We start from the raw sequence: 55,957 nt of genomic DNA on the forward strand, positions 1-55,957 counted from the left end.
ATGCAGCAGCCGCCAACGGAGGGCGTGGATAATGACAATGCCATTGAGCAAGCTCTTCGCCCATGCCAGCCGCGACCCGCTGATTCGTGAACTGACCCTCGATAGCCGCAACGTGCGCCCAGGCGACCTGTTCCTGGCAGTGCCTGGGGCCAAGGTTGATGGCCGCGAGCATATCGCCGACGCGCTGGCCCGTGGCGCTGCCGCCGTGGCTTACGAGGAACAGGGCGCCACGGTGCTGCCGCTGACCGATGTACCGCTGATTCCAGTCAAGGGCCTGATCGCCCAGCTGTCGGACATCGCCGGGCGCTTCTATGGCGAGCCCAGCCGCCAGTTGAACCTGGTAGGCGTGACCGGCACCAACGGCAAGACCAGCGTCACCCAACTGGTGGCACAGGCGCTCGACCTGTTGGGCCAGCGTTGCGGCCTGGTGGGTACCCTGGGGACGGGTTTCTACGGCGAGCTGAAAAGCGGTCGACTGACCACGCCTGACCCGATCGCCGTGCAGTCGACCCTGTACGACTTGAAAAAACAAGGCGCCAAGGCCGTTGCCATGGAAGTGTCCTCCCATGCCCTGGAGCAGGGGCGTGTAGCGGCCTTGGCGTTCGACATCGCGGTGATGACCAACCTGTCCCGTGACCACCTCGACTACCACGGCAGCATGCAGGCCTACGAAGCGGCCAAGGCCAAGCTGTTTGCCTGGCCAAGCCTGCGTTGCCAAGTGGTCAATCTGGACGACGACTTCGGTCGCCGCCTGGCTGACGCCTACGCTCACAAGCCGATGGCTGAGCGCATCGATACCCGGTTGATCACCTACAGCCTGGAGCACTCGGACGCCTCGCTGTACTGCCCCAAGGCCAAGTTCGACGACGATGGCGTCTGCGCCACCCTCGTCACCGCCCAGGGCGAGCGCACGTTGCGCACGCAGCTGCTGGGTCGTTTCAACCTGAGCAACGTATTGGCGGCCGTGGCGACCCTGCTGGCGTTGGACTACGCCCTGGACGAGATCCTCAAGGTCATGCCGCAGTTACACGGCCCTGTTGGCCGCATGCAACGCCTGGGCGGCGGCGACAAGCCCCTGGTGGTGGTCGACTACGCGCACACGCCCGATGCCCTGGAAAAAGTGCTCCAGGCCCTACGCCCCCATGCCCACGGCCAACTGCTGTGCCTGTTCGGCTGTGGCGGTGACCGTGACCGGGGCAAGCGCCCGCTGATGGCAGAAGTGGCCGAACGTCTGGCCGACCGGGTGCTGGTGACCGACGACAACCCGCGTACCGAAGACCCAATGCGCATCTTCGACGATATTCGGCCCGGCTTTACGGCGCCGGCCGAGGTGGCGTTCGTGGCCGGTCGCGGTGAGGCCATCGCCCAGCTGATCGCCGGTGCCGCTGCCGACGACGTCATCGTGCTGGCCGGCAAGGGACACGAGGACTATCAGGAGATCAACGCGCAGCGCCATGCGTTTTCCGATTTGACCGAGGCCGAAAAGGCACTCGCAGCCTGGGAGGCCCCCAATGCTTGAGGCGATGACGCTTAGCCAGGTGAGCGCCACCTTGAAGGGTCGCCTGACCGGCGCCGATGCCCGCTTCGATGGCGTCAGCATCGACAGCCGCAGCGTCGCGCCGGGGCAACTCTTCGTTGCCCTGGCCGGCCCGCGCTTTGACAGTCATGACTACCTGACGGACGTCAAGGCCAAGGGCGCCGTGGCGGCGCTGGTCGAACGCCAAGTGCAGGGCGTCGACCTGCCGCAATTGGTGGTCGCTGATTGTCGCCTGGCCCTTGGCCAGCTCGGTGCACTCAACCGGGCGGCCTTTGACAAGCCCGTGGTGGCCATTACCGGGTCCAGCGGCAAGACCACGGTCAAGGAAATGCTCGCCAGTGTCCTGCGCACGCGCGGCCTGGTGCATGCCACACGCGGCAACCTGAACAATGACCTGGGCGCGCCGCTGACCTTGTTGGAAATCGCCCCCGAGCACAGCGCCGCCGTCATCGAGCTGGGCGCCTCGCGCATCGGCGAAATTCGCTACACCGTGGGTTTGACTCAGCCCCAAGTGGTCATCATCAACAATGCCGGCACCGCGCACGTGGGTGAATTCGGCGGCCCGGAGAAAATCGTCGAGGCCAAGGGCGAAATCCTCGAAGGACTGGGTGAGGGCGGTACCGCTATTCTCAACCTGGCCGACAAGGCCTTCGACACTTGGCGAACGCGTGCCGGCGATCACCGGGTCGTGAGCTTTGCGCTCGACGATACCTGTGCCGACTTCCATGCCAGTGACATTGGCCGTGACCCCCGCGGCTGCCCGTCCTTCACCCTGCACGGGGCCGGCGGGCAGGCGCAGGTGCAACTCAACGTGCTGGGCGTGCACAACGTCAGCAACGCCTTGGCCGCCGCCGCCGCCGCCCATGCCGTGGGCATCAGCCTGCAGGGCATTGCTGCCGGCCTGGCTGCGGTCCAGCCGGTCAAGGGCCGCACCGTGGCGCAGGTCACCCCGAGCGGCGCTCGCGTGATCGACGACAGTTACAACGCAAATCCCACCTCCATGTGTGCCGCCATTGATATACTCGCCGGCTTTTCCGGACGCACCGTCCTGGTGCTTGGAGAAATTGGCGAGCTGGGTCAGTGGGCGCAGGAAGGTCACCGTCAGGTGGGTGACTACGCCCGCGGCAAGGTCGACGCCTTGTATGCGGTGGGTGCCAACATGGCGCACGCCGTCGAGGCGTTCGGTACCCATGGCCACCATTACGCTACGCAGGCCGCGCTGATCGAAGCAGTCAGTGCCGAAAATGCCGGCGATACCACTATCTTGATCAAGGGCTCGCGCAGCGCTGCGATGGAAAATGTCGTGGCCGCACTGTGCGGTGCCAGCGGGGAGAAACATTAATGCTGCTGCTGTTGGCCGAGTATCTGCAACAGTTCCACAAAGGCTTCGCGGTCTTCCAGTACCTCTCCCTGCGCGGGATTCTCGGGGTGCTTACCGCGTTGTCGCTGGCGCTGTGGCTGGGGCCGTGGATGATCCGTACCCTGCAAATTCGCCAGATCGGCCAGGCCGTTCGCAATGACGGGCCGCAGTCGCACCTGTCCAAGTCCGGTACGCCGACCATGGGCGGGGCATTGATCCTGTCTGCCATTGCCGTCAGTACCTTGCTGTGGGCTGACCTGACCAACCGTTATGTCTGGGTGGTGCTGATCGTTACCCTGGCCTTCGGTGCCATCGGCTGGGTCGACGACTACCGCAAGGTCATCGAGAAGAACTCCCGCGGCCTGCCAAGTCGCTGGAAGTATTTCTGGCAGTCGGTGTTCGGCCTGGCTGCGGCCGTGTTCCTCTACAAGACGGCCCCGACCAGTGTGGAGACCACCCTGATACTGCCGTTCATCAAGGACGTTACCATCCCCCTGGGCATCGGTTTCGTGGTGCTGACCTATTTCGTCATCGTCGGCTCCAGCAACGCCGTGAACCTGACCGATGGCCTGGATGGTCTTGCCATCATGCCGACCGTGATGGTTGGCGGGGCGCTGGGCATCTTCTGCTATTTGTCGGGCAACGTGAAATTCGCCGAGTACCTGTTGATCCCGTACGTACCCGGCTCTGGTGAGCTGATCGTGTTCTGCGGCGCACTGATCGGTGCCGGCCTGGGCTTTCTGTGGTTCAACACCTACCCGGCACAAGTGTTCATGGGCGACGTGGGCGCACTGGCGCTGGGCGCGGCGCTGGGCACCATCGCCGTGATCGTGCGCCAGGAAATCGTGCTGTTCATCATGGGCGGTGTATTCGTGATGGAAACCCTGTCCGTGGTCATCCAGGTCGCTTCCTTCAAGCTGACCGGCAAGCGCGTGTTCCGCATGGCGCCGATTCACCACCACTTTGAACTCAAGGGCTGGCCAGAGCCACGCGTGATCGTCCGCTTCTGGATCATCACCGTGATCCTGGTGCTGATTGGCCTTGCCACCCTGAAACTGAGGTAGATGCGCGTGTCACTGATCGCTTCCGACCAATTCCGCATCGTTGTCGGCCTCGGCAAGAGCGGCATGTCCCTGGTTCGCTTCCTGGCGAGCCGGGGCATTGCCTTTGCGGTCGCCGATACCCGCGAGCAACCGCCGGAACTGGAAACCCTGCGCCGAGATTACCCGCAGGTGGAAGTACGCTGTGGCGAGCTTGACGTGGACTTCCTGTGCCGCGCCAGCGAGCTGTACGTCAGCCCAGGCTTGGCCTTGGCTACGCCGGCGCTGCAACAAGCCGCTGCCCGCGGGGTCAAGCTGTCCGGCGACATCGAGCTGTTTGCGCGCAACGCCAAGGCACCGATCATCGCCATCAGTGGATCGAATGCCAAAAGCACCGTCACCACCCTGGTCGGCGAAATGGCCGCCAGGGCGGGCAAGCGCGTAGCGGTTGGCGGTAACCTCGGCACCCCGGCCCTCGACCTGTTGGCCGATGACGTCGAGCTGTACGTGATGGAGCTGTCCAGCTTCCAGCTGGAAACCACCGACCAGCTCAATGCCGAAGTCGCCACGGTGCTGAACATCAGCGAAGACCACATGGACCGCTACAGTGGCCTGCCGGCCTACCACTTGGCCAAGCACCGCATTTTCCGGGGTGCGCGGCAGGTGGTGGTCAATCGCCAGGACGCGCTCAGTCGTCCCCTGCCGGTCGAAGGCCGCCCCTGCTGGACCTTTGGCCTGGGCGAGCCCGACTTCAAAGCCTTCGGCCTGCGCGAGGTGGACGGCGAGAAATACCTTGCCTTCGCGTTCCAGGCCCTGATGCCGGTCCGCGAACTCAAGGTGCGCGGTGCCCATAACCAAAGCAATGCGCTGGCCGCACTGGCCCTGGGCCATGCTGCAGGGCTGCCCTTCGAGCCGATGCTGCAGGCGCTGCGTGAATTCACGGGGCTCGCTCACCGTTGCCAGTGGGTACGTGAGCGCAACGGGGTGAACTGGTACGACGACTCCAAGGCCACCAACGTGGGCGCCGCACTGGCAGCCATCGAAGGCCTGGGTGCCGATACAACAGGCAAGTTGGTGCTGATTGCCGGAGGCGACGGCAAGGGCGCCGATTTTGCGGCGCTGCGCGAACCGATCCGGCGCTATTGCCGCGCCGTGGTGTTGCTCGGCCGTGATGCTGAACGCCTGGGCCAGGCCCTCGGCGATGCCGCGCCGCTGGTGCGGGTAGCCTCCCTGGACGACGCTGTGCAGCGCTGCGCCGAATTGGCACAGCCCGGTGATGCCGTGCTGCTGTCGCCAGCCTGCGCCAGCCTCGACATGTTCAAGAACTTCGAAGAACGCGGGCGCCTGTTTGCCCAGGCAGCGGGAGCACTGGCATGATCTTCGGCATCCTCAAGCCTTACCCGTCGCCGCTGATCAGCGGCCGTGGCATCGACTTGGACTTCCCTCTGCTGGCCGGTTGCCTGGCGCTGCTGGGCCTGGGCCTGGTAATGATCACCTCTGCCTCCTCGGAGGTGGCCGCCGTCCAGTCCGGCAACCCGCTTTACCACATGTACCGGCACCTGGTTTACGTCTTCCTCGGGCTGGTTGCCTGTGGCGCGACCATGATGGTGCCGATCGCCACCTGGCAGCGCATGGGTTTCATGATGCTGCTCGGTGCCTTTGGCCTGCTGGTCATGGTGCTGGTGCCCGGCATCGGGCGCGAGGTCAACGGTTCGATGCGCTGGATCGGCTTCAGCTTCTTCAACGTCCAGCCTTCGGAAATCGCCAAGGTATTCGTGGTCATCTACCTTGCCGGCTACCTGGTACGCCGGCAGACCGAGGTACGTGAGAGCTGGATGGGCTTTTTCAAGCCGTTCATCGTGTTGCTGCCCATGGCCGGTTTGCTGCTGATGGAGCCTGACTTTGGCGCCACCGTGGTGATGATGGGGGCCGCGGCTGCCATGCTGTTCCTGGGTGGGGTGGGGCTGTTCCGCTTCAGCCTGATGGTGGTGCTGGCGGTCGTGGCGGTGTTTGTGCTGGTGCAGGCACAGCCCTATCGAATGGCGCGACTGATCACCTTCACCGACCCCTGGTCCGATCAGTTTGGCTCCGGCTACCAGTTGACCCAGGCCCTGATCGCATTCGGGCGGGGCGAGTGGCTGGGCGTGGGCCTGGGCAACAGCGTGCAGAAGCAGTTCTACCTGCCTGAAGCGCACACCGACTTCGTGTTCTCGGTGCTGGCCGAAGAGCTGGGTGTGGTTGGCTCGCTGGTCACCATCGCACTATTCGTCTTCGTCACCATTCGCGCGCTTTACATCGGGCTGTGGGCCGAGAAAGCCAAACAGTTCTTCGCCGCGTACATGGCCTTTGGCCTGGCCTTCCTGTGGATTGGTCAGTTCCTGATCAACATTGGCGTGAACGTCGGCCTGCTGCCGACCAAGGGCCTGACCCTGCCGTTCCTCAGCTATGGCGGCAGCTCGCTGGTCATCTGCTGCGCGTGCGTGGGGCTGCTGCTGCGTATCGAATGGGAAAGCCGTACCCATCTGGGCAGCGAAGAACATGAATTCAGCGAGAGCGACTTTGCCGAGGAGCCTGCCCATGGCCGCTGAAAACAAGAACGTGTTGATCATGGCCGGCGGAACCGGCGGTCACGTGTTCCCAGCGCTGGCTTGCGCGCGCGAGTTCCAGGCGCGTGGCTACACCGTGCACTGGCTGGGCACCCCGCGAGGGATCGAGAATGAACTGGTGCCCCAGGCCGGCCTTACCCTGCATCGGATTCAAGTCAGCGGCCTGCGTGGCAAGGGCAAGCTATCGCTGCTCAAGGCCCCTTTGACCCTGGTCAAGGCCGTGCTGCAGGCCCGGCGCATCATCCGCACGCTCAAGCCTGCCTGTGTGCTGGGCTTCGGCGGGTATGTCACAGGTCCCGGCGGCGTGGCGGCGCGCCTTTGCGGGGTACCGCTGATCATTCATGAGCAAAATGCCCGCGCCGGCACCGCCAACCGCTTGCTGGTACCCCTGGCCGCACGGGTATGTGAAGCCTTCCCCGACACCTTCCCGGCCAGTGAAAAGCGCCGCACCACAGGCAATCCGGTGCGTGCAGAACTGTTCATGGATGCCGGGCGTCCTGCGCTTGGCCAGCGTCAACCGCACCTGCTGGTGCTCGGCGGTAGCCTGGGCGCGGAACCCTTGAACACATTGTTGCCTAAAGCGCTGGCCGAAGTGCCCGAAGCCGTACGGCCCCAGGTGTTCCACCAGGCTGGCAAGCAACATGCGTCGATCACCGCCGAGCGATACCGCCAAGCCGGTGTCCAGGCGCAGGTCGAGCCCTTCATCAAGGACATGGCCCAAGCCTATGGCTGGGCCGACCTGGTGGTGTGCCGTGCCGGGGCCCTGACCGTCAGCGAGCTGGCGGCAGCGGGCCTGCCCTCGATGCTGGTGCCCTTGCCCCATGCGATCGATGACCACCAGACCCATAACGCCCATTATCTGGCCCGCGAAGGCGCTGCCTTCCTGATGCCACAAGCGACAACTGGCGCAGCGCAACTCGCTGAACGCCTGAACGAGGTGCTGATGCAACCCGAGAAACTGACTGTCATGGCCGGTACCGCAAGGCGTCTGGCCAAACCTGCTGCAACCAGCACCGTCGTCGATATCTGCCTGGAGGTGGCCCGTGGTTGAGAGCCAGAAAGCCATGCCCCAGCCCAAGATGGGCCGTATTCGTCGTATCCATTTCGTGGGTATCGGCGGTGTCGGCATGTGCGGTATCGCCGAGGTATTGCTGAACCTGGGCTACGAGGTATCCGGTTCGGACCTCAAGGTCTCGCCTGTGACCGAGCGCCTGGAGTCGTTCGGCGCGCAGATCTTCGTTGGCCATCGTGCAGAGAACGCTGCGACCGCTGACGTGCTGGTGGTGTCCAGCGCCATCAACCCGGCCAACCCTGAAGTGGCCACTGCCCTGGAACGTCGCATTCCGGTGGTGCCACGGGCAGAGATGCTGGCCGAACTCATGCGCTACCGCCATGGCGTGGCCGTGGCCGGTACCCACGGCAAGACCACCACCACCAGCCTGCTGGCCTCGGTATTCGCCGCCGGTGGGCTGGACCCCACGTTCGTCATCGGTGGTCGCTTGACTGCAGCGGGCACCAACGCCCAGCTAGGCACCAGCCGTTACCTGATTGCCGAAGCCGATGAAAGCGACGCCAGCTTCCTGCACCTGCAACCGATGGTCGCCGTGGTCACCAACATCGACGCCGACCACATGGCCACCTACGAAGGGGACTTCAACAAACTGAAGAAGACCTTCGTCGAGTTCCTGCACAACCTGCCGTTCTATGGCCTGGCCGTGATGTGCCTGGATGACCCGGTGGTGCGCGAGATTCTGCCTCAGGTCAAGCGCCCGACGGTCACCTACGGCTTCAGCGAAGAAGCCGATATCCGCGCCATCAATGTTCGTCAGCAAGGCATGCAGACGCATTTCACCGTCTTGCGCCGCGACTGTGAGCCGCTGGAGGTTTCGGTGAACATGCCGGGCAACCACAATGTGCTCAATGCACTGGCGACCATCGCCATCGCCACCGACGAAGGCATTCCCGACCAGGCCATTCTCCAGGGGCTCTCCGGGTTTCAGGGCGTGGGCCGTCGGTTCCAGGTGTACGGTGAGCTGCCCGTGGAGGGCGGCAGCGTGATGCTGGTGGACGATTACGGTCATCACCCCACTGAAGTGGCCGCGGTGATCAAGGCCGTGCGTGGCGGCTGGCCAAGCCGCCGGCTGGTGATCGTCTACCAGCCGCACCGCTACAGCCGCACCCGCGACCTGTACGACGACTTCGTCCAGGTGCTCGGTGATGCCAACGTGCTGCTGCTGATGGAAGTCTACCCGGCCGGCGAAGAGCCGATCCCGGGGGCCGATAGCCGCCAGCTGTGCCACAGCATCCGCCAGCGCGGCAAGCTGGACCCGATCTACATCGAGCGCGGCGCCGAGCTGGCGCCGCTGGTTCAGCCGTTGCTGCGTGCCGGCGACATCCTGATCTGCCAAGGTGCCGGCGATGTCGGCGGCCTGGCTCCGCAATTGATGAAAAGCCCGCTGTTTGCCGGCGCCGTGCAGGAGACGTCGAAATGACCAGCGCCTACGACACATTGCCCAGCACCCTGGACGTCAAGGCGTTCGGTCGCGTCGCTGTGCTCTATGGGGGCAAGAGCGCCGAGCGGGAAGTCTCGCTCAAGTCCGGCGCCGCCGTGATTGGCGCGCTCACAGAAGCCGGTGTGGACGTCGTCGCCATCGACGTGGGCGATGACCTGCTTGCGCGTCTGCAAAGCGAAAAAATCGACCGTGCCTTCATCATCCTGCACGGCCGCGGCGGTGAAGACGGCAGCATGCAAGGGCTGCTCGAGTGCCTGGGCATTCCTTACACCGGCAGCGGCATCCTGGCTTCTGCCTTGGCGATGGACAAGCTGCGCACCAAGCAGGTGTGGCAGAGCCTGGGTATTCCTACCCCGCGGCATGCCGTGTTGGCCAGCGAAAGCGATTGTTTGCGTGCCAGCACGGAACTGGGCTTCCCGCTTATCGTCAAACCTGCCCATGAAGGCTCTAGCATCGGCATGGCCAAGGTGAACAGCGAGCAGGAACTGGTCGCCGCCTGGCGAGATGCCGCCAAATACGATTCTCAGGTACTCGTGGAACAGTGGATTCACGGCCCGGAGTTCACCATTGCGGTGTTGCGCGGGCAGGTGCTGCCGCCGATTGCCCTGGGAACGCCCCACGTGTTCTACGACTACGACGCCAAATACATCGCCAACGATACCCAGTACCGCATTCCCTGTGGGCTCGATAGCGCCAAGGAGCAGGAACTGATCGATCTGACTGCCCGCGCTTGCGATGCCATTGGCATCGAAGGCTGGGGGCGGCTGGACGTGATGCAGGACGAGCAGGGCCGGTTCTGGCTGCTCGAAGTAAACACCGCCCCAGGCATGACTGATCATAGCCTGGTGCCCATGGCGGCCCGCGCGGCCGGCTTGGACTTCCAGCAATTGGTGCTGGCGATCCTGGCCGACAGCGTGGCGACGCGAGGTTAATCATCATGCAGGGCGCAATGGTACGTCAGCAGCAACCCGTTACCGGCCGCAGCAAGCCGGTGCCGCGTGGTGCCAGCCGGCTGGTGGCCGACGAGCCCGTATCGGCGCGCCTGCCGCGTCCAAGCCTGGGCGGCCTCAAGCGCCTGCTGTGGCCGGTGCTGCTGGTAGCCGCAGGCTTCGGCGCCTACGAGGGTGCCATACGGCTCATGCCGTATGCCGACCGGCCGATCACCAAGATCGACGTGCAGGGCGACCTGACCTACATCAGCCAGCAGTCGGTGCAGCAGCGCATCGCACCCTATGTGGCCGCAAGCTTCTTCACCGTCGACCTGCCGGCGATGCGCAAGGAGCTCGAGCAGATGCCCTGGATCGCCCATGCAGAAGTGCGCCGGGTATGGCCGGATGAAGTAGTGATTCGCCTCGAGGAACAACTGCCGGTGGCGCGCTGGGGTGATGCGGCCTTGCTCAACAATCAGGGCCAGGCCTTTACACCGCGCGAACTGGCCAACTACGAGCACCTGCCACAACTGGCCGGCCCCCAGCGGGCCCAGCAGCAGGTCATGCAGCAGTATCAGATATTGAGCCAGATGCTGCGCCCCTTAGGCTTCTCCATCGCGCGCCTGGAGCTGCGCGAGCGAGGCAGCTGGTTCCTGACCACCGGCGCGAGCAGCGCAGCGCCAGGTATCGAGCTGCTGCTGGGGCGCGACCATCTGGTCGAGAAGATGCGCCGTTTCATTGCCATTTACGACAAGACGCTTAAAGAGCAGATCGCCAATATCGCCCGCATTGATCTGCGATATGCCAACGGGCTTGCCGTTGGCTGGCGGGAACCGATTGCACCGACGACGGCCCAACCCGCCGTTGCGAAGAATTAGAGAGAGGCAGGACCATGGCAAACGCGCATAGCGGCAAAATGATCGTCGGGCTGGACATCGGTACCTCCAAGGTAGTGGCCTTGGTAGGTGAGGTGGGCGAAGACGGCACGCTGGAAATCGTCGGGATCGGCACTCACCCGTCCCGCGGCCTGAAAAAAGGCGTGGTGGTGAACATCGAGTCCACCGTGCAATCGATCCAGCGCGCCGTCGAAGAAGCACAGCTGATGGCGGGTTGCCGCATCCACTCGGCCTTCGTGGGTGTCGCTGGTAATCACATCCGCAGCCTGAACTCCCATGGCATCGTCGCCATTCGCGATCGCGAAGTCAGCCTGGCCGACCTTGAGCGTGTGCTCGATGCGGCCCAGGCGGTGGCCATTCCGGCGGACCAGCGGGTGCTGCACACGCTGCCGCAGGACTATGTGATCGATAACCAGGAAGGGGTGCGCGAACCGCTCGGCATGTCGGGCGTGCGCCTGGAAGCCAAGGTTCACGTGGTGACCTGCGCCGTCAATGCCGCGCAGAACATCGAGAAGTGCGTACGCCGCTGCGGCCTTGAAATCGACGACATCATTCTCGAGCAACTGGCATCGGCCTATTCGGTACTGACCGACGACGAAAAAGAGCTGGGCGTGTGCCTGGTTGACATCGGCGGCGGCACCACCGACATCGCGATCTTCACCGAAGGCGCGATTCGCCACACCGCGGTCATCCCGATTGCCGGGGACCAGGTGACCAATGACATTGCCATGGCCCTGCGTACGCCCACACAGTATGCCGAGGAAATCAAGATTCGGTACGCCTGCGCCCTGGCCAAGCTGGCAGGTGCGGGTGAAACCATCAAGGTGCCAAGCGTTGGCGACCGTCCTCCGCGCGAACTGTCGCGTCAGGCATTGGCCGAAGTGGTCGAGCCGCGTTACGACGAACTCTTCACCCTGATCCAGGCTGAACTTCGTCGCAGCGGTTACGAGGACCTGGTACCTGCCGGCATCGTCCTGACCGGCGGCACCGCCAAGATGGAAGGCGCAGTCGAGCTGGCCGAGGAAATTTTCCACATGCCGGTACGCCTGGGCGTGCCGCACAGCGTGCGCGGCCTGAGCGACGTGGTACGCAACCCGATTTATTCCACCGGTGTGGGCTTGCTTACCTACGGGCTGCACAAGCAGACCGAAGACCTGCCCTTGACCGGCAACAGCAGCAGCAACAACAGCTATGGCGATGAACCGAAGGCCCCAGTGCTTGAGCGCTTCAAGCGGTGGGTACAAGGCAACTTCTAAGTTTCAAAGCAGTAGTGGTAGGCGCGACAACTAGAGAACTGTAAGGAGAGGGAAAATGTTCGAGCTCGTAGACAACGTCCCGCAAAGCCCGGTCATCAAGGTGATCGGCGTCGGTGGTGGTGGTGGTAACGCCGTCAATCACATGGTCAAGAGCAGCATCGAGGGCGTGGAGTTCATCTGCGCCAACACCGATGCCCAGGCGCTCAAGAACATTGGTGCGCGCACCATCCTGCAACTGGGCACTGGCGTGACCAAGGGCCTGGGTGCTGGCGCCAATCCGGAAGTCGGTCGTCAGGCCGCGCTGGAAGACCGTGAGCGCATCGCCGAAGTGCTGCAAGGCACCAACATGGTGTTCATCACCACAGGCATGGGCGGCGGTACCGGTACCGGTGCAGCGCCGATCATCGCCGAAGTGGCCAAGGAAATGGGCATCCTCACCGTTGCAGTGGTGACCCGTCCGTTCCCGTTCGAAGGTCGCAAGCGCATGCAGATCGCCGATGAAGGCATCCGCATGCTGGCCGAAAGCGTCGACTCGCTGATCACCATCCCCAACGAGAAGCTGCTGACCATCCTGGGCAAGGACGCAAGCCTGCTGTCCGCGTTCGCCAAGGCCGATGACGTATTGGCCGGAGCCGTTCGCGGTATCTCCGACATCATCAAGCGCCCGGGCATGATCAACGTCGACTTTGCCGACGTGCGTACCGTGATGGGTGAAATGGGCATGGCCATGATGGGTACTGGCTGCGCCAGCGGCCCGAACCGCGCTCGCGAGGCGACCGAGGCGGCGATCCGCAACCCGCTGCTCGAAGACGTCAACCTGCAGGGCGCCCGTGGCATCCTGGTCAACATCACCGCAGGTCCGGACCTGTCCCTGGGTGAGTACTCCGACGTGGGTAGCATCATCGAGGCGTTCGCCTCCGACCATGCCATGGTCAAGGTCGGTACCGTGATCGACCCGGACATGCGCGACGAGCTGCATGTCACCGTCGTGGCCACCGGTCTGGGTGCGCGCATCGAGAAGCCGGTCAAGGTGGTGGATAACACCCTGCAGACTGCCCAGCAGGTCTACGAGGCATCCAACCCTGCCCCTGCGCGTCAGGAGCAGCCAGCGGTCAACTACCGTGATCTGGAGCGCCCAACCGTCATGCGCAATCAAGCGCACGCGGGTGCGGCAGCTGCGGCCAAGCTGAACCCTCAGGATGACCTGGATTATCTCGATATTCCGGCCTTCCTGCGTCGTCAGGCTGATTAATGAAATTTATCAGGGCTATGAAGGTGATTGGTATTCATCAAAGGTTGGGTCTGGTATTATCGCCAGCCTTTGTTGATAACTGTTCGCAATTTGCGCTGAAGCGGCCAATGCCATGATTAAACAACGCACCCTGAAGAATACCATCCGTGCCACAGGTGTCGGCCTGCACTCTGGGGAGAAGGTCTACCTGACCCTCAAGCCTGCGCCTGTTGACACCGGCATCGTCTTCCGCCGCGCCGACCTTGACCCTGTGGTCGAGATCCCGGCGCGTGCGGCCAATGTCGGCGAGACAACCATGTCCACGACGCTGGTCAACGGTGACGTCAAGGTCGATACGGTCGAGCATCTGCTCTCCGCCATGGCGGGCCTGGGCATCGATAACGCCTACGTCGAGCTCTCCGCCTCGGAAGTACCGATCATGGATGGCAGCGCCGGACCTTTCGTATTCCTGATTCAGTCTGCCGGCCTGGAAGAACAGGACGCAGCCAAGAAGTTCATCCGCATCCTGCGTGAGGTGACAGTGCAAGAGGGTGACAAGCGCGCCACCTTCCTGCCTTTCGAAGGGTTCAAGGTGAGCTTCGAGATCGACTTCGATCACCCGGTGCTTCGCAACCGGACCCAGAGCGCAAGCGTCGACTTCTCCAGCACCTCGTTCGTGAAGGAAGTCAGCCGCGCCCGCACCTTTGGCTTCATGCGTGACATCGAATACCTGCGCAAGCACAACCTTGCGCTGGGCGGCAGTGTGGAAAACGCCATCGTGGTCGACGAGGAAGGCGTGTTGAACGAAGACGGTCTTCGCTACGAAGACGAGTTCGTCAAACACAAGATTCTCGATGCCATTGGCGACCTGTACCTGCTGGGCAACAGCCTGATTGGCGAGTTCAAGGGCTTCAAGTCCGGCCACGCGCTGAACAACCAGCTGTTGCGCAAGCTGATTGCCGAAACCGATGCCTGGGAAGTGGTCACTTTCGAAGATGCCAGCACGGCGCCGATCTCGTATATGCGTCCTGTCGCGGCTGTGTAAGCTCGAACACTCTCTAGTTCATTGAGGCCACCTTCGGGTGGCCTTTTTTATGGGCGGCTTCGTGCAGCAATTGCCAGGACGTTAGTGGGCAGTGCGCCTGACCAAGCTTCGCAGTCCTTCTGCCTGCTGTCTTGGGCATCGTCTGGCCTGCTCCGCACGCCAGAACTGGCGCTCAGTCCTTGGCCTGCGCATGCGCCGCCAGGCGCTCCAGTGCAGCCCGCAGTTTCGCGTCAGTGATGCCTTCGGCCGTCTGCAGCAGGCTCTGGGCTGCGCTGTTGGACAACTCGGCCGCATGCCCGCCGCGCTTGGCGGGCACCAGGGGTGGCTGCACCTTGAAAAGAATACGCCTGAGGTTGCCGAACGCATCGGTTGCCTGCAATGCCGCCATCAGGCGCTTTTGCTGGTAACGCAGGCGCGTGGCCCAGTGTCCGTCGGTGACCACAAGCAGCAGGGTACCGTCGCGCCATGACGCCACGTGGCAGTGCTCGCGTGCAGCCGGTTGCAGCTGGCCTTCGACCAGGCGTTGCAGGTGCTCCAGGCGCTCGGCCTGGTTGAGCAGCAGGCGCAGCGGGCGAACCTGGCGCAGTAGCGCCGATGGCGGCTGGGCGGGGGAGGGTTTGTAGGCCATGGGTGTACGCATGAGGTTACAAGTTGGGCAGTCTAACACTTCAGCGTCAGTCCCGATCACCTGGCGGTTGAGCCCACTGGCCAAGCGCAGGGCTCGACGTACAGGCGCCAGGCCCTGCAAGGTACCCGGCACAGGCGAGTGTTGAACGCTTTCATCTTTCCAGGTCTTGAACTCAGGGGAAATGCCCCTATCTAAGACACGCCCCTGTAAAAGCGCCGTGCCAGCATCGTGGAATCCACCACTTTCATCACCATCGTTTCCGGGTAGAATGCTCGTTCGCATGCGGCCTTAGGGCTGCACGGGCGACTCATGGGGCCGCCCTCCATCCCTACGTGTGGAAGATCCTGCCAATATGTTTGCGCCTTTGTTAAAGAAACTTTTTGGAAGCAAGAACGAGCGTGAAGTCAAACGCATGCTCAAGACGGTGAGTATCGTCAATGCCTTCGAAGAGAAGATGGTGGCCCTCTCCGACGAGCAGCTGCGTGGCAAGACTGCCGAGTTCAAGGAGCGTTTGGCCAAAGGCGAAACACTGGACCAACTCCTGCCCGAAGCCTTCGCCGTCGCCCGTGAGGCCGGCAAGCGCGTGATGGGCATGCGTCATTTCGACGTTCAGCTCATTGGCGGCATGACCCTGCACGAGGGCATGATCGCGGAGATGCGCACCGGTGAGGGCAAGACCCTGGTCGGTACCTTGGCCGTCTACCTCAATGCATTGTCCGGCAAGGGCGTGCACGTGGTCACCGTCAACGACTACCTTGCTCGTCGTGACGCCAACTGGATGCGCCCGCTGTACGAGTTCCTCGGCCTGTCGGTCGGTATCGTCTCAGCGTTCCAGCCGCCCGAAGAAAAGCGCGCAGCCTACGCTGCCGACATCACGTACGGTACCAACAACGAATTCGGCTTCGACTACCTGCGCGACAACATGGCGTTCAGCCAGGACGAGAAGTTCCAGCGTGAACTGAACTTCGCCGTGATCGACGAAGTGGACTCGATCCTCATCGACGAAGCCCGTACGCCGCTGATCATTTCCGGCCAGGCCGAGGACAGCTCCAAGCTGTACATCGAGATCAACCGCCTGATCCCACGCCTGACCCAGCACATCGAGGAAGTCGAAGGCCAGGTCACCCAGGAAGGCCACTTCACCATCGACGAGAAGACCCGCCAGGTCGAGCTCAACGAAGCCGGTCACCAGTTCATCGAGGAAATGCTCACCCAGGTCGGTCTGCTGGCTGAGGGCGAGAGCCTGTACTCGGCGCACAACCTGGGCCTGCTGACGCACGTCTATGCCGGTCTGCGCGCGCACAAGCTGTTCCATCGCAACGTCGAATACATCGTGCAGGACGGCCAGGTGCTGCTGATCGACGAGCACACCGGGCGTACCATGCCGGGTCGCCGTCTGTCCGAAGGCCTGCACCAGGCTATCGAGGCAAAGGAAAACCTCAACATCCAGGCCGAGAGCCAGACCCTGGCTTCCACCACGTTCCAGAACTACTTCCGTCTGTACTCGAAACTGTCGGGCATGACCGGCACCGCCGATACCGAGGCTTTCGAGTTCGCCCAGATCTACGCCCTGAACGTGATGGTCATTCCGCCGAACAAGCCCCTGGCGCGCAAGGACCACAACGACCTGGTGTACCTGACAGCCGAAGAGAAGTACGCCGCGATCATCGCCGACATCAAGGAAACCCTGAAGCAGGGTCGGCCGGTGCTGGTGGGTACGGCGACCATCGAAACCTCCGAGCACATGTCCAACCTGCTGCACAAGGAAGGCATCGAACACAAGGTACTGAACGCCAAGTACCACGAGAAGGAAGCCGAGATCATCGCCCAGGCCGGCGCGCCAGGCGCGCTGACCATTGCCACCAACATGGCCGGTCGTGGTACCGACATCCTGTTGGGCGGTAACTGGGAAGCTGAAGTGGCCGCACTGGAAAACCCTACGGACGAGCAGATCGCGCACATCAAGGCCGACTGGCAGAAGCGTCACCAGCAGGTTATCGAGTCCGGTGGCCTGCACGTCATCGCCTCCGAGCGTCACGAATCGCGTCGTATCGACAACCAGCTGCGCGGTCGTTCCGGTCGCCAGGGTGACCCGGGTTCCAGCCGCTTCTACCTCTCGCTCGAAGACAGCCTGATGCGCATCTTCGCCTCTGATCGGGTGAAGAACTTCATGAAGGCGCTGGGCATGCAGTCGGGCGAAGCCATCGAACACCGCATGGTCACCAACGCCATCGAGAAGGCCCAGCGCAAGGTCGAAGGCCGCAACTTCGATATCCGCAAGCAGTTGCTCGAATACGACGACGTGGCCAACGAGCAGCGCAAGGTCATCTACCACATGCGCAACAGCCTGCTGGCCGCAGAGAACGTCGGCGACACCATTGCCGAATTCCGCAAGGAAGTGCTCGATGCCACCATCAGCCAGCACATCCCGCCGCAGTCGCTGCCTGAGCAGTGGGACGTGGCCGGCCTGGAAGCCTCGCTGTCCAGTGACTTTGCCATGAAGTTGCCGATCCAGCAGTGGCTCGACGAAGACGACCACCTCTACGAAGAAACCCTGCGCGAGAAACTGCTGCACGAAATCACCACGGCCTACACCGAGAAAGAGGACCAGGCCGGGATAGAAGCACTGCGCACCTTCGAGAAGCAGATCCTGCTGCGCGTGCTGGACGACCTGTGGAAGGACCACCTGTCGACCATGGACCACCTGCGTCATGGTATCCACCTGCGCGGCTACGCCCAGAAGAACCCGAAGCAGGAGTACAAGCGCGAGTCGTTCACCCTGTTCCAGGAGCTGCTCGAGTCGATCAAGCGCGACGCCATCCGTGTGCTCTCGCACGTTCAGGTTCGCCGTGAGGATCCTGCCGAGGAAGAAGCACGTCTGCGCCGCGACGCCGAAGAGCTGGCCAGCCGCATGCAGTTCGAGCACGCGCCAGCACCTGGTCTTGAAAGCGAGCAGTTGGCCGAGGAGGGTGCTGAGGTAGCCGTAGCCGCCGAGCCTGTGCGCAATGAGCAGAAACTGGGTCGCAACGAGCCGTGCTGGTGTGGTTCGGGCAAGAAGTTCAAGCACTGCCACGGCCAGATCGAGTGATCTGACCGCCGGGCCGTCACAAGGCGCACGGCGTCTTGTGGGCCGCTCAATGCCAAGGGGCTACTGCGCAGCTCATCGCCGGCACGCCACTGCCGGACTGGGTTGCGCCGATTCAAGCCATACGGTGTGCCTGGTTCGGCCGGGCTTGCCAGAGATGGGCCGCACAGCGGCCCTTTTTTTCACCAAACGTATTTTCTAGGAGCGCTCCAATGGCTGTTGGTCTTGGTCCTTTGCCTACGCTGCACCCTGTCCCGGGTTTCGAACTCGGCATTGCCTCTGCCGGCATCAAGCGCCCGGGGCGCAAGGATGTGGTGGTCATGCGCTGCGCCGAGGGTTCGAGTGTGGCCGGTGTGTTCACCCTCAACGCCTTCTGCGCCGCCCCCGTGATCCTGGCCAAGCAGCGGGTACAGGGCACTGTGCGCTACCTGCTGACCAACACTGGCAATGCCAATGCCGGCACGGGCGCCCCCGGCCTGGAAGCTGCACAGCGGACCTGCGCTAAACTCGCCGAGCTTGCCGGTGTGCCTGCCGAATCGGTTTTGCCGTTCTCCACCGGCGTGATTGGTGAGCCACTGCCGGTCGAGAAGATCGAAGGCGCCTTGCAAGCTGCCCTGGATAACTTGTCGGAAAACAACTGGGCTGAAGCGGCCACCGGCATCATGACCACCGACACCTTGCCCAAGGGCGCGAGCCGTCAGTTCCAGCACGACGGCGTGACCGTGACCGTGACCGGTATCAGCAAGGGTGCGGGCATGATCCGCCCGAACATGGCAACCATGCTGGGCTACATCGCCACCGACGCCAAGGTCGCGCCAGGGGTACTCAAGGACTTGATGCTGGACGGGGCCAACAAATCGTTCAACCGCATCACCATCGACGGCGATACCTCGACCAACGACTGCTGCATGCTCATCGCCACCGGTCAGGCCGACCTGCCGGAAGTCACCCAGGCCAGCGGTGCCCTGTTCGACGCCTTGAAAAAGGCAGTCTTCGAGGTTTGCATGGAGGTGGCCCAGGCCATTGTCCGTGACGGTGAAGGGGCGACCAAGTTCGTGACCGTGCAGGTCAACGGCGGTGGCAATCATCAGGAATGCCTGGACGTCGGCTACGCGGTGGCGCACTCGCCGCTGATCAAGACCGCACTGTTCGCCTCCGATCCGAACTGGGGCCGCATCCTTGCAGCGGTTGGACGTGCCGGCGTGCCCGCGCTGGATGTGAGCCTGATCGATGTGTACCTGGATGAGGTGTGCATTGCCAGCCAGGGCGGCCGTAGCCCAAGCTACACCGAAGACCAGGGCGCCCGGGTGATGGCCCAGGAAGAAATCACCATCCGTATCGACCTTGGCCGCGGTCAGTGCAGTGAAACCATCTGGACCACCGACCTTTCTCACGAATACGTGAAGATCAACGCCGAGTACCGCACCTGATGCCGCCGGGGCCGTTCGCGGTCCGATGTTTCAATGCCAAGGGAGCAAAACCATGAGCTTTATGCCAACCCCATCGTCCATGGTCGGCGTGACGGAGCGTGATCGATGAAACGGGTTCACGTCGTTGCAGCCGTGATTCGGGGTATGGACGGGCGGATACTCATCGCCCGTCGCGCCGACACCCAACACCAGGGCGGCCTCTGGGAGTTTCCGGGAGGCAAGGTGGAGCCAGGGGAAAGCGTCGAGGCCGCGCTGGCGCGTGAGCTCGACGAGGAGCTGGGCATCCAGGTAACCCGCTCGCGGCCCTTGATCAAGGTCAGTCACGATTACCCCGACAAACACGTACTGCTTGAGGTACGCGAGGTCGAGGCCTTCACCGGTGAGCCCCATGGCGCCGAGGGACAACCGCTGGCCTGGGTCGCGCCGCGCGAGCTGCCGGACCATGCGTTTCCCGAGGCCAACAAGCCCATCGTCACCGCTGCCCGGCTGCCGGATCAGTACCTGATCACACCGGACGGCCTGGACGTGCCTGACATGCTCAAGGGGATCCAGAAGGCCGTGGCCAACGGCATCCGGCTGATCCAGTTGCGTGCACCGGACATGTACGACCCCAAGTATCGGGATGTGGCGGTGGATGCGGTGGGGTTATGCGCGGGCAAGGCTCAGCTGATGCTCAAGGGACCGCTGGAATGGCTGGGCGACTTCCCGTCGGCAGGCTGGCACCTGACCGCGGCGCAGTTGCGCAAGTATGCCGACAAGGGCAGGCCGTTCCCGGTCCAGCGCTGGCTTGCCGCCTCCTGCCACAACGCCGAGGAGCTAGCCCTGGCCAAACAAATGGGGGTGGACTTCGTCACCCTGTCGCCGGTCCAGCCTACCGAAAGCCATCCACAGGCCGCGCCGCTAGGCTGGGAACAGGCCCAGCGCCTGATTGCCGGGTTCGACCGGCCGGTGTACCTGCTCGGTGGCGTGGGGCCAGAGGCGCGCGAGCAAGCCTGGCTAGCCGGGGCGCAGGGCGTTGCGGGTATCAGGGCGTTCTGGCCGGCTCTTTGACGGCGGGCCAGTACGGCAAGCGCCAAGGCGTCAGCCCTGAGGTTTTTCGGCGGGCTGCCACAGCACTTCAGCGATCCCTTGCCGCCTGCCAATGATGCGGGCGGCAACGAACAGCAGGTCCGATAGGCGGTTGATGTACGCCAGGCCGACACCTTCCAGTGGCTCTACGGTATTGAGGTGCTGGCAGCGTCGCTCGGCGCTGCGTGCCAGGCTGCGGCACACATGCGCCTGGGCGACCAGCGCCGACCCGCTGGGCAGGATGAAATTCTTCAATGGGCCCAGTTCGTCGTTCCACACATCGATGGCCGCCTCCAGCCGCTCCACCTCTGCGGTGGTCAGGGCCTGGTAACTGGGCATGGCCAGCTCCCCACCCAGGTCGAACAGGCGGTGCTGACAGGGCGCCAGCACGCGGCTGACTTCGTCCAGACCTTGTTCATCCAGGCCAGCCAGCAACAAGCCAAGCTGGCTGTTGAGGCTGTCCACCTCACCGATGGCTTCGATGCGTGGATGATCCTTGGGCACTCGCCGGCCATCGCCCAGGCCGGTTTCCCCAGTGTCGCCAGTGCGGGTATAGATCTTGGACAAGCGGTAGCCCATGTCATTGCTCCGTGTTGACCGGCAGCGGCGGATGCGGCTGGCCGAGGGGCAGGCGCAGGGTGAAACAGGTTCCCTGCCCAGGTGTGGAATGCACCTCCATCTGCCCCTTGTGGTTATTGGTGATGATGAAGTACGACACCGAAAGCCCAAGGCCGGTGCCCTGGCCGATTTCCTTGGTCGTGAAGAAAGGCTCGAAGGTGCGCTTGCGCACGGCTTCGGGCATGCCCACGCCATTGTCCTCCACCTGGATTTCTGCCCAGGGTGGCGCAAGCCGTGTGCGCAGGATGATACGGCCTGGCTCGCAAGGTGCCGGGCGCTGGTGAATAGCCTGGGCGGCGTTCTTGAGCAGGTTGAGCAATACCTGCTCCAGTTCGTTGGCGGTGCAGGGCACAGGCCCCAGCGCCGGGTCGAACTGGCGCACGATAGCCTGGCCCTTGAAGTCGAAACCGATGGCCAGGTCGAAGTCGTTGCCTGCTATGTCCACCGCCTGGTCGATCAGGGCAGGCAGGTCACAGGGCGCCAGTTCGCGCGTGCTGCGGCGGCTGAAACTGAGCATGTGGGTGACGATCTTGGCGGCCCTGGCCCCCGCTTGCTGGATGCCATCGAGCAACTGCGGCACTTCGCGGCTTTGCAGGTAGCCGTTGACCGTGGCCAGGTCGATCCCCAGCGCCTGGGCCTGCTCAAGATTGCGCGGTAGGTCGGGTGACAGGCGGCGGCGGATGTTCTGCACGTTGTGCAGGATGGCCCCGAGCGGGTTGTTGATTTCGTGGGCCATGCCGGCTGCCAGGCCTCCGACCGAGAGCATCTTTTCCGACTGCACCATCATCTCTTCGAGCGACAGGCGCTGGGTGATGTCATCGATCCGGATCACCACGCCCCGGCCTCCACCGCCGGTGAGCGGGTAGAAGGTCAATGCGTAATGCCGCGGCTCGTCATCCTTGTGCCAGGTGACACGGTCGATTTTTGCCACCCGGTGCCGCTCCACCGTGTCCTTCAACTGTGGCAAGAAGGGTTTGAGTGGCGCGAAGGCCATGAACACCGGCTGGTTGAGCGCCTCGTTGAGGGTCGTGCCGGATAACGCCGTCGCCTCTTGATTCCACTGGGTCACATACAGCTGCTCATCCAAGGCGATCAGGGCCGAGGGCATGGAGTCGATGATGCTGTTCAGGTAGTTCTGAAAGCCTGTGAGCTTCTTCTCGATTTTGCTGCGCACCTGCACTTCGAGCTCGAGTTTGCGATTGGTATGGCGCGTTTCCTCGGCCAACCCCTGGGCCTGGTCGTAGGCGCTCTGGAACTCGTCCCGGGCACGCTTGAGCTGGTGCTCGCGGGCTTCGATGCGCGAGAGCATGGTATTGAAGGCATTGGCCAGGCTACCGATCTCGTCGTCGTTGCCGCGTTGGGCCCGCAGCGCATAGCTCTCCTCACGGGTGACCTGGCGGCTGAGTTCTTCGAGCTGGTTGATCGGTTGGGTGATCAGGCGTTTGATCTGCCGGGCAATGAAGAGCCACAACAGCACACTGAACACCAGAATGGCCAGGCTTGCACTGAGCGTCCCGGTATAGAAGGCCGTGGGCAGTTCGCTGCTGGCCACCAGCAGCAAGTGCGCCGGCGGGCTACCGGCCCGCGGCAGGCGAATCAACTGCGTGCTGCGAAACTCCATGAATCGCCAGCCTTCTATGTTGCGAAAGCGCTTGGGCAGTGTAAGGGGGTCGCCATGCTGCAACTGGGCGAGCATGCGCCCGTCGCTGCCATACAAGGCGGCGGCGCGCAGCGGCGCATAGCTGTCCAGTTCATCGAGCAACGCCTGGGCCGAGGCGGAATCGTCTGCCGCGCGGGTCGACAGCTCGGGGTTGGAGACCAGCCGCCCGATGGTCTGAAGCGCTTGCGGTGCCATGCTTTCCTGGGTGATCCAGTAGGCGGCGCTGATGAAGGTCAGGTTCGCCACCAGCAAAATGGTCACCAGCAACACGAGCAAAGCTGCCAGCAGCTTCTGCCCGACGGGGAGGTTCTCCAGGCGTTGACGCAGCGTCATGGGCAAGGCGATGTCCGTGTGGGTTCAAGGGCCGCGTCAGTCGCAGGGCAAGCCCCGCGCGCGCAAGTTATCGACCAGGCGTTGGTGCAGGTGTTCCAGATACGGCAGGTGCAGCCCATGTCGGCGGGCTGCCTGGCAGGCATAGCCAAGCAGGTACTGCACTTCGGTGCGCCGCCCGGCCCGTACATCCTGGTACATCGAAGCGTAGTTGCTGGCAGTGGCCAGGATCACCCGTTGTACGTCCTGCTCAAGGTCCTGAGCGGCCTGCGGCTGGCCGCATTGACGCAGCAGGGACTCGAGTTCAAGGCACAGTGCCTGCACCTGATCGAGGTGGCCGAGCAGGCCCCCGTTGCGGCACTGATGCAGCACGGTCAGCGGGTTGATCGCGCAGTTGATGGCCAGCTTGCGCCAGAGCCGGCTGAGGATGTCAGGCGCCCACTGGGCAGGGATACCCGCCGCTTGCAAGTCCTCGAGCCACGGCGGTGGTGCAGGGTTGCTAGGGTCCCCCAGCCAGTTGTACCCCTGCCCGGCGAAGCGCACCTGCCAGTCATGTTCCCGGTAGGCGCCTTCGGTGCTGGAGACGAAGATGCAGCGGGCCTGCGGCACCTGCCTGGCCACCTCGTCCTGGCTACCCAGGCCGTTCTGCAACAACAGCACCTCGGCCCCCGGCACCAGACGGCCGGCAACGCTGGCCACGGCCGGCGCCGCGTCGTAGGCCTTGCAGGCCACCAGCAGACGGTGGATCGGCCCACTACCCTGGGCGGTCTCGGCCGGGATGGCGTAGTGGGCGGTCAGGTCTTGTTCCAGCAAGCCAAGGCTGCCCACTTGCTGGTAGGCCTGCAACCGCGTGCTGTCACGCAAGATCAGGCGCACGGCCTTGCTGGCCCGCGCCAGACGACAAGCCCACAGGCTGCCCAGGCTACCTGCGCCGAGAATGTGCCAGGTGCTGCTCATATGCGTTTCGCAACCGTTATAATGAGCCCGCATTTTAACCGTCAAACCCAGCGCGCTCCATCTTCAGTCCGAGCGCGCTTTTATTTTGGGAGAGTAACCATGCCTTCGTTCGACGTGGTATCGGAACTGGACAAGCACGAAGTGCAGAACGCGGTCGACAATGCCATCAAGGAGCTCGACCGCCGCTACGACCTCAAGGGCAAGGGCAGCTTCGAGTTCAAGGACAAAGAGCAGACCGTCATGCTCACCGCCGAGGAAGAGTTCCAGCTCGAGGCGATGCTCGAAATCCTGCGCCTGGCCCTGGTCAAGCGCAAGATCGACGTCAAGTGCCTGGAGACCAAGGACCCCTATGCGTCCGGCAAGGAGAAAAAGCAGGAGGCCAAGTTCCGCGAGGGCATCGACAAAGACCTGGCGAAAAAGATCGTCGCCACCATCAAGGATGGCAAGCTCAAGGTCCAGGCCGCCATCCAGGGCGAGCAGGTACGGGTTACTGGCAAGAAGCGCGATGATCTGCAGGAAGCCATCGCCTTGCTGCGTACCAAGGAATTCGACATGCCGCTGCAGTTCAACAACTTCCGCGACTGACCCGGGCCGCCGGAACCCCCATGCAGTTGCGGCTGTCCATGGGGGCCTGGCCGCTGAAATGCAGGCGGCCCGACGTATTGTGCAATCGCCGTTCGGCATCAGGAGATGAATATGGATTTGAGTGCTGAAGTCGATCAGCTGGTCCGCCAATCCGAAACCTGGATTCCCATGATCATGGCGTACGGCAGCCGCCTGCTGCTGGCGCTGGTGACCCTTGCCATCGGCTGGTGGGTGACCAACATCGTCAGCGACCGGCTGGCAAGGCTCGTGGGCCTTAAAGTCCACGACCCGGCGCTGCAGAACTTCATCCGCACGCTGGCCAACATCGTATTGAAGATCCTGCTGGCCATCAGCGTGGCCTCGATGATCGGTATCGAGACGACCTCCTTCGTAGCGGCCATCGGTGGTGCCACCCTGGCCATCGGCCTGGCGCTGCAAGGCAGCCTGGCGAACTTCGCAGGCGGCGTCCTGATCCTGCTGTTCCGCCCGTTCCGCCTCGGTGACTGGATCGAGGCCCAGGGCGTAAGTGGTACCGTGGACAGCATCCAGATCTTCCACACGGTGCTGCGGACCGGCGACAACAAGACCGTGATCCTGCCCAACGGCTCCCTGTCCAACGGGATCATCACCAACACCAACCGCCAACCTACCCGCAAGGTGGTGTTCGACGTGGGGGTGGACTACGAGGCTGACCTGCAGAAGGCGCGCAACGTCCTACTGGAACTGGCCCAAGACCCACGTGTGCTGGCCGACCCCGCCCCTGTGGCGGTGGTGTCCACCCTGGGTGACAGCTCGATCACCGTCTCGCTGCGTCTATGGACAAAGACCTCGGACTACTGGGACGTGATCTTCATGCTCAACGAGCAGGCGCGTGACCGTTTGAAGGCAGAGGGGATCGACATTCCATTCCCGCAGCGGGTCATTCGCGTGGTGCAGGAAACGGCCGCGCAGTAAGACCTCAGCGCAGGCTGGCATCGATCGAGCCCGCCCTGCGGGTTCAGCAGCGTCCTTCAGAGGGCCTGCTGGGCGCGCAGGGCGGGCTTCGTTGCTCAAGGCGCTCAATGGACGCGCGCTTACACTTGCTCACAGTCAGTCATTGCGATTTCTGGCATATAGCCTCGTTCCCCGTCATCTTCGTAAACCATCATGAAACCACTGCTGTACATCACCCCGTTGCGGGCCTTGTTGTTCGGCCTGACTCTCGCACTGTTCGAACTGCTGACCTACCTGGCCAGCGACGCCGTCATGCCGGCGATGCCCGTTGTGGTGGGCGAGCTCAAGGCCGGCCCCGAATACATTCCGCATGCGCTCAATCTCTACCTGCTCGGTGGTGTCTTGCTGCAATGGCTGATCGGGCCGTTGGCCGACCGCTACGGCCGCCGACCGCTGCTGCTCATAGGTTGCGCATTCTTCGGCCTGGCGTGCCTGGGCACCTTCTGGGTCCATGACATCGGCCTGTTCAACCTGCTGCGTCTGCTGCAAGGCATCGGGCTAGGGTTCGTGGTCACGGTCAGTTACCCCGCACTCAACGAGGCATTCAGCGAGGCGGATGCCGTGCGCATGATGGCCCTGCTGGCCAATATCGCCTTGCTTTCGCCACTGCTGGGGCCTTTGGTGGGGACGTTGCTGCTGCAATGGCTGGACTGGCGCTGGTTGTTCGTGGCGTTCGCCATTGGCGCCGTGGTCGCCTGGTTGCTTCTGTATCGGTTGATGCCCGAAACCCTGGGGGTGGAGCGGCGCGACGGCTCGCGCCTGGCCTTTACCCCGATCCACCTGCTGCCCTTGCTGGCCGGATACGGGCAGCTGCTGTCGAACCGACGCTTCGTCGCCGGGAGCGCCGCCCTGGGCCTGGTTGGCCTGCCATTGATCGGCTGGATTGGCCTGTCCCCGGTGCTGCTCATCCACGATGAGGGGCTAAGCACGCTCGCCTATGCCCTGTGGCAGTTGCCGGTGTTCGGTGGGCTGATTCTGGGCAACCTGATCATCAACCACATTGCCGACCGTTATCCGCTGCCGACGTTGGTGCGCGGTGCGCTGTGGCCGTATGTGGCCGGGCTTTGCCTGATGGTGGTGGCAACCTGGGTATGGCCGAGCGTCATCAGCCTGGTGGCGGGCCTGTCGCTCTACGCACTGGGCCTGGGCGTCGCCAATGCCGTGCTCTATCGCATGACATTGTTCGCCAGCACGCAAAGCAAAGGCCTGGTCTCGGCCATGCTCGGCATGATCACCATCGCGCTGCTGGGATTGGGCGGGGCTTTGCTGGCCATGATTGGTGCCGGTGCCAGCCTTTTGCACTTTGCCGTGGCGGCCGGTGTGGCAGGGGGGTTGGCCCTTTGCCCGCTGTGGTCGCTGTTGAGGGGGCGCAGTGCCCAAGCGGCTGTGATGCCTTAGGTCGATACACAGGCCTTGCCCTTGCAAGGCATGCTGTTCAGGGCTGCTCGCGGGCCGGGGCAGGCTGGCTTGCCGGCTGGCCGGGCGTGCCGTCCTGGCGCCACTGCAAGGCGATCAGGATCAAGGTCGGCACCCCAAGCAGCGCGGTGATCAGGAAGAAATCGTGGTACCCGAACTTCTCCACCATGACACCGGAATAGCCGCCGATCAGGCGTGGCAGCAGCAACATGATCGAGCTCAGCAGCGCATACTGGGTGGCCGAGAACTTGAGGTTGGTCAGGCTCGACAGGTAGGCGACAAAGGCTGAAGTCGCCATGCCTGAGCTGAAGTTGTCCAGGGAAATGGTCACCACCAGCATTTCCAGGTTCGGGCCCATGTCCGCCAGCATCAGGAACAGAATGTTGGTGCCGGCAGATGCTACGCCACCGATGAACAGGATGGGCATGATGCCGAAGCGCACGATGAGCAAGCCGCCCACACCGGCGCCCACCAAGGTCATGATCAGGCCGAAAATCTTGCTGACACTGGCGATCTGGTCCTTGGTAAAGCCCATGTCGATGTAGAACACGTTGGCCATGACGCCCATCACCGTGTCGGACATCCGGTAGGTGGCGATCAGGCCGAGTAGCAGCAGGGCTTGCCAGCGGTAGCGCACGATGAAGTCATTGATGGGCGTGAGCACCGGCGCGAGGCCGCGGCGGCCGAGACTCGACAGGCAAGCCCAGGACAGCAGCACGTACAGGATCAAGCGCAGGAAGGCGCGGTCTTCGAGCAGCAGGTCCAGGGGCGTGGCGTCGCCCGAGATCACGCTCGACCAGCCTGTATTGAACATCTGCGTGAAGCTGGCCGGCACCGACACCAGCAGGATGATAAGCACGAACACCGAAGCCAACTGGTGGGCCAACCCGTAGCGGGCTGCCGACAGTTGGGTGCGCAGGGGCACGGGCGGTTCACGCATGACCAGGGTCGTGAAGAGGGCCGGGAGCATCATGACTGCGAACATGACATAGGTGCCGGCCCATGCCTTGTGCAGGTAGCTGAACCCGGTGGAGCCAAACCATTCTGCAAAGAACAGCGCGCCGGCCGTGGCGAGCAGGGCGGCGACGCGATAACCGGCCATGTAGCTGGCGGCCAGGGCCGCCTGGCGCTGGTCATCGGCGATTTCCAGGCGGTAGGCATCCACGGCGATATCCTGGGTAGCCGAGGCAAAGGCCACCAGGACGGCCAGGGCGATCAGCCAGGAAAGGTGCTGCTGCGGGTCGCACAGGCTCATGCCGACCAGGCCCACCACGACCAGGGCCTGGGATAACAGCAGCCAGGAACGGCGACGCCCCATCCCGCCCAGAAGCGGTAAACGCCATTGGTCCAGCAGCGGCGACCACACCCATTTGAAGGCATAGGCCAGGCCGATAAGGCTGGCATAGCCGATGGTTTCCCTGGCTACGCCGGCTTCGCGCAACCATACGGAGAGGGTCGAGAACACCAGCATGTAAGGCAGGCCGGCCGCGAAGCCGAGCAGCAGAAGCACCAGGGTTGACGGGCTGGCATAAGCAGCGAGCGCAGCGCGCCAGGTTTTACGGGGCATGGACCAACATCTGCCTCAAGTTTCCAGGACAAAGCGCGCACTCTAACCGCTGTGCTCCATCGGGCGCCAGCCATGGCGCGTCATATCCACGCGATTGTTGGCCACCTGCACACCTTCGGCACGCAAACGGGCCCGTTGCTCATCGCCCGATGGCGTACCCGAAGGCAGGCTCAGGCGACCACCTGCGCCCAGCACCCGATGCCAGGGCAAGCGCGTGCCCTGGGGCAGTTGCGACAGCGTGCGGCCCACCCACCGTGCGGCTTTGCCAAGCCCGGCAAGCTCAGCCAATTGGCCGTAGCTCACCACATGCCCGGCAGGCACCTGGCCGAGCACTGAATAAAGTGCCATCCGTCGGCCCTCTGCAGTTTCCAAGGTATGACCCATCGCGTCGGACACCAGACCCTCCCTGGGGTATAGATGAAACCTGACCAGCGGCGGGCAAATGAGAGTGGAACTCATCGGCGCATTGCAGGTCATTGCTTGCTCTTGCCGGTTGCATCCGGATAATGCCCGGTTTTCTCGCCAAATCGAACCTGTAGCCTGCTTATGTCACTTAAATTACTGATGTCATTGCTTGCCGCGTCTTGCTGCGCCTCCTCGGCGTTTGCCGATACCGTCTGGATGAAGAACGGGGACCGTCTGAGCGGCAAGATCAAGGTGTTCGACGGCGGCAAGCTGTTGCTCGAGACGCCCTACGGCGGTTCGATCGCCTTGGACTGGAAACAGGTCAAGACCCTGGAAAGCGACCAGGAGCTGCTGGTCAAGCAGGATGCCTACTCTGGCGAGAAGGCCAAGTCGCTCAAGGCAGCCGAGGCCGGCAAGGTGACCCTGGCCAACGGCGAAGCACCCAAGACGGTGGACCTGGCGAGCATCGAGCAGATCATGAAGCCCAAGCCGGTGGTCGAGGACCTGGTCTGGAAAGGCAATGTCGATGTGGCGCTGGATTACAAGCGGGCCGAGAACGACACCGACGACTACGACGTCAGTTTCAAGACTACTGCGCGTCATGGGCGCTGGCGTCATAACGCCGAAGGCGAATACAACCGCGAGACCAAGGACGATGTCACCACCACCGACAACTGGAGCGCCGAGTACGCGCTGGACCGCTTCCTGACCGAGAAATGGTTCTGGCAGGGGCGCGCCGAGTACAAGCGTGACCGTATCGAAGACCTCGCCCGCCAGCGCACGGTGGGTACCGGCCCTGGCTACCAGTTCTGGGACGATGAGCTGGGTGCCTTCTCGCTGGGCTCGTTGATCAACCGCACCGACTTCGAGTACCAGGACGGTGAGAAAGACAACTTCTATTCCGCCGCTGTGAAGTGGGACTACACCCGCTACCTGATCGGCAAGAAGGTGCAGCTGTTCACCAACGGCGAGCTGGCAAAGCCCCTGGGTAATGTTGCCGACTATTCCCTGGACGCCGAAGTCGGCTTGCGCTACAAGGTCACCGACTGGGCGTCGCTGAACCTCAAGGCCGAGAAGGACATCATCAGTGGCACCCGCGAAAGCGACCTGGACAAGACCCGCTACACTGCAGGCTTTGGCGTTACCTGGTAAGCCGTCGAGGTCAAGCCGGGCGATTGGCGCCAGGCCTGCCTTGGTCGCGCTTGTGCCAGCCATCACTGCCTGCTGCCTACCGGGTTTCAGCGAGGGGTTTTGAAGTGAGTGAGAACGCCGTCCGTCCTGCACGGGAATTGCTGCTCAAGGAATACCGGGGAGTCTTGTCGACCCATTCCAAGTCCATGCCGGGTTTCCCGTTCGGTTCGGTCGTGCCCTATTGCCTCGATGCAGAGGGCAGGCCCCTCATCCTGATCAGCCGTATCGCCCAGCACACGCATAACCTGAGTAAAGACGCCAAGTGTTCGTTGCTGGTGGGCGAACGCGAGGCGCAGGACGTGCAGGCGGTCGGGCGGCTGACCGTAATGGCCGAGGCGCGCAAGCTGCAGGACCCGGCCAACATCGAGGCAGCGGCCCTGCGCTATTACCGCTACTTTCCGGACGCGGCCGACTACCACCAGGCTCACGACTTCGATTTCTGGGTGCTTGAGCCGGTGCGCCACCGGTACATTGGTGGCTTCGGTGCTATCCACTGGCTCGATCAGGTGACCTTGGCCAATCCCTTCGCCGGCAAGGTCGAGAGCGGCATGATCGAGCACATGAACAGCGACCACGCCGCCGCCATCGCGCACTATGTGCAGCTTGCCGAGCTTCCCAGCCACATCCCTGCGCAGTTGGTCGGTATCGACAGCGAGGGGATGCACCTGCGCATCGGCCAGGCGATCCACTGGTTGGCATTCCCGAGCCGTTGCAATACGCCGACACAAGTGCGCGAAGCCTTGGTTTTGCTGGCCCGCGCCGATCACTGGCCGGTCTTGAGCGAAATACCTGCTTGAAAAGCGGAGCACACGCATCCATTTGTAGGTCTTACTGCAAGGGTGTCTTGCGACGAGGAATGCTTTGATGCGTGTTTTTCTACTGCTGCTTCTGCTGTTTCCCGTGCTGGAGCTGTTCGTCTTCGTGAAAGTCAGCGCCGCCATCGGTTTTTTCCCCGCGTTGCTGCTCATCATCGCCGGCTCCGCCCTCGGGGTCCTGGTCATGCGAGTGGCCGGGTTGGCCACGGCCCTGCGTGCACGTGAAAGCCTGCAGCGCGGTGAGCTGCCTGCCGAGGACATGTTCCATGGCATGATGCTGGCGGTCGGCGGCGGGCTATTGATGATCCCCGGTTTTATCAGCGACGTGCTTGGCCTGCTGTGCCTGTTGCCCTTTACCCGCCAGTTGGCGGCTCGCAAGATGCGCGAGCGCGCCCAGGCCCAAGCGACCCGCCAGCGCGCGTTCCAGGATGACCCGTTGCAGGGCCAGCCCCCGCATGGCGGGGGCCATCGACCCAATGTGATCGAAGGCGAGTACGAACGCCGCGATCAGTGAGAACAGGGCCGCCAAGCGGCCCTTTTTCATGCCTGTGCAAAAAAATTTCCCTACCAAGCCTTGTAATCGATTCGGTCGGCCTCATGTAGTGGTCACCGCAAGGTTTCTGGTGGCGACACCAGACATGACTCAGGCCGTTTGCTCGTGGCGAGCGGCCTTCCGGCAACGCCGGACAGCATCAAACCGCCGGTGTCGACACCGGCCGATGAAAACCACAATTTGGGAGAGATCGACAATGAAGCTTCGTCCTCTGCATGACCGCGTCGTCATCCGTCGCAGCGAAGAAGAATCGAAAACCGCTGGCGGTATCGTCCTGCCAGGTTCGGCCGCTGAAAAACCAAACCGCGGCGAAGTCGTCGCCGTCGGCACCGGCCGCGTCCTGGACAACGGCGAAGTACGTGCGCTGGCCGTGAAAGTGGGTGACAAAGTGGTTTTCGGCCCGTACTCGGGTAGCAACACCGTGAAAGTCGACGGCGAAGACCTGCTGGTCATGGCCGAAAACGAAATCCTGGCCGTTGTTGAAGGCTGATTTCCACCGACTTCCCGTTACTCCAAAGATTTATCAAGGATTAAACGATCATGGCTGCTAAAGACGTAAAATTCGGCGATTCCGCTCGCAAGAAAATGCTGGTTGGTGTCAACGTTCTGGCTGACGCGGTAAAAGCGACCCTGGGCCCGAAAGGCCGTAACGTGGTACTGGCCAAGAGCTTCGGCGCGCCGACCATCACCAAGGACGGCGTTTCCGTCGCCAAGGAAATCGAGCTCAAGGACGCCTTCGAGAACATGGGCGCCCAGCTGGTCAAGGAAGTCGCTTCCAAGGCCAACGATGCAGCCGGTGACGGCACCACCACCGCGACCGTGCTGGCTCAGTCGATCGTCAACGAAGGCCTGAAGGCCGTCGCTGCCGGCATGAACCCGATGGACCTCAAGCGCGGCATCGACAAGGCCACCTCCGCCATCGTCGCCGAGCTGAAGAACCTGTCCAAGCCATGCGCCGATTCCAAGGCCATCGCCCAGGTCGGTACCATTTCCGCCAACTCCGACAGCTCCATCGGTGAAATCATCGCCGAAGCCATGGAGAAGGTCGGCAAGGAAGGCGTCATCACCGTCGAAGAAGGTTCGGGCCTGGAAAACGAGCTGTCCGTTGTAGAAGGCATGCAGTTCGACCGCGGCTACCTGTCCCCGTACTTCGTCAACAAGCCAGACACCATGGTTGCCGAGCTGGACAGCCCGCTGCTGCTGCTGGTCGACAAGAAGATCTCCAACATCCGTGAGCTGCTGCCAGTGCTGGAAGCCGTTGCCAAGGCCGGCCGCCCACTGCTGATCGTTGCTGAAGACGTCGAAGGCGAAGCCCTGGCTACCCTGGTCGTCAACAACATGCGCGGCATCGTCAAGGTTGCAGCGGTCAAGGCGCCAGGCTTCGGCGACCGTCGCAAGGCCATGCTGCAGGACATCGCCGTCCTGACCGGCGGCCAGGTCATCTCCGAAGAAATCGGCCTGTCCCTGGAAACCGCTACCCTGGAACACCTGGGCAACGCCAAGCGCGTGACCCTGTCCAAGGAAAACACCATCATCATCGACGGCGCTGGCGCTGAAGATGATATTCAGGGTCGCGTCAAGCAGATCCGTGCCCAGATCGAAGAAACCTCTTCGGACTACGATCGTGAGAAGCTGCAAGAGCGTCTGGCCAAGCTGGCTGGCGGTGTTGCCGTCATCAAGGTCGGTGCTGGCACCGAAGTCGAAATGAAAGAGAAGAAAGCCCGCGTCGAAGACGCCCTGCACGCTACCCGTGCAGCGGTCGAGGAAGGCGTGGTGCCTGGCGGTGGTGTTGCCCTGGTGCGCGCCCTGTCTGCAATCGTTGACCTCAAAGGTGACAACGAAGACCAGAACGTCGGTATCTCGCTGCTGCGCCGTGCTATCGAAGCACCACTGCGTCAGATCACTGCCAACGCCGGCGACGAGCCAAGCGTTGTGGCCGACAAGGTCAAGCAGGGTTCGGGCAACTACGGCTACAACGCTGCGACCGGCGAGTACGGCGACATGATCGAAATGGGCATCCTGGACCCAGCCAAGGTCACCCGTTCGGCACTGCAAGCTGCTGCTTCGATCGGCGGTCTGATGATCACCACCGAAGCCATGGTTGCCGACCTGCCGGAAGACAAGCCAGCAGGCGGCGGCATGCCTGACATGGGCGGCATGGGTGGCATGGGCGGCATGATGTAAGCCAGCCTTACCCCCGCTGTACCCCAAAGCCCCGGCTCGCTAGAGCCGGGGCTTTTTTGTTCAGGGCTCGGCATTCTATCGGTGGGTGCTGGCTCAGGCAGGGCGGGGCTCTGTGGCTGGCCTGTTCTGCGCGCGTCTGCGGTACAGCACCAGGTAGTAGGCACCCAGGCCGATCAGCCAGCAGAACACAGCCGTCCAGACGTTGTGGGACAAAAAGTGCGCCCCTTGCATCATCCTGCCCACCGACAGCACTGTACCGGCGATCAGGGCCACCGCAAACGCGACGCGCGCAAGACGCGGTTTACGATCACGCAACGCGAAAAACAGCGCGAACAGGCAGAACCCGGTGGTCGCATGACCGCCCGGCCAGCACAGCCCCGGCTTGTCGGTAGCAGGCCTTGGCTCAAGCAGCTTGCTGTAGGTTTCCGAGCCGCCGAACTGCGTGAGGCTCCAAGGGCACTGCACCTGCGTCAGTTTCTTCAGCGGCGTGACGAAGGCGGTGGATACCCCCAGAGCGAGTACCAAGCAGCCCAGTTCGCGGCGCCAGCCGTACAAGCCCCTGACCAAAAAACTTGCCACAAAAACAGCCAGTGCCAGGACGCCCAGCAAGATAACGCCCTGCTTGACCCGGTCATGCAGGATGTTCTCCAGCAGGTAGCTGTGCCGACCGATGAACTGCCCGGTGGCGGTATCGAAGAACAGATTGGCCACGTCCATGTCCACCGAGGTCCATTCGAGCGCCACCAGCGCAAGCATGGTGGCCAGTGGAATACCCAGGTACAGCCACAGGTTCAAGGGGCGAGGGCAAATTGGTTGCTGCATGGCGGCTCCAGGGCACGGAAAGGTCGCGCATTGTCGAGCCGCTCCTATGCTGTGTCCGTGAAGGTTCAGTGAAAAAAACGTCAAGCCGCCTGAATTCATCCAAAGGCTGGCACCCCGCAGGCTTAGGCCTTAAGCTGCGCCTGCCGCGCATCACCGCGAGCAGCGTCGCACAGGAGAAATTCATGCGCATCCTCTTGGTTGAAGACAACCGCGATATTCTGGCCAACCTTGCCGACTACCTTGGCATGAAGGGCTATACCGTCGACTGTGCCCAGGATGGGTTGTCGGGCCTGCACCTGGCAGCGACCGAGCACTATGACCTGATCGTGCTCGACATCATGTTGCCGGGTATCGATGGCTATACGCTGTGCAAGCGCCTGCGCGAAGACGCCCGCCGCGACACGCCGGTGATCATGCTTACCGCCCGCGATCAACTGGACGATCGGCTGCAAGGCTTCCGCTCCGGCGCCGATGACTACCTGCTCAAGCCCTTCGCCCTGTCCGAGCTGTCCGCGCGTATCGAGGCTGTGCTGCGCAGGGCGCAGGGTGGTGGCCGTCGCACGCTGCAGGTCGCCGACCTGAGCTACGACCTCGACACACTGGAGGTCAGCCGGCAAGGCCGCCTGCTCAAGCTCAACCCGGTCGGCCTGAAACTGCTGGCGGTACTCATGCAGAAGAGCCCGCACGTGTTGCGGCGCGAAGTACTGGAAGAGGCCCTGTGGGGCGATGACTGCCCTGACAGCGACAGCCTGCGCAGCCATGTACACCAGTTGCGTCAGGTGATCGACAAACCTTTCGAAAAACCCCTGCTGCATACCGTCCATGGCGTCGGCTATCGCCTCGCCGAGGGTCGCGATGGAGTTTAAACAGAGCCTTGCCCAGCGCATCATCATTGCCTTTGCGCTGATGAGCGCGCTGGTGGCCGGGGCTTTCGCGGTGGGTATCGTTTCCACCGTGCACCTGGTGGAAGAGCGCCTGATTTCCTCGGTGCTCGGCGGTGACCTGCAGCGGCTGTTGCGCATGGACAGTGTCAGCGACTGGAGTCACCGCCCGCGACCGGACCAACTGTTCTACTTCAGCGGTGGGCGGGATGACTTCGAGCTGCCCAAGGACCTGCGCCATCTGGACCGGGGTTTCCACGAGGTCTTTCGCGACCAGCTTTCGTATCACGCCATGGTGGAGATCGTGGACGGTCGTCGTTACGTGCTGTTGCAGGATCAAAGCGACTTCGAGGAGAGAGAGCGGCTGCTGTTCGCCGTAGTGGTCGTAGGGTTCGTATTGAGCCTGGTGCTCGCCGTGATCCTGGGCTGGTTGGTGGCGCGTCGAGTGATGGCACCGGTCATCCGCCTGGCGCGCCAGGTGCGCCATCGCGACCAGCTGCTTGGGTTGGCGCCACCCTTGGCACCTGACTACGCCGCTGACGAGGTCGGGCAGTTGGCAGTGGCCTTCGATGACACCCTGGGCCGTCTGCGCGATGCCTTGACGCGCGAGCGCCTGTTCACAAGTGACGTCAGCCACGAGTTGCGTACACCACTGATGGTGCTGGCGACCTCATGCGAGTTGCTCATGGAAAACCCGGCCTTGGATGCGCGTTCGCGCAGTCAGGTCGAACGGGTGGCACGCGCCACCGAGGAAATGCGCGAGCTGGTGAAAACCTTCCTCATGCTGGCCCGGGCCCAAAGGGACGAAGGTGCTGTGGCATCGCGGGCAACCCTGCGCGAAGTAGGGGACGAATTGATCGGGGTTTGGCGCGACACCATCGAACAAAAGGGGCTGACGCTGCATTACGAAGGCCGTGGCAACGCAGGTCCGGTCTTGTACAACGCCACCTTCCTGCAATCGGTCATGGGCAACCTGCTGCGTAACGCCGCCCATTACACCGACAGCGGTTACATTCGTCTGACTCTGCAAGCCACAAGTTTCACCGTGGAGGACAGCGGGGTAGGCATCCCCGAGGAGCAGCGCGAGGCCATGTTCAAGCCCTTCGTACGCGGGGAAGAACGCCGAGGGGAAGGCCTTGGCCTTGGCTTGTCGTTGGTCCAGCGCATTTGCGATGACCAAGGCTGGCAGGTCACGCTGACCTCGACCCATCCCCATGGCTGCCGATTCCAAGTGGACCTCAGCAGTACCGTGGTCAAGGGTGAGCTGAATACACTTTCGTAATAGCCTGTAAGAAATATCCTGGTGAAGAACGCTTTTTTCACAACGTCATAACCTGATTCCAACGCTTGGCTGCTTAGTCTGGCCGCCATTGGAATCAGGAGATGCCCGATGCGCAGCCCCATCAACCTCGAGTTTTCCCGTAAATACGACAAGGCCCATGCCCAACAGTATTTTTTGAAGCACCAGGCCGGCTTGGCCAGGCGCCTGTCCCATAAACGCGATGAGCAGTTGGCTCGCCGGGCCCTGATGCTGGCGGGCGAACCGGGCTTGGTCTTGGACCTGCCCTGCGGAGCGGGTCGCTTCTGGCCACTGCTGGCGGAAAAAGCCAACCGCGTGATCATTGGAGCAGACAATTCCGCCGACATGATCGAGACGGCATGCGCGTCCCAACCACCGGAAGTCGTGGCCCGGGTACGACCTTTGCAGACCTCGGCCTTTGCCATCGAGTTACCGGATAACGCGGTGGACAGCATTTTTTGCATGCGTCTGTTTCACCATATTGGCGAAGCGGCTCACAGGAAAGCGATTCTTAAGGAGTTTCAACGGGTTAGCCGAGACAGCGTGATTGTGTCGCTGTGGGTCGATGGCAATTTCAAAGCCTGGCGGCGCAGGAAGCTCGAGCACCGTCGCGATACCGAGCACGGGCCGGACAGTTACCAGAACCGTTTTGTGTTACCTGCCGAAACGGTTGAGGCGGAGTTCGCAGCCGCTGGTTTCAGGATCCAGGAACGCCTCGACTTCCTGCCGTTTTATGCCATGTGGCGCGTGTATGTGCTGCGCAAGGGTTAAGGTGCATGACGGTTCACAAGGCCTGTACCCCTTGCGCAGGCACCCTCGATACCGGTGCTGCCATTCGTCGTTGAGCGGTGCAAAGGCGCCTAGGTTGCACTACGTTTATCCAATGGCGTTTGGCAGCGCTGTCAAAGGGTTAGGGCAATGAAACTAGAAATAGCTCGAACTTTGTTTCTGGTTGGGGGCTTGGCGCTCACCACGGTTGCAGTGGCAGCCTGGGAACAACCGAAAACCGTGGTGTTCAGCCAATCGGAACTGGCTGAGCAATGTGCTTTGCCGCGCGAGGTAAAGCCACAGCAGCATGCCAAGGTGCAGCCTGATCACGACCTGCTGTTGTTCCTGTTCGGCATGCGCCAGGGGCTGCGGCCGTTTGGTTGAGCCGCAGGGCACAGCCTGACGCCCGTTTCAGATCACATGCAGGTGATTGTCCCAGAAGCCTGAAGGCAGGTTCAGGGGCTGGCCGACGAGCTGGTGCTTGCGGCAATCATAGAACCGGCAGCGGCCTTGGCCCGATGTCACCACGAACCCGTCCTTCACCGCGCCAACGCCGGCACAGTCGGGCATGGGCGCATCCAGACGCACGGCGCCGCTGTCCAGGTCCCAGACGAACAGGCGGTTGGCCCGTGGTGCTGTCAGTGCCACCAGGCGCAGTTCGTCGTGTATGGCCACGCTGGCCGTATACTGGGCCATGGCCTGTAACTGGTGGTGCGGAACTGGGAAGGCCTGGAAAGCCTGGCCTGGTCGTTTGATTGCCAGCAGCTCGGCAGTTTCCGAGGCATCCCCCATGAACTGCTGACACGCGGCAATGGTGCCATCGCGGGCTACCGCCAAGTGACGAACACTGTTCATCTGCTGGGCCAGGGTTTCCTTGCTCAACAAGGTGCCGTCGCGCTGCATCAGCACCAGGCTCGGCTCCATGGCATCAAGGTTCATCTCCACTCGGCTTTCGGCCTCGGTGCGGATACCCCCGTTGGCGACCACCAGCGTTTCGCCGTCCGGCAGCCAGGCGACTTCATGCGGGCCAATGCCGTGGGTGCTGAGCTCGCCGGTGCGCACCAGGCGCTCGTCGTCGAAACGGTAGACCCCCAGCACGCCACGTCCTGGGTCTCGGGTATCGTTTTCGGTGGTGTACAGCCACTGACCGTCCTTGTGCAGCACGGCATGACCATAGAAATGCCGGTCAGGCGGCGATACCACCGTCTGCAACAGCTTCCCGTCGCGCAGGTCGATCAGGTAGCTTTCAGTCCCTGGGCGGCGAGCCACGAACAAGGCAATGGGCCGCTCCGGGTGATCGATGATGGCATGGCAACGCTGGGCCACCTGGGTACTGAACACCTGGGTGCCGTCCAGGCGATAGCCCACGGCATAGTGCTTGCCGTCGGCGTCGTCGCGTGCCGACAGCAGCAAGGGCTCGCTGCCTTTTTTGCGCAGAAGACTCCAGCCGCCCAAGGTGAGGGCACTGAGTACAACGCTACCGAGTTTCAAGGCCTGGCGTCGCAGCATGATCAGTCACCGTCGTTGGCGTTGAAGCCCAACTGAATGTTAAGCGCCTTGGCCAATTCACCTTCATGCAGGCGGTGCACGACGTTGAGGCTGTCGTAGATCTGGTTGAGGGTCTGCTGACCTGCGTCGTCGGCCAGTAGCTCGCCCAAGGTTTTCTGGTTATCAGCCAGCAACTTCAATGAATTGGCGTAGGCATCGTCTATCTTTTGCGCAAGCGCCTTCTGATCGCCTGGCAGCAGCCCGCGCAGCCCTTTATTGTCCACACCCACCCAAACCGCCTGGGCCGCCTTGAGGCTGGCCTGGAGGCTATTCATGGAGTTGTGGCTACGCCAGGCTTCCGCTTGCAGGGGCTGTGGGATGCCTTTGCTTTGCCGTCCCATGGGCGCACCCAGCTTCTTCTTCAGCGAGTCCAAAGCGGTTACCTGTGCACGCAGCAGGTCGGCGATGGCTTCGTGCGAATCGGCGTAGCGCTGGTTGGGGAACTTGGTCATCTGCGAGAGCATGCCCTCGGTGCTGTTCCAGCCCTTGAGGATTTCCTCGGCCAGCCCCTTCTGGTGCTCGGCGATGGCCACCAGCATCGGGCAGTAACGCGCCTTCTGCTCGGCCGTGGCGATGTCCGGCTTGCTGTCGAACAAGATGTATTCATAGGCTGATAAACCGCGGACCACAACGCTCGCCTTGGCGAGGGAGGCCGCATCGACAGGCTTGTCCCCATTGACCAGCTGCTCGACCTGACGGCCGACCAGGTTCTTCTTGTCAGGCCAGAACTGTACCTGCCATGCACGGTTGCCCTCAGCCAGCGGGCCCACCAGCAAGGGCTGCAGCTCGGCCCAGGCCTTTTGCGCATTGAGGAAATCGGCACGCGCCTTTTCCAGGGTTTCCTTGCCTTCGCAGAACGCCAGGGCGCTGGCGGCCAGCATGCGGTCGGCTTCGACCCAGCGGCTGTAGGTGGGAAGGATCACCTGCTTGGCGATGGCCGCGGAGGTGACGGCCTGCGGATCCTGCGGGGAGCAGGCGCCAAGGGCCAGGGCAGCGAGGCTGGTAAACAACAGTTTGGGTCGGAACATGGCCGGCTCCTGTGCATGTTTAAAGTGATTTCAAAAACGCCAGCAGGGCAGCGCGCTGCTCGGCATCGAATGTAAGGACGAAATCGCGTGCTGCCTGGGCTTCGCCGCCGTGCCACAGCACCGCTTCGAGCAGGTTGCGCGCGCGTCCGTCATGCAGAAATTGCGAGTGACCGCTGACCGTTTCGCTCAGGCCGATTCCCCAGAGCGGGGCCGTACGCCAGTCCTGGCCGTTGGCGGCAAATTCGGTTCGTTCATCGGCAAGGCCGGGGCCCATGTCATGCAGCAGTAGATCGGTATAGGGCCGGATGATCTGGCCGGCGAGTTCCGGCTCGGCAGCATCGCTGGCGGTGGTGAACTGAGGGATATGACAACCCTGGCACCCGGCCTTATAGAACAGGTTCTTGCCTGCCAGCACCTGGGGGGTGGCCACATCCCGACGGGCCGGCACGGCCAGGTGGCGGGTATAGAAGGTGACCAGGCGCAGGATGTTGTCACTGACTTCCTTTTCCCCTGCCACGCCGTCGCCATTGGGCGCGGCGCGGCATTCGACCTGAGCCTGGGTGCAGTCGTCGTTGGGCTGCAATGTCGTCGTCAGGCCCATGTCGCCGGCGAACGCATGCGCATTCTGCTGGTTCACAGTGGGCTGGCCCGCTTTCCACCCAAAGCGGCCGACAACCGTGCGCCCCAGCGCATCGTCCCACACGCGGTTGGCGCGTCCCCGAATCCCATCGCGATTGCGGTCGTCCGGGTCTTCGTTGGCCAATACGTCAGCCTCGGGAATCGCCTCGAGCAGGCCCAGGCCGATCATCGGTGGCGCCACGCGCGCCGAAAAGCGCGTGTCCGGGTGCATGGCCCCGTAGCCCAGTTGGGTGATCTGCAACGCCGGCATGCGCAGCTCGACCTGATGGCCATCCTTGAACGAGACCGTCTGCGCCGTGTAGGTCATGCGCACCTTGCCTTCAGGCGCTACGCCAGGGATGGCCATGTCCTGAAGCTGGGTGCCGTATACAGGTTCTGGTACCACCCCCAGACGTTCGATGACCTTGGCCAGGTAGGGTTGGTCAGGTATCGACAGGCGCACGAGCATGCCGACCGCATTGCTGGCACTTGCCGCGGGTGGGTGACCGCGCCCGTCGCGCACATGGCAGTTCTGGCAGGCGTTGGTGTTGAACAAGGGGCCCAGGCCGTCGCGCGCCGTGGTGGTGGAGGGGGCGATGACCCAAGGGTTGCGAAAGAAGCTGTTGCCTACTGCAAAGTCCAGGCGCCGCTCATGGGAGAGGTTGGCGGCGGGCAGCGAATACGCATTGCGGTCACTGCGCAACACGGTCGTCTTGCCACCTGACAGCGCTTCGCCCGGCTCGGCCTGGGTAAAACGCGGGGCGTCGTCACAGGCGGCGAGGGCAAAGACCAGCAGCAGAGGGGCAAGTCGGGACAGCGGCAGGGACATGCAGAATCCTGGGCCTGAACGAAAATCCGGCGTGCAAGCTTATCAGGCCCAGGATCATTGAATAAGAGCAATTTGCGTTTGCTAGATGAAATCGTCGACGTGAGTGCTCCTGTCGTAAGTAATGCTGGCCATGGTTTAACCCCTCTACGGCCCAGACATGAAAACGCCCGGCTCAAGGCCGGGCGTCGGGTGCCGCACCAGATGGGATCAGAATTCGTGGTCGGCTGTGTCGGGGTTCAGGTTGTCGATGCCCAGTTTGCCGGCGGCCTGTTCGATGGCACCGGTCTGCTTGACCAGGGCTGCAATCGCATCACGCACGATCTGGTTGCCGGCGGCGTTGTCGGCGGCGATCAGTTGGTCATAGTGCTCGCCCTTGAGGGCGTGGTCGACGATCACCTGGATCTTCGCTTCGGTGGCTTCCAGGTCTGCGCGCAGGGTCGCATCGGCAGCAGGGTCGGCCTTGGCCACCAGTGAAGACAGGCTAGGCCCGGTCAGCTTGGTACCATCAGGGCGGGTGTACTCGCCCAGGTAGACATTGCGAATGCCCTTGGCATCGTAGAAATGCGAGTAATGGGTGTTGTCGCTGAAGCAGTCGTGCTCGTCCTCGGGCGAGTTCGCCTCCAGGGACACCTTCATACGCTCGCCAGCCAGCTCACCGAGCGAAAGGCTGCCCATGCCGAACAGCATCTTGCGCAAGCCGTCGGTGGCAGGCGCGGCTTCGAGCTTGGCGCGATAGTTGTCGGCCACGTTCGGCGCCCAGTTGGCCACCATCTCGTCAAGGTCGGCGACCAGAAGGTCGGTGACCGCCTTGAGGTAGGCGCGGCGGCGGTCGTTGTGGCCACCCGTGGCGCCCTCGCCTTCGAGGTAGTCCGACGCCGGACGATTACCCGCACCTGGGCCGGTACCGTTCAGGTCCTGGCCCCACAGCAGGAATTCGATGGCGTGGTAGCCGGTGGCGACGTTGGCTTCGGAGCCGCCCAGTTCGTTGAGGCTGGCCAACTTCTCGGGGGTGATGTCCTTGACGTCGATTTTCTCTTCGCCCACCTGGATCTCGGTGTTGGCGATGATGTTGGCGCTGGCTGCCGGGTTACCCAGGGCGTGCTCGTAGCTGGTGTCGACGTAGTCGATCAGGCCTTCGTCCAGGGGCCAGGCGTTCACCTGGCCTTCCCAGTCGTCGATGATGGTGTTGCCGAAGCGGAACACTTCGCTTTGCAGGTAGGGCACGCGCGCAGCGACCCAGGCGTCCCTGGCGGCCTTGAGCGTCTGATCGTTGGGCGTGGCGAGGAATGCGTCGACGGCGGCCTGCAGGGTCTTGGCGGTGCTCAGCGAGTCGCTGTACACGGCATGGACCATCTCGGCGTAGTGCTTGACCACGGCCTTGGCAGCGGCTTCGTCGACAGCCCCTGGCGTTGCTGCAGGGGTGCTGGCGGCAGCGGGAGCCTGGGCTTGCGGCGCGGCGGCCTTGTCGTCCTTGCCTTCACCGCAACCGGCGAGAGCGATGGCAATGGCCAGCAGACTGGCAGAGGCCAGGGGCATTCGAATCATTGTTGGTTTCCTGCGTCGTGTGGTTGGACCATGGGTGAACCGTGCGCGATGGCACGCTGAACCGGCACATCATGCGAAAGATTTGCATTTGCTGTAAAGGGTTCAGCCTGCGATTCATGTAAAAGCAGGTCACGGCGTGTCACCTGTGCATTCAGAGCATGGAAACCTGATTGCGCTGGGCCTGCCTGAGGAAGCTGGTCAGTTCCCGGGCCGACAGCGGCTTGCTGTAGTGGTAGCCCTGGCCCTCGTGGCAGCCTTGGGCAATGATGTAGGCTTCCTGTTCGGCGGTTTCCACGCCTTCGGCAATGACCTGCATGCCCAGGCTTTTGCCCAACTGAATGATGGCGCGCACGATGGTCGCGTCATCGTCGTCATCGAGCAGGTCCTGCACGAAGCTCTTGTCGATCTTGATCTTGTCCAAGGGCAAGGACTTGAGGTAGCTCAAAGACGAGTACCCAGTACCGAAGTCGTCGATGGCGATCAGGGCGCCCGAACGCCGCAGGCTCAGCAAGTGCTGGGCTGCGGTGCTGATGTCCTCCATCAGGCCGGTTTCGGTCACCTCCAGTTCCAGGCTGCGCGGAGGCAGGCGATAGGCCTGGAGCAGATTGTTCACCACCCGCGGCAGTTCGCTGTGGTGAAGTTGCACAGTGGACAGGTTGACCGCCATGCGCAGCTCGCTGAAGCCCAGGTCGTGCCATTCGCGCAACTGCCGGCAGGCCTGATCCAGCACCCACTCGCCGATCCCGATGATGCTGCCGTTCTGTTCGGCCAGCGGTATGAACTGATCGGGCGGCACCATGCCCAGTTCCGGATGCTGCCAGCGCAGCAACGCCTCGACCCCTACAACGCGATGATCGCAATAGCTGATCTGCGGTTGGTAGACCAGGTACAGCTGGTTGCGTGGCAGGGCCTCGCGCAGGTCCTTTTCCAGTTCGCGGCGCCGGCGCATCTCGGTGTCCACGCTGGCGATGTAGAACTGGTAGCGATTGCGTGAACGCGCCTTGGCCAGGGTCATGGTCTGCTCGGCTTTTTGCAGGAGCTTCTCGGTGCTGTCGCCGTCTTCCGGGAACAGGGTGATGCCAATGGTGGCGCGCAGGCGGATCTGCTGGTGGTGGTCCAGGTCGAAAGGCACCTCCAGGTCGTCCAGGATGCTTTGCGCAAGCTCTGCCGCTTCGTAGGGCTGTTCGATGTTGGCCTGCACCAGGGCGAACTGGTCGCCCCCCAGCCGCGCCAGCGCGCCCAAGCGTCCGCTGTGGGCCCTCAGGCGATCGGCCAGGGCCAGCAGCAGCTGATCGCCGACCTGATAGGTGAACTGCTCGTTGATGCCCTTGAAGTCGTCAAGGCCTACGCAGAGCACGGCCACCCGATGTTGCAGGCGCCCACCGTCCACCAGGATCTTGTCCAGTTGCTGCTGCAGTTGCTGGCGATTGGGCAGGCCGGTGAGGAAGTCGTACTGGGCCATGCGCTGCAGACTGTTCTCGGCCTCATGGCGCAGGTGGGTATTGCGTTCGATTGATGCCAGCAACTGGTTGGCGGTGTTCACCCAAAGGCCCAGCTCGTTCTTCTCATGGCCCTTTATCAGTGGGAGCTGATGCTGGCTGGGGCGGTCTGGATTGATCTGGGTGAGGTGTTCGATGATTTTGGAGAGTGGCTTGGTCAACAGCCAGTGGTAGACCAGGTACAGCACCAGCCCCATGGCAAGCGCCCGAAGCACGCCAGAGATGAAGATGATCACGGCGTTGATCAGAAAGTCTTCGCCATAGGCGGCCGTGTCGAGGGTGATGTTGAGGTCGCCGTAATATTCACTGTAGGGCCCCCGGCCTACCAGCTGCGTGGTGTAGGTACGCTCCTGGCCAAGAATTAGATCGGTGAGCCAGCGCAGGGGCATGTCCTGCAACGGCCTGGACTTTTCTGCCAGCATGGTTTCGTTGGGGTGACCGATGGAGGCCATTCGCACCGACTCGTCCTGAAACAGACCTTCCATGACCTGCATGCCCATTTCACGGTCCAGGCTGTAGACCGCCTGTGTAGAAGGATCGCGGAACATGTCAAGAATGCGCTGGGCGTCATTGTTGACGGCCTGGCGGGTCTTGTAGGTGTCATAGACGATTTGCGCACAGCTGAGCACGACGCCGACCGCTAGCGCCGCCAGGAGCACGACCCTGAGCAACTTGACCGACAAGCTGTTACGCAATTCCAGCTTCAATGGAGGTTCCTTAATCCATGCAAATGACATTATTTTGCCATCAATCATGACCGTTCACTACGGGACGGTCATTAGCAGTGTATCGGTTGAAACCCTGGGTAACTTGAGTGGGACGTCGTCAAGAAACCGAAAATTTGATGTTAGCGCGCTATGCACGCTGAGCAAGTGCGGCATCGCCCAGTAGCAGGCATGAAAAAGCCCGGCACGTGGCCGGGCTTCAAGAACAGTGCTGGACTCAGGCCTTGAAGGTCTTGCCTTCGAACTGCTCAGCCACGAAGGCCCAGTTGACCAGGTTCCAGAACGCCTCGACATACTTTGGACGCAGATTGCGGTAGTCGATGTAGTAGGCGTGTTCCCAGACATCGCAGGTCAGCAGCGGGGTATCGCCGCTGGTCAGCGGGTTGCCGGCACCGATGGTGCTGGCCAGCGCCAGGGAACCATCCGCTTTCTTGACCAGCCAGCCCCAGCCGGAACCGAAGGTGCCGACGGAGGTCTTGGTGAACTCTTCCTTGAACTTGTCGAAGGAACCGAAAGCGGTGTTGATGGCTTCTGCCAGGGCGCCGGTCGGCTGGCCACCGCCGTTTGGCGACAGGCAGTTCCAGTAGAAGGTGTGGTTCCACACTTGAGCGGCGTTGTTGAAGATGCCACCCGACGACGAGGTGACGATCTCTTCCAGGGTCTTGCCTTCGAATTCGGTGCCCGGTACCAGGTTGTTCAGGTTCACGACATAGGTGTTGTGGTGCTTGTCGTGGTGATACTCCAGGGTTTCCTTGGAGATGTGCGGCTGCAGGGCATCGTGGGCGTAGGGCAGCGGCGGCAATTCAAAAGCCATGGTAGATCTCCTGATTCAGGTCTAGTTCGCGGTTTGCGCAGGGCCGATCACGGGCGGCCCTATGTGCGTCGGCGAGTTTGTACTCTTTGCGACGCAAGGGCTGGATCATAGCACCAAGCCTTGGCGCATAACCACGCAACAAACATAGGGATTAGAGGTTCCAGGTGCCTTGGCGGGCAGCGACCGGTGGCGGTCGTTTCCAGGCAGGATGGGCAGGGACGTCACGCGCTGGCACCCTGGGCTCGAATGATCAGTTGAAGATCAGTTGCGCTGCCACGGCAAACATCATCACGGCCACCATCAGGTCCAACAGACGCCAGGTGCCTGGCCGTGCCAGCCAGGGAGCCAGCCATGCCGCCCCGATCGCCAGGGTCGAGAACCACAGCAGCGAGGCGCTGGCAGCCCCCGCCACGTAGGCCCCTGGCGCCGTCTGCTGGGCCCCGAGCGAGCCGATCAGCAGCACAGTGTCAAGATAGACGTGGGGGTTGAGCAAGGTGACCGCCAGGGCACTGAGCAGCACGGCCCGCCGTGAACGCATGCCCTGGCCCTGCTGGTGCTGCAGGCTCTGGTCGGAGAAGGCACTGCGCAGGGCTTTGATCCCGTACCAGATGAGGAATACCGCGCCCCCCCAGCGGGCCACGCTCAGCAGCGTCGGATTATGGGCCAAGGCCGTGGCAAGACCGAACACACCTGCGGCGACCAACAGGGCATCACACAGGATGCACAGCGCCGCTACCGGCAAGTGATGCTCGCGGCGCAGGCTTTGCGCCAGAACGAATGCGTTCTGCGTACCAATGGCCATGATCAGGCCCAGGGCGACCAGTAGGCCATTGAGATAACTCTGCCACATGGAAGACGACTCCTCGAAAGATGCTGGCTAGTGTGACAACTTGCGGGTTATAAGAAAAATCAATAAAGCTCAACGGTCATTAGGAAAATCGATGTTCGACTACAAGTTGCTCGCGGCCCTCGCTGCCGTCGTCGAGCAAGGCGGCTTCGAGCGTGCAGCGCAGGTGCTGGGCCTGTCTCAATCGGCCGTGTCGCAGCGCATCAAGTTGCTGGAGGCGCGGGTGGGGCAGCCGGTACTGGTTCGCATTGCTCCGCCTGGCCCGACCGAGGTAGGCCGGCAATTGCTCAACCATGTGCAGCAGGTGCGCCTGCTTGAGCGCGACTTGCAGCGCCAGGTACCCGCGCTCGAAGAAGGGGGCATGCCGGAACGTCTGCGCATCGCGCTCAATGCCGATAGCCTGGCCACGTGGTGGGCCGGCGCAGTGGGGCAATTCTGTGCCGAGCACAAGGTGCTTACCGATCTGGTAGTCGAGGACCAGGAAGTAGGTCTCAAGCGCATGCGCGCCGGTGATGTGGCGGCCTGCCTGTGCGGCAGCGAACGCCCAGTGGCCGGCGCCCGCAGCCTGGCCCTGGGGGCAATGCGTTATCGGGCATTGGCCAGCCCTGCCTTCATGAAGCAGCATTTTGCCCAAGGCTTCGATGCCTGCCGCCTGGCTCGCACGCCCGCAATCGTCTATGGCCCCGACGATTTTCTACAGCACCGCTACTTGGCCTCTTTAGGTATGCAGGACGGTTTTCTGCATCATTTGTGCCCCTCTTCCGAAGGCTTTTTGCGCATGACCGAAGCGGGGTTGGGTTGGGGGCTGGTGCCGGAGTTGCAGGCCCGCGAGCAACTGGCAAGCGGCCAATTGGTGGAAATCTGCAGCGATACCCCGATCGACGTACCGTTGTACTGGCATCATTGGCGTAACGGCGGGCAACTGCTGGCACAGCTGACCGACCACCTGCGCCACAGCGCCCACCACTGGCTGGTGCCGTTGTAGCGCCGAAGGGCGTCAAAGGCTTCTGAACATCAGGCAAGGCGGAGTGTTACATGCGAATTCTGGTCACTGGCGCGAGTGGCTTCATCGGCGGGCGTTTCGCTCGGCTGGCCCTGGAGCGGGGGCTGGATGTGCGGGTCAGTGGCCGACGTGCCGAAGGTGTGGAGCATCTGGTGCGGCGTGGCGCGCAGTTCATCCCGGGCGACCTTGGCGACGCGGAATTGGCCCGGCGCCTGTGCCAGGGCGTCGAGACCGTGGTGCATTGCGCCGGTGCTGTGGGGCACTGGGGGCCCTATCAGACGTTCGCCCAGGGCAACGTGGTGGTCACCGAGAACGTCGTCGAAGGCTGCCTGAAGGAACACGTACGTCGTCTTGTGCACCTGTCTTCGCCGTCGATCTACTTCAATGGTCGTTCACGCATGGCCATTGGCGAGGATCAGGTGCCCGGCCGGTTTGCCAATCACTACGCCAGGACCAAGTTCATTGCCGAACAGAAGGTTTTCGGTGCCCAGGAGTTTGGCCTCGAAGTATTGGCGCTGCGCCCACGTTTCGTCATCGGTGCAGGCGATACGAGCCTGCTGCCGCGGCTGGTGCACCTGCAACGCAAAGGCAGGCTGGCAATTATCGGCAACGGCTTGAACAAAGTTGACTTCACCAGTATTCACAACCTGAACGAAGCGCTGTACAGCGCAGTGTTCGCTGACGGGCGCGCGCTTGGGCAAGCATACAACATCAGCAATGGCCAGCCCTTGCCGTTATGGGACGTGATCAACTATGTCCTGCGCCAGCTTCAGCTCCCCCAGGTCACCCGCTACCGAGGCTATGGGCTGGCCTACGGCCTGGCCGCGCTCAACGAGGCGGCGTGCGCCCTATGGCCGGGGCGGCCCGAGCCTACGCTGTCACGCCTGGCCATGCAGGTGATGAGTCGCGATTTTACCCTGGACATCAGCCGCGCCAGTCAGTACCTGGGCTACCAGCCCACCACTAGCGTATGGGCGGCATTGGACGAATTCTGCACCTGGTGGAAACACCAGCCGCCTGGCCGGTAAGCGCTCACCACGACGTCGGGCATCACCTGGCTGCGCGCGCGGTTTATAATCCCGCTTATTTGCAACCTCTGTGGTGGGATGCTCATGCGCTTTGATGCTCGCGATGATTTCGATGATGTACCGGCCTTGCGCGCAGGGACGCCGGATGACGACGATGAGTTGCTTGCGGCCCATGTCCCGCGCAGTCGCCGCCAAGCGGCAAGGCCACCGAGCACCGGCCCGTTGTGGGCGATGCTGGTGGCTGCGTTCATCGCCCTGGGTTGTCTAGGGTGGTGGAGCTATCGGCAGATCTCCCTGATGGAGCAGCAACTGGTCGCCACCCAGGAGAGCTTCGCGCGCATCAGCGAAGACGCGGCAGGGCGATTGCAGGCGATCAGCGGCAAGGTCGAAGCCAGCGCCTCGTCGAGCAACAGTGGCAGTGAAGCCCTCAAACAGCAGATCAGCCAGTTGCAGGCCAGTCTGGCCGAACAGGGCAAGCAGCAGGCGGGCGTGGCGGGCCAGGCCGGGGACCTTGGCAAGCGCCTGGAGCAGGTCCTGGCCGACACCCGTGAACAGCAGAGGGCGGTGACCGAACTGCAAACGCAGTTGCAGGCGCAGTTGAAGGCGGTGAACGGCGAGTTGGCAGCGCTCAAGTCGGGCCAGGTCGATGGGGGCAAGCTCGACGGGCAACTCAAGAGCCTGAGCGAGGAGGTGGCGGCGCTGAAAAAACAAGGCAACCCCAATGCCGCCATCGAAAGCCTGGAGCAGGATGTGCTGGTGCTCAAAAGCCAGCTGGACAACCGCCCCAACACCACGGCCGGCGGTGGCGCATCGGTGCAGGAGTTCGACGCGTTTCGTGGTCAGATGACCCGTAACCTGAACAACGTCCAGAGCCAGTTGCAGAACCTGCAACAGCAGATCAACGCCAAGCCTTGACCGGGAACGACAGGGGCCGGGTCCTGGCCTCTGTCTCAGGCCTTACAGGCGTGGGTAATCGATGTACCCCACCGGACCTTGGCCATAGAACGTTTCCGGGTGAGCTTCGTTCAATGGCGCATCGCCAGCCAGGCGTGCAGGCAGGTCCGGGTTGGCGATGAACGGCACGCCAAAGGCCACGGCGTCAGCCTTGCCATCGGCCAAGGCCGCATTGGCACTGGCCTTGTCGAAACCTTCGTTGACGATATAGACGCCGCCAAATGCTGCTTTGAGTGCAGGGCCAAGGCTGTCGTCGCGCTCACGTTCCCGTGAGCAGATGAAGGCAATGCCCCGCTTGCCCAACTCCCGCGCCACATACGTGAAGGTCTGGGCACGGTCGGTATCGCCCATGTCGTGGGCATCGGCGCGCGGCGCCAAGTGCATCCCGACGCGCTGCGCTCCCCATACCTGGACTACGGCGTCGGTGATCTCCAGCAGCAGGCGGGCCCGGTTTTCCAGCGAGCCGCCGTACGCGTCAGTACGCTGGTTGGTGCTGCTTTGCAGGAACTGGTCGAGCAAATAGCCGTTGGCGCCATGAATCTCGACGCCGTCAAAGCCTGCGGCCTTGGCGTTTTCGGCACCCGTGCGGAAGGCCTCGACGATGTCGCTGATCTCTTCGGTATCCAGCGCCCGAGGCGTGGGGTAGTCGCTGAGCGGGCGAACCAGACTCACGTGCCCCTTGGGTTGGATGGCGCTGGGTGCGACCGGTAACTGGCCATTGAGGTAGCGTGGATGGGAAATGCGCCCCACGTGCCACAGCTGCAAGAAGATTCGGCCGCCTGCGGCATGCACGGCATTGGTGACGTTGGTCCAGCCCCTGACCTGTTCAGCGCTCCATATGCCCGGCGTGTCCGGGTAGCCCACGCCCATGGGGCTGACCGAGGTCGCCTCGCTGATGATCAGGCCGGCACTGGCACGTTGCACATAGTATTCGGCCATCAGTGCGTTCGGCACGCGGCCGGCGTCTGCGCGGCAGCGGGTGAGTGGGGCCATGATGATGCGATTGGGCAGTTCCAGGTCGCCCAGGGTGATTGGATCGAATAGCGTGGTCATGACGGATACCTGAGAGTCAAAGGGAGTCGCAAAGCTTTAAGTGTTCCGAACAGATAGCCAGACGGTATATCGCTCGGCGGCGATGCATTCCAGGCAAGTGATAGACTGGCGCCATGAATTATCTTGCACACCTTCACCTTGGGGGACCAGCCCCACAGCAGTTGCTGGGCAGCCTCTACGGGGACTTCGTCAAAGGCTCGCTGGAAGGGCGGTTCGCGCCGCAAATCGAGGCGTCCATCCGCCTGCACCGGCACATCGACAGTTTCACTGACACGCACCCTGTCGTGCGAGCCTCCCTGGCGCGTTTTACGCAGGTGCGACGCCGGTTTGCGGGGATTGCGCTGGACGTCTTCTTCGACCACTGCCTGGCGCGTCACTGGCCTGAATATGGGCGCCAGCCGCTGCGTCAGTTCACCCATGGGTTCTATCAGGTGCTGTTGGCCGAGCCCGCGCTGCCGGGCCGGTTGGCCCACATCGCGCCTTCCATGGCGCAGTCTGACTGGCTGAGCTCCTATGCTGACTTCGCCACGCTAGAACAGGTGTTCGCCGGGATCGCCCGGCGCTTGTCACGGCCTGAAGGCTTGGCAGGGGTCATGGAGGAACTTGATCGCCTGTACGTGCCGTTGCTCGATGATTTCCGCGCGTTCTACCCCCTGGTACAAGCCTTCGCTGCCAGCCATCGGGCACAGGCCGGCCCGCTCGTTGATTGACTGATCTGCCGCGTGGTTGGCGCCAGGGCGCTGCGTTCAGGTGGCGGTCGCACACGGCCTGTGAAGTACCGGTGGCTCTGGTGTGCCGTAGAGCGCCTGATGGATCGAACGCTGGGCCTGGAGCGCCAGCAGCGTGCGGCCCTTGCCATGACTTGTCAGTGGATCGAGCAGGTGAATGCGTACTTGGCCGCGAGGTTGTGCCAGCAACCGCAGCAGGTGTGACACTAGATCATCATCCCCCACGAAGGGCGCCAAGGAGTCGATCTGGCCCCGCCGCTGGTATTGGATGGCCACCGGTTGCACGGCGATGCCCTGGTCGATGGCTGCCGCCAACAGGCGCCCATGAAACGTCCTGAGCTGGTGCCCGTCGGTGGTCGTGCCTTCGGGGAACAGCAGCATGGGGTGGCCTGTGACCAACTGCTGGCCGATCTGCACGCGTAGCTGCTGCCCATCGCCGGCGCCGCGCCTGATGAACAGGGTGCCTGCCTGCTCGGCCAGCCACCCGGCAAGCGGCCAGTGCCGGACCTCCGCCTTGGACAGAAACGACATAGGCGCCAGCATGCCCAGCAGGGGGATGTCGGTCCAGGACACATGGTTGCCGACCCACAGCATGGGCGTGCTCGGCAGCTTGCCCGTCACGCAGACTTCGAAGGGCAGTGCTGCTACCAGGCGCCGCATGAACAGCCGGGTCCAGCGTTGCCGGCGTTCGAGCGAGGTTTTGATGCCAAGGTGCATCCCGATGACGAGCAGGCTGGCCATCAGCAGCCCCAGCACCACCACCAGCAGCATGTGAACCAGGCGCCCCACCTGCCGAAGACGGCCCCTCACACAGCGGCCTTGAAGTGACGGGCGTAGCGCGGGCACAGCGCCTCGCGCTTGAGCAGGATGAACACATCGGCGACCTGGAAGTCTTCATCCCAGCACGGTTCGCCACAGACCTTGGCGCCCAGGCGCATGTAGGCCTTGAGCAAGGCCGGCATCTGGGCGCTCACGTTATCCGGCAACGTCAGCGGCGGCAGCGGATTGCGGGGTTCGGCACGCAGGTCCTGGGTGCACAGGTGGCGTTCGCGCAGGCGTTGCATGACGGCATGCGCCTGCACCCCGCCGTCCTGCATCGAGATGCTGGCGCAACCCATCAGGTAGCGATAACCGCCTTCGTTGAGTACGTCGGCCAGCTCGCTCCAGAGCGTGGCAATGGTGCCCCCGTTGCGGTACGGCGCGGCCACACAGGTACGACCCACTTCCAGGATGGGGCCCTGGAGTTGCAGCAACCCTTGCAGGCTGAACCCCTCCTCGCTGTAGAAGCGGCCCAGGTTGCTGGCCGCCTCGTGGTCGAGCAGTCGCGTGGTGGCCACCAGCCGTCCGGTAGTGACATCGCGTACGCCGATATGACGGCAGTGCGGGTCAAATTCGTCCTGGTCCAGGCCGTGCTCGGCACCCTTGAACCTTGCATCGAACGCTTCGCTGAAGACCTGATAGCGCAGGGCCTGAGCCTCCCGCAACGCGGCGTGACCCATCAGGCGCTCGGCGTGCAGGCGGTGTCCGGTGCAGGTGTCGGCAACATGAGCGATTCGCGTCATTACGAGTCTCCATAAAACCAGCCATGCAAGGGTGGCCGGTAGGCTTTTATGTGCGCGTTCAGGCTAGAAACACGGGATGTCATGGCGATGAAGGTTCGATGATGCTTGCATGACCCGCCGGTTGGGCGTGGCGGCGAACGTGCTGGCGCTTGCTGTGCCAAAGACCTGCGCGGTAAGGTGAGTCGCCTGCATTTTCGAGACCCCTCATGCTCAAGTCACTCCGCCTATGGCCTGCACTGCTGCTTGCGTTGTGCCTGCCCGCACACGCCAATTGGCACCTTGACGGCGAGTCGTCTCGCCTGTCCTTTATCACCGGCACCAACGGCGAAGCGGCGCAGGTGCACCGCTTCCTAGTGCTGCATGGCACGGTGGACCGCAAGGGCGCCGCGAGCCTTCGTATCGAGATGGATTCGGTCAGCAGCGGCGTCCCGTTGCGGGATGAGCGCATGCGGGACACATTGTTCGACGTCGCACGGTTTGCCGAAGCGACCGTGCAGGCGCAGCTGGATCTGCGCCCGATCAACGACCTGGCCAACGGTGCGCAGATCGAATTGCGCCTACCGCTGACGGTAACGTTGCACGGTCAGTCCCACCGCTACGACGCCTTGCTGTTGGCCACCCGCCTGGACGAGCGTCGGTTCCAGGTCGTCACCCTGGAGCCCCTGGTGCTGCGCGCCGAGGATTTCGGCCTGATGCCAGGGCTGCAAGCCCTGCGCAAGTTCGCCAACCTTAAGGCCATCAACCCGTCCGTACCGGTCAATGCGGTACTGATCTTCACTGCGCGCTGACATGCCGGGCCCGGTCTTCCCCTGGCGGGATGGCAACCAGTTCGAGCTGCTGATCGATGGGCCACAATTCTTCCCCCGCATGCTGTCGGCCATTGAGCATGCCCAGACGCAGGTGGACCTGGAACTGTACCTGGTCGAGTCCGGGGCCTGCGCCGAGGCTGTGGTCCAGGTGCTGGAACAGACCGCCCGCCGCGGGGTGCGGGTGCGCTGCCTGTTCGATTATTACGGGTCGCTGGCCTTGAGCGCCAAGCTGCGGCAACGTCTGGTGGATGCCGGCGTGTATCTGCGCTGGTACAACCGGCTGCACTGGAGACGCGGGCTGCGCAATCTGTACCGCGACCATCGCAAGTTGCTTGTGGTCGACGAGCAGTGGGCGGTGGTGGGCGGTACCGGGGTTACCGATGAGTTCTGGCAACCGGGCCAGCCCAGCAGCGAATGGCACGAGGTGATGGTGCTGATGCAAGGCCCGGTGGTGAGCGACTGGCAATTGCTGTTTGATCGCCAGTGGCAGGCCAACCATCGCCGCACGGCCTGGCGCCCTGCCGAGGGCTTCGGCCTGCCGCGCCTGCCCAAGGTGCCTGCGCAAGGGCAGGGCATGGGCCGGGTGGCCTATGCCGACGCCCGCCAGCATCAGGACATCCTGCATTCATTGGTACGTGCCCTCAACAGCGGCAAGCAGCGCATTTGGCTGGCCACGCCTTACTTTCTGCCGACCTGGAGCGTGCGTCGCTCGCTGCGCCGCGCAGCTGGCAAGGGCGTCGATGTGCGGTTGCTGCTCACCGGCCCGCGCACCGATCATCCTTCGGTACGGTATGCCGGTCACCGGTACTATCCACGCCTGCTGCGCGCTGGCGTGCGTATTTTCGAGTATCAGCCGTGCTTTCTGCACCTGAAGATGGTGGTGGTGGACGATTGGGTCAGCATCGGGTCCTGCAACTTCGACCATTGGAACCTGCGCTTCAATCTGGAGGCCAATATAGAAGCGTTGGACCTGCCGCTGACGAGCGCGGTGGTCGAAAGTTTCGAACGCGATTTTGCCCTGAGCGAGGAAGTTGACCTGGCGCATTGGAACGCCAGGCCGTTCTGGCGACGGGTCAAACAGCGCATCTGGGGATGGCTGGACCGGTTGGTGGCCAACGTGCTCGACCGGCGCGACTGAGTGCAGCTATCGTGCAATGACGGTTCACAGGCAATCGAGGGAATGGATGCGATGACGGTTAAGAAGATACTCATGCTGGTGGGCGATTACGTCGAGGACTACGAGGTCATGGTGCCCTTCCAGGCGCTGAGCATGGTTGGGCATACCGTGCACGCCGTGTGCCCGGAAAAGGTGGCGGGCCAGACCGTGCGCACGGCTATCCACGACTTCGAAGGCGACCAGACCTACAGTGAAAAGCCGGGGCACCAGTTTGCCCTGAACCACGATTTCGTCCGGGCCCGCGCCGAAAGTTACGATGCACTGGTAATCCCGGGCGGGCGTGCCCCGGAATACCTGCGCCTTAACGAGAAAGTGCTCGAGCTGGTGCGAGCGTTCGACCAGGCAGGCAAGCCCATCGCTGCCGTTTGTCACGGCGCCCAGTTGCTAGCCGCTGCCGGGGTGCTCAAAGGCCGGGAGTGCAGTGCGTACCCGGCCTGCGCGCCCGAGGTGCGCCTGGCCGGCGGCACCTATATCGACATTGCGGTGGACCAGGCCCATGTGGACGGCAACCTGGTCACTGC

The 55,957-nt window shown here is 62.8% G+C and carries 52 protein-coding genes (2 of these 52 cut by a window edge); 35 read left to right on the plus strand and 17 right to left on the minus strand.

The annotated features are described in order from the left end of the window. The 13 genes from ACF8E5_RS19810 to lpxC form a co-directional block, all read left to right on the plus strand. Positions 1 to 32, plus strand: the 3' end of a protein-coding gene (locus ACF8E5_RS19810) for a penicillin-binding protein 2 (RefSeq protein WP_178091272.1). The gene continues 1,717 nt to the left of window position 1, outside the view; only the last 32 of its 1,749 coding nucleotides appear in the window; its start codon lies beyond the left edge, outside the window; its stop codon occupies positions 30 to 32. Next, positions 32 to 1,519, plus strand: a complete 1,488-nt coding sequence (locus ACF8E5_RS19815) for a UDP-N-acetylmuramoyl-L-alanyl-D-glutamate--2,6-diaminopimelate ligase (RefSeq protein WP_058637162.1) — start codon at positions 32 to 34, stop codon at positions 1,517 to 1,519. The genes ACF8E5_RS19810 and ACF8E5_RS19815 overlap by 1 nt, the downstream gene beginning before the upstream one ends. Beyond that, entirely contained in the window at positions 1,512 to 2,879 is a 1,368-nt protein-coding gene (gene murF / locus ACF8E5_RS19820; RefSeq protein WP_392475700.1) for a UDP-N-acetylmuramoyl-tripeptide--D-alanyl-D-alanine ligase, read from the plus strand. The genes ACF8E5_RS19815 and murF overlap by 8 nt, the downstream gene beginning before the upstream one ends. Beyond that, positions 2,879 to 3,961: a phospho-N-acetylmuramoyl-pentapeptide-transferase gene (gene mraY, locus ACF8E5_RS19825; RefSeq protein WP_015271711.1), complete on the plus strand. Its 1,083-nt coding sequence runs from the start codon at positions 2,879 to 2,881 to the stop codon at positions 3,959 to 3,961. Before murF ends, mraY begins: the two co-directional genes overlap by 1 nt. A gap of 6 nt (positions 3,962 to 3,967) precedes the next feature. Then, positions 3,968 to 5,314, plus strand: coding sequence for a UDP-N-acetylmuramoyl-L-alanine--D-glutamate ligase (gene murD, locus ACF8E5_RS19830; protein WP_145256128.1), 1,347 nt, complete (start codon positions 3,968 to 3,970; stop codon positions 5,312 to 5,314). Further along, the gene (gene ftsW, locus ACF8E5_RS19835) at positions 5,311 to 6,525 is read left to right on the plus strand and encodes a putative lipid II flippase FtsW (RefSeq protein WP_058637160.1); all 1,215 of its coding nucleotides are present in this window, start codon (positions 5,311 to 5,313) and stop codon (positions 6,523 to 6,525) included. Before murD ends, ftsW begins: the two co-directional genes overlap by 4 nt. Further along, on the plus strand, positions 6,515 to 7,594 hold the full coding sequence (murG, locus tag ACF8E5_RS19840) for an undecaprenyldiphospho-muramoylpentapeptide beta-N-acetylglucosaminyltransferase (protein WP_326383633.1): 1,080 nt from the start codon (positions 6,515 to 6,517) through the stop codon (positions 7,592 to 7,594). The genes ftsW and murG overlap by 11 nt, the downstream gene beginning before the upstream one ends. 13 nt (positions 7,595 to 7,607) lie before the next feature. After that, positions 7,608 to 9,035 carry a UDP-N-acetylmuramate--L-alanine ligase gene (gene murC, locus ACF8E5_RS19845; protein WP_178091270.1) on the plus strand — a complete coding sequence of 476 codons (1,428 nt, stop codon included), beginning with the start codon at positions 7,608 to 7,610 and terminating at the stop codon, positions 9,033 to 9,035. Next, positions 9,032 to 9,988 (plus strand): D-alanine--D-alanine ligase, encoded by a 957-nt coding sequence (locus ACF8E5_RS19850; RefSeq protein WP_196185172.1) that lies wholly within the window; start codon positions 9,032 to 9,034, stop codon positions 9,986 to 9,988. The genes murC and ACF8E5_RS19850 overlap by 4 nt, the downstream gene beginning before the upstream one ends. 5 nt (positions 9,989 to 9,993) lie before the next feature. Beyond that, positions 9,994 to 10,863 (plus strand): cell division protein FtsQ/DivIB, encoded by an 870-nt coding sequence (locus ACF8E5_RS19855; RefSeq protein ID WP_058606148.1) that lies wholly within the window; start codon positions 9,994 to 9,996, stop codon positions 10,861 to 10,863. A gap of 14 nt (positions 10,864 to 10,877) precedes the next feature. Continuing rightward, the gene (gene ftsA, locus ACF8E5_RS19860; protein WP_023534383.1) at positions 10,878 to 12,137 is read left to right on the plus strand and encodes a cell division protein FtsA; all 1,260 of its coding nucleotides are present in this window, start codon (positions 10,878 to 10,880) and stop codon (positions 12,135 to 12,137) included. A 55-nt stretch (positions 12,138 to 12,192) separates the two neighbouring features. Beyond that, on the plus strand, positions 12,193 to 13,389 hold the full coding sequence (gene ftsZ, locus ACF8E5_RS19865) for a cell division protein FtsZ (RefSeq protein ID WP_058606149.1): 1,197 nt from the start codon (positions 12,193 to 12,195) through the stop codon (positions 13,387 to 13,389). 112 nt (positions 13,390 to 13,501) lie between these two features. Then, entirely contained in the window at positions 13,502 to 14,413 is a 912-nt protein-coding gene (gene lpxC, locus ACF8E5_RS19870) for a UDP-3-O-acyl-N-acetylglucosamine deacetylase (RefSeq protein ID WP_023534425.1), read from the plus strand. 172 nt (positions 14,414 to 14,585) lie between these two features. Here lpxC and ACF8E5_RS19875 read toward each other — a convergent pair whose 3' ends face one another. Beyond that, complete coding sequence (locus ACF8E5_RS19875) at positions 14,586 to 15,041, minus strand: DUF721 domain-containing protein (protein WP_058637158.1); 456 nt, start codon at positions 15,039 to 15,041, stop codon at positions 14,586 to 14,588. Between the two features lie 352 nt (positions 15,042 to 15,393). On the opposite strand from ACF8E5_RS19875, the gene secA reads away from it, so the two are divergent. The 3 genes from secA to ACF8E5_RS19890 all read left to right on the plus strand — a co-directional run bounded on the left by secA (position 15,394) and on the right by ACF8E5_RS19890 (position 20,606). After that, positions 15,394 to 18,129 (plus strand): preprotein translocase subunit SecA, encoded by a 2,736-nt coding sequence (gene secA, locus ACF8E5_RS19880; RefSeq protein WP_058637157.1) that lies wholly within the window; start codon positions 15,394 to 15,396, stop codon positions 18,127 to 18,129. 209 nt (positions 18,130 to 18,338) lie between these two features. Further along, entirely contained in the window at positions 18,339 to 19,556 is a 1,218-nt protein-coding gene (gene argJ, locus ACF8E5_RS19885; protein ID WP_196135094.1) for a bifunctional glutamate N-acetyltransferase/amino-acid acetyltransferase ArgJ, read from the plus strand. 105 nt (positions 19,557 to 19,661) lie between these two features. Beyond that, entirely contained in the window at positions 19,662 to 20,606 is a 945-nt protein-coding gene (locus ACF8E5_RS19890) for a Nudix family hydrolase (RefSeq protein WP_058637156.1), read from the plus strand. Positions 20,607 to 20,636: 30 nt separating this feature from the next. Here the strand turns inward: ACF8E5_RS19890 and ACF8E5_RS19895 are convergent, their stop codons facing one another. Genes ACF8E5_RS19895 through ACF8E5_RS19905 form a run of 3 tightly spaced genes read right to left on the minus strand, consistent with a single transcriptional unit; the run spans position 20,637 to position 24,189 of the window. Beyond that, on the minus strand, positions 20,637 to 21,203 hold the full coding sequence (locus tag ACF8E5_RS19895) for a cob(I)yrinic acid a,c-diamide adenosyltransferase (protein ID WP_100850934.1): 567 nt from the start codon (positions 21,201 to 21,203) through the stop codon (positions 20,637 to 20,639). Between the two features lies 1 nt (position 21,204). Continuing rightward, entirely contained in the window at positions 21,205 to 23,235 is a 2,031-nt protein-coding gene (locus ACF8E5_RS19900) for an ATP-binding protein (protein ID WP_058637154.1), read from the minus strand. A gap of 36 nt (positions 23,236 to 23,271) precedes the next feature. Continuing rightward, a complete protein-coding gene (locus ACF8E5_RS19905; protein ID WP_392475701.1) occupies positions 23,272 to 24,189 on the minus strand; it encodes a putative 2-dehydropantoate 2-reductase in 918 nt (305 codons plus the stop codon). 99 nt (positions 24,190 to 24,288) lie between these two features. Here ACF8E5_RS19905 and ACF8E5_RS19910 point away from each other — a divergent pair, with 99 nt between their 5' ends. The 3 genes from ACF8E5_RS19910 (at position 24,289) to ACF8E5_RS19920 (ending at position 27,165) form a co-directional block, all read left to right on the plus strand. Next, a complete protein-coding gene (locus tag ACF8E5_RS19910; RefSeq protein ID WP_058603288.1) occupies positions 24,289 to 24,774 on the plus strand; it encodes a YajQ family cyclic di-GMP-binding protein in 486 nt (161 codons plus the stop codon). Positions 24,775 to 24,885: 111 nt separating this feature from the next. Continuing rightward, positions 24,886 to 25,728: a mechanosensitive ion channel family protein gene (locus ACF8E5_RS19915; protein WP_058603287.1), complete on the plus strand. Its 843-nt coding sequence runs from the start codon at positions 24,886 to 24,888 to the stop codon at positions 25,726 to 25,728. 192 nt (positions 25,729 to 25,920) lie between these two features. After that, positions 25,921 to 27,165, plus strand: coding sequence for an MFS transporter (locus ACF8E5_RS19920; protein ID WP_196135089.1), 1,245 nt, complete (start codon positions 25,921 to 25,923; stop codon positions 27,163 to 27,165). A gap of 37 nt (positions 27,166 to 27,202) precedes the next feature. Here the strand turns inward: ACF8E5_RS19920 and ACF8E5_RS19925 are convergent, their stop codons facing one another. Together ACF8E5_RS19925 and ACF8E5_RS19930 are read right to left on the minus strand one after the other, a co-directional pair. After that, the gene (locus tag ACF8E5_RS19925; protein WP_058637151.1) at positions 27,203 to 28,750 is read right to left on the minus strand and encodes an AmpG family muropeptide MFS transporter; all 1,548 of its coding nucleotides are present in this window, start codon (positions 28,748 to 28,750) and stop codon (positions 27,203 to 27,205) included. A 42-nt stretch (positions 28,751 to 28,792) separates the two neighbouring features. Then, the gene (locus ACF8E5_RS19930) at positions 28,793 to 29,134 is read right to left on the minus strand and encodes an MGMT family protein (RefSeq protein ID WP_058603284.1); all 342 of its coding nucleotides are present in this window, start codon (positions 29,132 to 29,134) and stop codon (positions 28,793 to 28,795) included. Positions 29,135 to 29,371: 237 nt separating this feature from the next. On the opposite strand from ACF8E5_RS19930, the gene ACF8E5_RS19935 reads away from it, so the two are divergent. From ACF8E5_RS19935 to groL, 5 genes are all read left to right on the plus strand, one after another. Further along, positions 29,372 to 30,307: a DUF481 domain-containing protein gene (locus ACF8E5_RS19935; RefSeq protein WP_392475721.1), complete on the plus strand. Its 936-nt coding sequence runs from the start codon at positions 29,372 to 29,374 to the stop codon at positions 30,305 to 30,307. Between the two features lie 104 nt (positions 30,308 to 30,411). Next, entirely contained in the window at positions 30,412 to 31,143 is a 732-nt protein-coding gene (locus tag ACF8E5_RS19940; RefSeq protein WP_058637148.1) for a HugZ family protein, read from the plus strand. 67 nt (positions 31,144 to 31,210) lie between these two features. Further along, entirely contained in the window at positions 31,211 to 31,675 is a 465-nt protein-coding gene (locus ACF8E5_RS19945) for an FxsA family protein (RefSeq protein ID WP_058637147.1), read from the plus strand. A 235-nt stretch (positions 31,676 to 31,910) separates the two neighbouring features. Then, entirely contained in the window at positions 31,911 to 32,204 is a 294-nt protein-coding gene (locus ACF8E5_RS19950) for a co-chaperone GroES (RefSeq protein ID WP_003251905.1), read from the plus strand. Between the two features lie 50 nt (positions 32,205 to 32,254). Next, positions 32,255 to 33,898 carry a chaperonin GroEL gene (groL, locus tag ACF8E5_RS19955; RefSeq protein ID WP_058603280.1) on the plus strand — a complete coding sequence of 548 codons (1,644 nt, stop codon included), beginning with the start codon at positions 32,255 to 32,257 and terminating at the stop codon, positions 33,896 to 33,898. A 93-nt stretch (positions 33,899 to 33,991) separates the two neighbouring features. Here the strand turns inward: groL and ACF8E5_RS19960 are convergent, their stop codons facing one another. Then, on the minus strand, positions 33,992 to 34,720 hold the full coding sequence (locus ACF8E5_RS19960) for a phosphatase PAP2 family protein (protein WP_058637146.1): 729 nt from the start codon (positions 34,718 to 34,720) through the stop codon (positions 33,992 to 33,994). A gap of 182 nt (positions 34,721 to 34,902) precedes the next feature. Here ACF8E5_RS19960 and colR point away from each other — a divergent pair, with 182 nt between their 5' ends. The 4 genes from colR (at position 34,903) to ACF8E5_RS19980 (ending at position 38,053) form a co-directional block, all read left to right on the plus strand. Further along, entirely contained in the window at positions 34,903 to 35,586 is a 684-nt protein-coding gene (gene colR, locus ACF8E5_RS19965) for a two-component system response regulator ColR (RefSeq protein ID WP_023534349.1), read from the plus strand. Further along, positions 35,576 to 36,883, plus strand: a complete 1,308-nt coding sequence (locus ACF8E5_RS19970; RefSeq protein ID WP_058637145.1) for a HAMP domain-containing sensor histidine kinase — start codon at positions 35,576 to 35,578, stop codon at positions 36,881 to 36,883. The genes colR and ACF8E5_RS19970 overlap by 11 nt, the downstream gene beginning before the upstream one ends. A gap of 108 nt (positions 36,884 to 36,991) precedes the next feature. Next, a complete protein-coding gene (locus tag ACF8E5_RS19975; protein ID WP_058603277.1) occupies positions 36,992 to 37,672 on the plus strand; it encodes a class I SAM-dependent methyltransferase in 681 nt (226 codons plus the stop codon). Positions 37,673 to 37,819: 147 nt separating this feature from the next. Next, positions 37,820 to 38,053 (plus strand): hypothetical protein, encoded by a 234-nt coding sequence (locus ACF8E5_RS19980; RefSeq protein ID WP_058603276.1) that lies wholly within the window; start codon positions 37,820 to 37,822, stop codon positions 38,051 to 38,053. Positions 38,054 to 38,080: 27 nt separating this feature from the next. Here the strand turns inward: ACF8E5_RS19980 and ACF8E5_RS19985 are convergent, their stop codons facing one another. From ACF8E5_RS19985 to ACF8E5_RS20015, 7 genes are all read right to left on the minus strand, one after another. Then, entirely contained in the window at positions 38,081 to 39,178 is a 1,098-nt protein-coding gene (locus tag ACF8E5_RS19985) for a DUF1513 domain-containing protein (RefSeq protein ID WP_326383636.1), read from the minus strand. A 2-nt stretch (positions 39,179 to 39,180) separates the two neighbouring features. Next, complete coding sequence (locus ACF8E5_RS19990) at positions 39,181 to 40,245, minus strand: imelysin family protein (RefSeq protein WP_058637143.1); 1,065 nt, start codon at positions 40,243 to 40,245, stop codon at positions 39,181 to 39,183. A 19-nt stretch (positions 40,246 to 40,264) separates the two neighbouring features. Beyond that, the gene (locus tag ACF8E5_RS19995; protein ID WP_078478043.1) at positions 40,265 to 41,692 is read right to left on the minus strand and encodes a di-heme oxidoredictase family protein; all 1,428 of its coding nucleotides are present in this window, start codon (positions 41,690 to 41,692) and stop codon (positions 40,265 to 40,267) included. A gap of 207 nt (positions 41,693 to 41,899) precedes the next feature. Further along, complete coding sequence (locus ACF8E5_RS20000; RefSeq protein WP_196185179.1) at positions 41,900 to 43,237, minus strand: imelysin family protein; 1,338 nt, start codon at positions 43,235 to 43,237, stop codon at positions 41,900 to 41,902. Positions 43,238 to 43,388: 151 nt separating this feature from the next. Next, positions 43,389 to 45,443, minus strand: a complete 2,055-nt coding sequence (locus tag ACF8E5_RS20005; RefSeq protein ID WP_326383637.1) for an EAL domain-containing protein — start codon at positions 45,441 to 45,443, stop codon at positions 43,389 to 43,391. A 235-nt stretch (positions 45,444 to 45,678) separates the two neighbouring features. After that, on the minus strand, positions 45,679 to 46,275 hold the full coding sequence (locus tag ACF8E5_RS20010; protein WP_023534404.1) for a superoxide dismutase: 597 nt from the start codon (positions 46,273 to 46,275) through the stop codon (positions 45,679 to 45,681). Positions 46,276 to 46,525: 250 nt separating this feature from the next. Next, the gene (locus tag ACF8E5_RS20015) at positions 46,526 to 47,125 is read right to left on the minus strand and encodes a LysE/ArgO family amino acid transporter (RefSeq protein WP_058603268.1); all 600 of its coding nucleotides are present in this window, start codon (positions 47,123 to 47,125) and stop codon (positions 46,526 to 46,528) included. Between the two features lie 91 nt (positions 47,126 to 47,216). On the opposite strand from ACF8E5_RS20015, the gene ACF8E5_RS20020 reads away from it, so the two are divergent. From ACF8E5_RS20020 to ACF8E5_RS20030, 3 genes are all read left to right on the plus strand, one after another. Continuing rightward, a complete protein-coding gene (locus tag ACF8E5_RS20020; RefSeq protein WP_392475702.1) occupies positions 47,217 to 48,107 on the plus strand; it encodes a LysR family transcriptional regulator ArgP in 891 nt (296 codons plus the stop codon). Between the two features lie 50 nt (positions 48,108 to 48,157). After that, on the plus strand, positions 48,158 to 49,153 hold the full coding sequence (locus ACF8E5_RS20025) for an NAD(P)-dependent oxidoreductase (RefSeq protein WP_182139219.1): 996 nt from the start codon (positions 48,158 to 48,160) through the stop codon (positions 49,151 to 49,153). A gap of 84 nt (positions 49,154 to 49,237) precedes the next feature. Beyond that, positions 49,238 to 50,068 (plus strand): ATPase, encoded by an 831-nt coding sequence (locus ACF8E5_RS20030; protein WP_196185181.1) that lies wholly within the window; start codon positions 49,238 to 49,240, stop codon positions 50,066 to 50,068. A gap of 42 nt (positions 50,069 to 50,110) precedes the next feature. Here ACF8E5_RS20030 and ACF8E5_RS20035 read toward each other — a convergent pair whose 3' ends face one another. After that, a complete protein-coding gene (locus ACF8E5_RS20035) occupies positions 50,111 to 51,160 on the minus strand; it encodes an alkene reductase (protein WP_392475703.1) in 1,050 nt (349 codons plus the stop codon). A gap of 113 nt (positions 51,161 to 51,273) precedes the next feature. Between ACF8E5_RS20035 and ACF8E5_RS20040 the strand changes: the two genes are divergently transcribed. Then, complete coding sequence (locus ACF8E5_RS20040) at positions 51,274 to 51,870, plus strand: ACP phosphodiesterase (RefSeq protein WP_392475704.1); 597 nt, start codon at positions 51,274 to 51,276, stop codon at positions 51,868 to 51,870. Positions 51,871 to 51,906: 36 nt separating this feature from the next. Here ACF8E5_RS20040 and ACF8E5_RS20045 read toward each other — a convergent pair whose 3' ends face one another. Together ACF8E5_RS20045 and ACF8E5_RS20050 are read right to left on the minus strand one after the other, a co-directional pair. Continuing rightward, on the minus strand, positions 51,907 to 52,659 hold the full coding sequence (locus ACF8E5_RS20045; RefSeq protein ID WP_058637132.1) for a 1-acyl-sn-glycerol-3-phosphate acyltransferase: 753 nt from the start codon (positions 52,657 to 52,659) through the stop codon (positions 51,907 to 51,909). A 35-nt stretch (positions 52,660 to 52,694) separates the two neighbouring features. Then, on the minus strand, positions 52,695 to 53,450 hold the full coding sequence (locus tag ACF8E5_RS20050) for a GNAT family N-acetyltransferase (RefSeq protein WP_078478049.1): 756 nt from the start codon (positions 53,448 to 53,450) through the stop codon (positions 52,695 to 52,697). 206 nt (positions 53,451 to 53,656) lie between these two features. On the opposite strand from ACF8E5_RS20050, the gene ACF8E5_RS20055 reads away from it, so the two are divergent. The 3 genes in view from ACF8E5_RS20055 to ACF8E5_RS20065 are tightly spaced (at most 51 nt apart) and all read left to right on the plus strand, a layout consistent with a single transcriptional unit that may run on beyond the window. Next, complete coding sequence (locus tag ACF8E5_RS20055) at positions 53,657 to 54,238, plus strand: YceI family protein (RefSeq protein WP_058637130.1); 582 nt, start codon at positions 53,657 to 53,659, stop codon at positions 54,236 to 54,238. A 1-nt stretch (position 54,239) separates the two neighbouring features. After that, the gene (locus ACF8E5_RS20060) at positions 54,240 to 55,397 is read left to right on the plus strand and encodes a phosphatidylserine/phosphatidylglycerophosphate/cardiolipin synthase family protein (protein WP_078478050.1); all 1,158 of its coding nucleotides are present in this window, start codon (positions 54,240 to 54,242) and stop codon (positions 55,395 to 55,397) included. Positions 55,398 to 55,448: 51 nt separating this feature from the next. Further along, positions 55,449 to 55,957 carry the 5' portion of a DJ-1/PfpI family protein gene (locus tag ACF8E5_RS20065; protein WP_058637230.1) on the plus strand. The gene runs 70 nt beyond the window's last position, so only the first 509 of its 579 coding nucleotides appear in the window; its start codon is at positions 55,449 to 55,451; its stop codon lies beyond the right edge, outside the window.

The organism is Pseudomonas sp. WSY_20 (assembly GCF_043104335.1).
Classification (GTDB): Bacteria; Pseudomonadota; Gammaproteobacteria; order Pseudomonadales; family Pseudomonadaceae; genus Aquipseudomonas; species Aquipseudomonas parafulva_B.

Coding starts and splice junctions, on each gene's coding strand:
- ACF8E5_RS19850 (WP_196185172.1), top strand. CDS start 9,032: ATGACCAGCGCCTACGACACATTGCCCAGCACCCTGGACGTCAAGGCG.
- ACF8E5_RS19890 (WP_058637156.1), top strand. CDS start 19,662: ATGAAACGGGTTCACGTCGTTGCAGCCGTGATTCGGGGTATGGACGGG.
- ACF8E5_RS19920 (WP_196135089.1), top strand. CDS start 25,921: ATGAAACCACTGCTGTACATCACCCCGTTGCGGGCCTTGTTGTTCGGC.
- ACF8E5_RS20035 (WP_392475703.1), bottom strand. CDS start 51,160: ATGACCACGCTATTCGATCCAATCACCCTGGGCGACCTGGAACTGCCC.
- ACF8E5_RS19950 (WP_003251905.1), top strand. CDS start 31,911: ATGAAGCTTCGTCCTCTGCATGACCGCGTCGTCATCCGTCGCAGCGAA.
- ACF8E5_RS20060 (WP_078478050.1), top strand. CDS start 54,240: ATGCCGGGCCCGGTCTTCCCCTGGCGGGATGGCAACCAGTTCGAGCTG.
- ACF8E5_RS19815 (WP_058637162.1), top strand. CDS start 32: ATGACAATGCCATTGAGCAAGCTCTTCGCCCATGCCAGCCGCGACCCG.
- ACF8E5_RS20025 (WP_182139219.1), top strand. CDS start 48,158: ATGCGAATTCTGGTCACTGGCGCGAGTGGCTTCATCGGCGGGCGTTTC.
- ACF8E5_RS19905 (WP_392475701.1), bottom strand. CDS start 24,189: ATGAGCAGCACCTGGCACATTCTCGGCGCAGGTAGCCTGGGCAGCCTG.
- ACF8E5_RS20000 (WP_196185179.1), bottom strand. CDS start 43,237: ATGATTCGAATGCCCCTGGCCTCTGCCAGTCTGCTGGCCATTGCCATC.
- ACF8E5_RS20030 (WP_196185181.1), top strand. CDS start 49,238: ATGCGCTTTGATGCTCGCGATGATTTCGATGATGTACCGGCCTTGCGC.
- ACF8E5_RS20055 (WP_058637130.1), top strand. CDS start 53,657: ATGCTCAAGTCACTCCGCCTATGGCCTGCACTGCTGCTTGCGTTGTGC.
- mraY (WP_015271711.1), top strand. CDS start 2,879: ATGCTGCTGCTGTTGGCCGAGTATCTGCAACAGTTCCACAAAGGCTTC.
- ACF8E5_RS19985 (WP_326383636.1), bottom strand. CDS start 39,178: ATGCTGCGACGCCAGGCCTTGAAACTCGGTAGCGTTGTACTCAGTGCC.
- ACF8E5_RS19970 (WP_058637145.1), top strand. CDS start 35,576: ATGGAGTTTAAACAGAGCCTTGCCCAGCGCATCATCATTGCCTTTGCG.
- secA (WP_058637157.1), top strand. CDS start 15,394: ATGTTTGCGCCTTTGTTAAAGAAACTTTTTGGAAGCAAGAACGAGCGT.
- ACF8E5_RS19910 (WP_058603288.1), top strand. CDS start 24,289: ATGCCTTCGTTCGACGTGGTATCGGAACTGGACAAGCACGAAGTGCAG.
- ACF8E5_RS20045 (WP_058637132.1), bottom strand. CDS start 52,659: ATGCTGCTGGTGGTGGTGCTGGGGCTGCTGATGGCCAGCCTGCTCGTC.
- ACF8E5_RS19935 (WP_392475721.1), top strand. CDS start 29,372: ATGAAGAACGGGGACCGTCTGAGCGGCAAGATCAAGGTGTTCGACGGC.
- colR (WP_023534349.1), top strand. CDS start 34,903: ATGCGCATCCTCTTGGTTGAAGACAACCGCGATATTCTGGCCAACCTT.
- ACF8E5_RS19855 (WP_058606148.1), top strand. CDS start 9,994: ATGCAGGGCGCAATGGTACGTCAGCAGCAACCCGTTACCGGCCGCAGC.
- ACF8E5_RS20010 (WP_023534404.1), bottom strand. CDS start 46,275: ATGGCTTTTGAATTGCCGCCGCTGCCCTACGCCCACGATGCCCTGCAG.
- ACF8E5_RS20040 (WP_392475704.1), top strand. CDS start 51,274: ATGAATTATCTTGCACACCTTCACCTTGGGGGACCAGCCCCACAGCAG.
- ACF8E5_RS19975 (WP_058603277.1), top strand. CDS start 36,992: ATGCGCAGCCCCATCAACCTCGAGTTTTCCCGTAAATACGACAAGGCC.
- ftsZ (WP_058606149.1), top strand. CDS start 12,193: ATGTTCGAGCTCGTAGACAACGTCCCGCAAAGCCCGGTCATCAAGGTG.
- ACF8E5_RS19995 (WP_078478043.1), bottom strand. CDS start 41,692: ATGTCCCTGCCGCTGTCCCGACTTGCCCCTCTGCTGCTGGTCTTTGCC.
- ACF8E5_RS19925 (WP_058637151.1), bottom strand. CDS start 28,750: ATGCCCCGTAAAACCTGGCGCGCTGCGCTCGCTGCTTATGCCAGCCCG.
- groL (WP_058603280.1), top strand. CDS start 32,255: ATGGCTGCTAAAGACGTAAAATTCGGCGATTCCGCTCGCAAGAAAATG.
- murF (WP_392475700.1), top strand. CDS start 1,512: ATGCTTGAGGCGATGACGCTTAGCCAGGTGAGCGCCACCTTGAAGGGT.
- ftsA (WP_023534383.1), top strand. CDS start 10,878: ATGGCAAACGCGCATAGCGGCAAAATGATCGTCGGGCTGGACATCGGT.
- ACF8E5_RS19900 (WP_058637154.1), bottom strand. CDS start 23,235: ATGACGCTGCGTCAACGCCTGGAGAACCTCCCCGTCGGGCAGAAGCTG.
- ftsW (WP_058637160.1), top strand. CDS start 5,311: ATGATCTTCGGCATCCTCAAGCCTTACCCGTCGCCGCTGATCAGCGGC.
- murG (WP_326383633.1), top strand. CDS start 6,515: ATGGCCGCTGAAAACAAGAACGTGTTGATCATGGCCGGCGGAACCGGC.
- ACF8E5_RS20050 (WP_078478049.1), bottom strand. CDS start 53,450: ATGACGCGAATCGCTCATGTTGCCGACACCTGCACCGGACACCGCCTG.
- murC (WP_178091270.1), top strand. CDS start 7,608: ATGCCCCAGCCCAAGATGGGCCGTATTCGTCGTATCCATTTCGTGGGT.
- lpxC (WP_023534425.1), top strand. CDS start 13,502: ATGATTAAACAACGCACCCTGAAGAATACCATCCGTGCCACAGGTGTC.
- ACF8E5_RS20015 (WP_058603268.1), bottom strand. CDS start 47,125: ATGTGGCAGAGTTATCTCAATGGCCTACTGGTCGCCCTGGGCCTGATC.
- ACF8E5_RS19875 (WP_058637158.1), bottom strand. CDS start 15,041: ATGGCCTACAAACCCTCCCCCGCCCAGCCGCCATCGGCGCTACTGCGC.
- ACF8E5_RS19960 (WP_058637146.1), bottom strand. CDS start 34,720: ATGCAGCAACCAATTTGCCCTCGCCCCTTGAACCTGTGGCTGTACCTG.
- ACF8E5_RS19980 (WP_058603276.1), top strand. CDS start 37,820: ATGAAACTAGAAATAGCTCGAACTTTGTTTCTGGTTGGGGGCTTGGCG.
- ACF8E5_RS19915 (WP_058603287.1), top strand. CDS start 24,886: ATGGATTTGAGTGCTGAAGTCGATCAGCTGGTCCGCCAATCCGAAACC.
- ACF8E5_RS19945 (WP_058637147.1), top strand. CDS start 31,211: ATGCGTGTTTTTCTACTGCTGCTTCTGCTGTTTCCCGTGCTGGAGCTG.
- ACF8E5_RS19930 (WP_058603284.1), bottom strand. CDS start 29,134: ATGGGTCATACCTTGGAAACTGCAGAGGGCCGACGGATGGCACTTTAT.
- ACF8E5_RS19895 (WP_100850934.1), bottom strand. CDS start 21,203: ATGGGCTACCGCTTGTCCAAGATCTATACCCGCACTGGCGACACTGGG.
- ACF8E5_RS19990 (WP_058637143.1), bottom strand. CDS start 40,245: ATGTTCCGACCCAAACTGTTGTTTACCAGCCTCGCTGCCCTGGCCCTT.
- ACF8E5_RS20020 (WP_392475702.1), top strand. CDS start 47,217: ATGTTCGACTACAAGTTGCTCGCGGCCCTCGCTGCCGTCGTCGAGCAA.
- argJ (WP_196135094.1), top strand. CDS start 18,339: ATGGCTGTTGGTCTTGGTCCTTTGCCTACGCTGCACCCTGTCCCGGGT.